This is a genomic window from Sphingomonas sp. BK481 (assembly GCF_014194875.1).
In the GTDB taxonomy this organism is placed as follows: Bacteria; Pseudomonadota; Alphaproteobacteria; order Sphingomonadales; family Sphingomonadaceae; genus Sphingomonas; species Sphingomonas aerolata.
The window spans coordinates 230,687-288,357 of record NZ_JACIAP010000005.1 but is presented as its reverse complement, the minus strand read 5'-3'; the positions used below and the strand labels follow the sequence as shown (position 1 = coordinate 288,357).

Below are 57,671 nucleotides of genomic sequence, written 5' to 3'. Positions count from 1 at the left end.
ACGAAGAACGTGACGATCCGCGGGATCGCCAATGGCAGCCGCGCAATGTTCGTCGACCTGCTCGACGCGATGGCGGCGAGCCGGATGACGACCGTTGTCGACCGGACGTTCGCCTTCGACGATGCACCCGACGCCGTCCGCTATTTTGCCGCGGCAGGGCATCTGGGCAAGGTGATGATCGCGTTTTGATCGCGAAAGTCCGGCCACTTCGGCGCACGGCTCATGCGGGTTTCATGCGCTGCCGCGCCTGATCCGGGTGGGCATGACTGACCAGCGTTGGAAAGCTTGGAGCGTTTTTCAAATGACCAACCGTCGGTCAGACCTGCGAAGGCAGCTTTCGTTCAGGCACGATCCAAGCCGCGCACATGCTCCCACACATTGGAGATGACGACCGATCCTTCTCCTACCGAGGACGCGACGCGTTTCACCGATCCGGCGCGCACGTCCCCGACGGCATAGATGCCCGCGCAGGACGTGGCGAAAGGCGACATCGCGCCAGCCGCTTCGCCGGTAAGCACGAAGCCCTTGTCGTCGAGAGCGACCAGTTCGGAGAGCCAGCCCGTATTGGGTGCGGCGCCGACCATCACGAAGACGGCGCAGCTTGCCACGGTGCGGTCGCCGTCTTCGTTGCGGATCGTCACCGCCTCCAGATTGTCCCCGCCGTGAAGTTCGACGGCATGGGTGCCGTATTCGATGGTGATCGCGGGGTCCGCCTCGAGCCTGCTCGACAGATAGCTGGACATGGACGAGGCCAGGGTGTCGCCGCGTACCAGCAGGCGAACGTGCCGCGCCGTACGGCTGAGGAACATCGCGGCCTGCCCGGCCGAATTACCGCCGCCGATGACCAACACTTCCGTATCGCGGCAGAAGCGCGCCTCATTCTCGGTCGCCGCATAATAGATGCCCTTGCCCTCGAACTCGGCGAAGCGGGCGATCGGCAGGCGTCTGTACTGGACCCCGGTGGCGACCACCACGGAGGCGGCGAGAACGCGCCGACCATTGGCGAAGGTCGCACAGAAGGCGCCATTGTCGAGCTGGTCCAGCGACTCGATCCGCCGGGGCATGACGAAGCGCGTGCCGAATTTCATCGCCTGCACCTCGCCGCGCCACACAAGATCGGCGCCTGAGATGCCGGTGGGAAAGCCCATATAATTCTCGATCCGGCTGGACGTGCCGGCCTGGCCGCCGATCGCGGTCTCGTCGACTACCAGTGCGCGCAACCCTTCGGCTCCCGCATAGACGCCCGCCGACATGCCGGCGGGGCCGGCCCCGACGATGAGCACGTCGAAGGCCTCGTCCTCGGGAACGTCCTGATCGAGTCCGAGCAGCCGTGCCACCTTTTCCGGCGTTGGATCGCTCACCACCACGTCGCGGCCGAACACGACGACGGGCTCCAGCGGCGCGGTTCCGCAACTGCTGGCGACATGCGCGGCTTCGGCGCTGCCGAGCGGGTAGGACCGGTAGGGCAGGCGGTTGCGTGCTGCGAACTCGGCCACACGTCTGACGGCTCTGTCCTCGTCTTCGCCAACCAGAACCAGCATGCCATCGCCGGCATCCAGCTGCCGCCGACGGCGCGCGGCCAGCACCGTGATAACGATGTCCGACATCTCCGGTATGGCCGCCATCAGGCGAAGCATCGCGGATCGCGGGACTTCGACGACGGTCGTGTCGCTCGCGGCGCGCATCGGGAGCGACCATGTGCCGCCGGACAGCAGCGAGATCTCGCTCATGAACTGGGTGGGCCCCAGCGTTGAGGGTACCAGCCGATCGCCCGTGAACGGGTTGACGACCTCGATCTCCCCCTCTTCGACATACACGAAGCGGTCGGCCGGCGCGCCGATCTCGGCGAGCATCATTCCCTTGGGATAGTGCTTGCGCGTCCCTGCGGCCTGGATCGCGGCAATATGCGCAGGCTGTAGCGGAACCCGCTGCATTTCCCGCAGGTCACGGCCGATCGTTTCCATGAGCGCTGTCCCCTCTGCGCGGCGACACTAGCGCGGCGAACGTGACGACGGCAATCGCCCGGGAACGGCCCAGTCCAAATGCGCGCGCGGCCCGATCGCATTGACGGCATTCGGGACAGCTTGCAGGACCACCGGGCGGGCAGAAAAAGGGGCGGCTCTGTGCATCCAGCGGCAAATTTCGAGCTGATCATCCTCATGTTCCTGGTGGTGCTGGGGCTTCACTATCTGGCCCGGCGTCTGTCGCTGCCACCAGCAGCCGCGCTGATCGTCGGCGGATGCGCCGTCGCCTTCGTGCCTGGCGTGCAAGGGATCGCGATCGATCCGGAGCTGGTCCTTGTCCTGTTTCTCCCACCCTTGCTGATGGACGGCGCGTGGTTCACCGCGGTAGCGCCATTCCGGCGGCACATGGCCGGCATTCTCTCGCTGGCGGTCGGCGCCGTCTTCTTCACCACGGCGGTTGTCGCGATCGTGACCAAGCTGCTGATGCCGGAACTGCCCTGGGCCGCCTGCGTCGCGCTGGGCGCGATCCTGTCGCCGCCCGACGCGGTATCCGCCCGCGCCGTGTTGCAGCGGGTGACGCTCCCGCGCAGGCTGACCACGCTGCTCGAGGGCGAGAGCCTGCTCAACGATGCCGCGGGGCTGGTGCTGTTCCGGTTTGCGGTGGCGGCGGTGCTGACCGGCAGCTTCCATCTGGGGGCGGCGACCGGAACGTTTTTCGTGCTGGTGGCGGGCGGCATCGCGGTCGGCGCGGCGATCGGCGGGCTCTGGGTAGTTCTGCTCCGCCGGCTCGGCGATGATACGCTGATGATCGCAGCGACCGTGCTGGTCTGCTGGAGCGCCTATATCGCGGGCGAACTGCTGCACGTGTCCGGCGTCATTGCCGTTGTCACTGCAGGCCTTGTCTGCGGCTGGTATCAGCATGTCGTCTTCACCGCCCGCGTACGCATCCGGGCGATGGCATTCTGGCAGGTGCTGGTGTTCCTTCTCGACGCCACCGTATTCCTGCTCATCGGCCTGTCTTTGCGGGGGTTGCTGGACCGGGTCGGCGGGCTCGATATCGTCATAGACACGATGGCGCGGCCCGTGCTGCTGATCGTTCTGGCGGTCGTTGCCGCGCGGTTCCTGTGGATCTTCGCGGTCGATGCCGGCGTCGCCACCGGTCGCCGCATCGGATGGACGCGACAGCAACCGCTCGGAACGCGTGCGGCGGTGGTGATGAGCTGGGCCGGGATGCGCGGCGTGGTGACGCTTGCGGTTGCGCTCTCGCTGCCCGAGGCGATGCCGGCGCGGGATCTGATGCTCGTCACCGCCTTTGTCGTGATCCTCGTTACCGTCCTGGTGCAGGGCACCTCGCTCGGCTGGGTCATCCGGACCCTGAAGCCGCACGACGACGGCAGCGCGCGACCGCCGCTCGATCTGCACGCCGCCGAGATGATGCTGTTCCAGGCGCAGTTGGCGCTTGTCGAACGCGAGGCGGTGGCGGTCGACGGCACGGTCATCCACCCGCAGCTCCTGCGGCGCTACCGGACCCGTGCAACCGCAGCGGATGCGTTCGACGGTACGGTGGAGGAGCGCAACGTGGCGATTGCGAGCCATTTCGACGTCATCATCGCCGCGGTCGCGGCCGGCCGCGCCGAGCTGGTCCGCCTGCACCGTGCCGGTCGTATCGATGACGAGACGCTCCACGATCTCGAGCATGATCTCGACCTCGAGGAGCTGGCCGCAGCGGCAGCGAAGGGGTGAACGAGTTCGGTTGCCCGGAGCCGCGATGAAGAGGCGCGGACATCGGCCGGATCAATAGGGCGGGTCGAGCCGCTCGCGCTGGCCGCGGGCGGCCTGCGTCCACCAGCCGAGATCGTCGGCGAAGCGCGGGAAGGCACGGGTGAGGGCGGCGCCGCCGTCGCCCGCCGGTTCTCCGCTCGCATCGAAGGCATGGCCGATCCCGCCCACGGCGATCGTGCTGGACACGACCACGATGCCCATCTCGGACAGGATGCCGTGCCATGCGAGACCGGCACGCGCGCCGGCGAAACGTCCCGCCGAATAGCTGACGATCGCCGCCGGCCGCCAGTACCATTCCTCGAGGAAATGGTCGGTGAGATTCTTGAGCCCGGGCTGCACGCCCCAGTTATATTCGCCGGCCACGAATACGAAGGCGTCGGCCGTCCTGATCTTTTCGGCGAGTGCCTCCATTGCCGGGGGTGCCTCACCACTAGGATGTTCCTTGTACATGCGGTCGAGCATGGGAAGGTCGACTGCCCTTGCGTCGATCAACTCGGCCGATGCACCGCGTTCGGCAAAGGCGCGGACGAGCCACTCGGCGAGGCGGATGCCCTGTCGGTCGGAGCGATAGGAGCCGTAGAAGATCAGAACCCGATCGGGCATCGCCGCAATTCCTCGTTAAGCGTGTCGTGCAGAAGCACGGAGCGCGCCATCGCTCCGTGGTTCTACCATGGATTAGCCTTCGATGAAGGCGAGCAGATCGGCGTTGATCCGATCGGCGTTGGTAACCGGCATGCCGTGGGGAAAGCCGGGGTAGGAGATGAGCTTGGCGTCCTTTACGATGTCGGCCGACATCTTGCCGGTGGTGGCGAAAGGAACCACCTGGTCGTCCTCGCCGTGCAGGACCAGCGTCGGTACGTCGATCGCCTTGAGATCGTCGGTGAAGTCGGTCTCGGAGAAGGCCTTGACGCCGAGCGTATGGGCGAGCGCCGAGCCCATCATGCCCTGGCGCCACCAGTTGAGCCGCACCGCCTCCTTCACCTCGGCGCCGTCGCGGTTGTACCCGAAGAAGGGAAGCGTGAAGTCGTAGTAGAATTGCGAACGGTTCGTGGCCGTCTGCTCGCGCACCATGTCGAATACGTCCATCGGCACGCCGTCCGGGTTGGCATCGGTCTTGACCATGATCGGTGCGACCGCACTGACCAGCACGGCCTTTTTGACCCGCCCGGGCTTGGCGCGCGCGACATAGCGGGCGACCTCGCCACCGCCGGTCGAGTGGCCGACATGGACGGCATCGCGCAGATCGAGCGCGTCGGTCAGCGCGATGACATCGGCGACATAGGTGTCCATGTCGTGACCGCCCGCCGACTGGGTCGAACGGCCATGCCCGCGGCGATCATGCGCGATGACACGATAGCCCTTCTGGACGAAGAACATCATCTGCGCGTCCCAGTCATCCGAGCTGAGCGGCCAGCCGTGGTGGAACATGACGACCGGTGCATCCGTGTTGCCCCAATCCTTGTAGAAGATTTCGGTCTTATCGACGGTGGTGACGAACGGCATTCGATGTCTCCTCGGGATTGGTCGGGTACGCGGCACGCTACAGAGTGAAGGTGACAATCAGGCGGCGTCGACGAGGACGATCTTTCTATCCTTGATAGCGGTCATACGCGGTACGGCCTCGTCGGCAACGGCGGGGCCCTCTCGCCGATCGAGACGGGTGAAGTTGACCTTGATCGACCCGATCGCCGGTATCAAGTCGCTACATTGGTCGGCGCCGAGCGGATATTCGGCGATTGCCTTTGGCAGGGCCTATACCGCGTCGGAATGCGCCGCCTCGCGCGCATCGCGACACCGACGCAATAGACGTTGGCGAGGCAGAATTCGTCGGTCGCGAATTTGGGGAGCACGCGGACGTCGGCGGCTTCGAACCGATCGTGCGGGGTTAAGCGGACGATCTGTATCGGAACTGCATTTATCGCAGTTGAGCAGTTCTATTGCATTCATCCTTCAGGTCCGGTCCCTGCCACGCGGCTGTTCAATGTCGGGCGAATGTGCATGATTGGCCATGACCGCAGCGCATCGGCAACGCCTTGTTCGCTATCTGGGCATTTGGGCCGCGTGGCTGGCGGTCGCGGTGGTGACGGCGTTCCAGACCTACGCCGCGGGTTTCGCGGGCGGCCCTAGGCTCCCGCTGGGGCAGGCATTGGTCAATGGGCTGATCTGGTATTCGGCTTGGGCAGCATTGACGCCCGGGGTTGTGAGCGTCGCGCGAGCGTTCGCCTATGAGCGGCGGCCGGGCAGGCTGCTGGCCATTCATCTGGTCTTCGGGCTCGTGTTCGCGGTGCTGCACGCGGCGCTCTACAGCGCGATCAACGCGATCTTCTATTTCCGCGCGCCCTGGGCGCCGTGGAGCAATGCGCTGCTGATCACGAAACTCGCGACCAGCATCCACGTCCATCTGATGATCTACGCGCTGCTTGTGGCGATCGTGCTCGGCGCGCACGCCTATCGCACAATGCGCGATCGCGAAGTCGCGGCGGCGCGGCTGGAGGCGCAGCTCGCAGAGGCGGAAACCGCGGCGCTGCGCGCGCAGTTGCAGCCGCACTTCCTGTTCAACACGCTCAACGCCATTTCCGCGCTGGTGCCCGACGATCCGATCGTGGCGCAGCGGCTGATCGCGCGGCTGGGCGATCTGCTGCGACTGTCGATCGATCAGCGCAGGTCGCAGCATAGCGCGCTCGCCGATGAGCTCGACTTTACCGACACCTATCTGGCGATCGAGGAAGCCCGGTTGGGCGAGCGACTGCGGATCGTCCGCGCCATCGCGCCCGGGTTGGAGACCGTCCAGGTGCCGGCACTGCTGCTGCAGCCGCTGGTCGAGAACGCGGTGCGCCACGGGATTGCGCCGTTGATCGAAGGTGGCAGGCTGACGATCGAGGCGAAGCCCGCGGGTGACATGCTGCGGATCAGCATCGCCGACAACGGCAAGGGCGCGGGCGCGATCCGCGAGGGCGTCGGGCTCGGCAACGCACGCCTCAGGTTGCGTCACCTCTACGGCGAGCGCCAGTCGCTCGAGATCGACACAGCGCCGGGCGAAGGTTTCCGCGTCACCATCCTGGTGCCGCAGTGATCCGGACCCTCATTGTCGATGATGAGCCGCTGGCACGCCGCGCCGTGCGCCAGTCGCTGGCCGGGTTCGGCGATTTCGACGTGCTCGGCGAGGCTGGGCACGGGGCTGAAGCGGTTGCGGCAATCGGCACGCTGCGGCCCGATCTGGTGTTCCTCGACGTCCAGATGCCCGAGATGGACGGCTTCGGCGTGATCGAGGCGATCGGCGTGGATGCGATGCCGCTGACCGTTTTCGTGACGGCGTTCGATGCCTATGCGGTGCGCGCCTTCGAGGCGGAGGCGCTCGATTACCTGCTCAAGCCGTTTGACGACCAGCGCTTTGCCCGCGTGATCGAGCGGGTGCGGCGACAGATCGGCACGGGCGACGGGCAGCGCGACGGCCAGCACGACGGGATGCGATCGCTGCTCGGCGGGCAGGGCCGGCTAGTCGCGCGCGGCGATCGCGCGACGCAACTGGTTCGGCTCGACGAGATCGACTGGATCAGTGCGGCCGGCGACTATGCCGAAGTACATGCCGGCGGACGCAGCTTGCTGATCCACGAAACATTGACGTCGCTCGAGGCGCGGCTGCCCCAGGCCGCGTTCGCGCGCATCCATCGCGCCGCGATCGTCCGGCTCGACCGGTTGGTCGAAGTCCGGCCCGGCACGCACGGCGACGGTGTGGTGCGGCTGGCATGCGGCGCGGAGCTCCGGTTCAGCCGGCGATACCGCGAGCCGATCGACGTCTACCTTACCCGCTGGTCCCGCTTGGCGATCCGCCAAACCCGCCCGGCGAAAATCCATTGCCGGCGAACCCCGTTCCGGGCCCGTGTGCCGCTGAACCGAAACAGGGGGTGGGCATGGGTTTGCAGCACAGGACATATGCACTTTTCAGGTTTCCGACGGCGGTATTCGCGCTGGCGATCCTGTTCCCCGCAAGCCCTTCATCGGCGCAACGCGCCAACCCCCGGGCCATGATCAAGCTCCACGCCGAAGGTCGCCAGGCCCCGCGTGCGACGATCGCCGACATGGCGTGGATCGAGGGCCACTGGATCGGCGACATGCCCGATGGGCCGGTCGAGCATGTGCTTCTCAGGCCTCGCTTTGGGCAGCTTCCGGGCTTCGTCCGCGCGCTCGCTCCCCAGAACCTGGCCTTTTACGAGATCGGCGTGTTCGCGGAGATTGGAGATTCGCTGACTCTTCGGGTCAAGCACTTCACCCCGGAACTCGCCGGCTGGGAAGCGCAGGCGGCTTATATCGACCGTCCGCTGGTCGATCGCGATTCGACCAGCTTCTACTTCGACGGCGCGACTTTCTCGCGAACCGGGCCGGATAGCTTCACGGTCTATTTCCTCAATCGCTCGGCGGGCCAGGAACGCGAGACACTCGTGATTCCCTTCCGGCGTACATCAGGCCCCACGCGGCAAAGCGATGGAGCGTCGTCATGACCGGGCTCCGCAAGCTTTACGCCGTTGCCTGTTGCTTGCTGGCGCTGTTCGTCGCTCCGGCGATGGCGCAGCCGCAGGGCCGGCTGGTTGTCAGCACGCTGCAATCGACCAGCTTCGCCGGCAGCAAGATCGGCATCTCGCCAGTCCGCAACCTCACGGTCTACCTGCCGCCGCGCTACGCCGAGGCAGGCAAACGATTTCCCGTCCTCTACTTCCTCAACTACTTCTTCGAAGATCACCGCGAACCCTTCGCCAGCCACGGCGCAAAGGCGTTGCTGGACAAGGCGATAGGGCAGGGTCTGATCGGCGACGTCATCGTCGTGACCGCCGACTTCACGACCCCCGTGGGCAGCTCATGGTATGTGAATTCGCCGGCGACGGGCAATTGGGAAGACTTCATGGTGCGCGAGCTGGTACCGCACATCGATGCCACCTACCGCACGCTCGCCACCCGGGATTCGCGCGGGATCGCGGGGGACGGCCCGGGGGCTTATGGCGCGATCCGTTTCGGCATGCGCCATCCCGAAATATTCGGCGCGGTCTATGGCATGCAGCCGGTGGCGAGCGGCCCCAATATCCAGCCGACGCACAGCCGCCCGAACTTGGAACGCATGGCGCGCGCGACATCGCTCGACGATCTGCGGGACGACGGCTTCTCGCTGATCTTCACGTCGATCTATCAGGCCTTCGCGCCGAACCCGAACCGACCGCCGCTGTTCTTCGATCCACCGGCGCGGCGTGTCGACGGGCGCATCGTAGTGGACAGCGACCGTACGGCGCGTTTCAAACAGGGATTCGCGCTGACGGCCTTGCTCCCCGCTTATGCCGACAATCTCAAATCGCTGCGGGGCTTCAAGTTCGACTGGGGGCGTCAGGACACGCTGGTCGATCATGTCTATGGCGCGCAGGCGTTCTCCAATCTCCTTGCCGAATATGGCGTTCCACACGAAGCCGAGGAGCATGGCGGCGGCTTTCGCGACCGCCATTGGGGCGAGCAGGGGCGGTTCTATACCGATATGCTGCCCTTCTTCGCGCGGCACCTGATGTTCGGACCTCCCGCGACGCCGACCGAACGCGTCAACGCCGCGCACGCTAAGCTGCGTCAGGCGATGCTTGCCAATGATGCCGATGCCCGCGCCATGCTCTACCGCGCCGATGCGCGCTCGATGCCCGAATATCAGCCGGTGCTGATCGGCACGCGCCAGATCGCGGCCTATCACCGCGCGATGCGCGAACGGCGGCAGGTGATCAGCTATGTGCCGGTCACGAGCGAAGTCTTCGACCTGGGCAACACATTGGTCGAGATCGGAACCTTCACGATCCGCTGGTCCGACCGCACCGATGAGGAGCGGGGAAAATACGCGCATGTCTGGGGCGTCGAGCGCGACGGCAGCCTCAGCCTCAAGGCCGACACCTGGGGCTATTTTCGCCCACTGGCCGATCCCGCGGGCTTCTTCACCGCGATCCCGGAGCCGTCGTCCTCGCCCATCCCGCTAGCCGCAGGCGATCGGTCCGTGGGCGAATTCCTACGGGCGCATAACGACCGCGACGCCGAGGCCGTGCGGACCAAGGATGTCGAGGCGAAGCTCGTGGATTACACCGACGACGCCATCTTCATGCCCTTCGGCGATACGCCCAAACGCGGCATGGCCGAGATCCGCCCCTATCTGACCGCCTATACCGCAGCGGGAAGCGGCGCGACCTTCCGCGACGTGCGGGTCTGGACCCTGGCGTTCGAAAATCACGGTGCGTGGGTGATCGAATATCCCAAATTCCGCGTCGAGTGGACCGCGGGGGGCCAGTCGGGCACCGTCAAGGGCGGGGGCATCCGGCTGTGGCAGCGTCAGGCTGGCGGCTCGCTCAAGCTGCATCGCCAGATCGGAACGCACGACTATGTCGTCCCGGCCCGTTGAGGAGAGGCCGCGGTCGGCTTGGTCCGGATCTCAAGCAGGCATTCCGCTATCAATTTGACATCGGAGCTCTTCGTTCGAGGCGGGCATTTACAAGCGTAGCGAGGCGCTCAGATCACGACGGGGCAAGGCTCAATATAAGTGGTTTGCCCAAATGGATCACGGCATCGCGTATCCTAACAATTGTGCGCCGCTGTCGGCGAACGTAAGCGGGCGTGAATGGATGTCCGGAGGTTGGGCGCGCACACGCCGCCTGGAATGTCCCGAAAGCGGTCGTCCTGGCCGTTGTTCAGGCGGGCACTCCTTGCGCTGCCGGCAGAGCAATGATGTCAGACGATCCCGACCAGAGATTGACGCCGCCATCGTCGGCCGCGTTGTCGATCGCGGTGAGTTCGTCGGCGGAGAAGTCGAGCGTCTTCACCGAGTCCAGCGAGTCGTCGAGCTGTTCGACCGTGCGGGCGCCGATCAGCGCCGACGTGACGCGCGGGTCGCGCAAGACCCACGCGATCGCCATCTGGGCCAGGGTTTGTCCGCGCTCACCCGCGATATCGTTCAGGGTACGGATGGCAGCAAGGTTCTGATCCGTGAGCAAGGCCTGCGACAGCGACCCGTCACGGGTTGCTCGCGCATCCTGCGGGACGCCCTGGAGGTATTTGTTCGTCAGCATGCCCTGCGCCAAGGGTGAGAACGCAATGCAGCCGACCCCCAACTCCTCCAGCGTCGCCAGCAGGTCGCGCTCGATCCACCGGTTCAGGATCGAATAGCTGGGCTGGTGGATGAACAGCGGCACCTTTTCCGCGGCCAGGATCTCGGCCGCGCGGCGGGTCAGCCCCGGCTCGTAGGAGGAGATGCCGACATACAGTGCCTTGCCCTGTCGATGGAGCTGCACCAGCGCGCCCATCGTCTCCTCGAGCGGGGTCGCGGCATCCACCCGATGCGAATAGAAGATGTCGACATAGTCGAGGCCCATCCGCTTGAGGCTCTGGTCGCAACTTGCAATCAGGTATTTTTTGGATGAACCGACATCGCCATACGGTCCGGGCCACATGTCCCAACCCGCCTTGGTCGAAATGATGAGTTCGTCGCGATGGGCCACGAAATCAGAGGCGAGGACGCGACCGAAATTCTCTTCCGCCGAACCATAGGGCGGGCCGTAATTGTTGGCGAGATCGAAGTGGGTCACGCCACGATCGAATGCCCGCCGCAGGATGGCTCGCCCCGTCTCGAACACATCCTGTCCGCCGAAGTTCTGCCACAGCCCCAGGCTGATTGCCGGCAGCCTCAGCCCGCTTCGGCCGGTGCGTCGATAGGGCATGCCGCTGTCATACCGGAGCGGGGACGCGACGTACGGACGGGGAAACGACATTGGTGACTCCTTGTAAACGTCTTCGATGCGCAACGCGCAAACCGTTTCGGCGCAGCGTGCATCACTCTTCTGAACTGCCTCGATCGCGTCGGGCAGGTGCGTGATGCAGCGCTGCAGTTAGGCACGGAAGCTGCCCTAAGGCCCGCCTAGATCAGCCATTCGAAAGCACGCTTCAGTCGTGCGGCACCATTGGTGTCGAACGGCTGACCATGAGCGAAGATCACCCGGTCAGGTTCGAGCGCCACGATCGCTCGCACCGCCTTTCGAGCGTCCGCGCCGCCTAGCCGTACTGGTAGCCGAAGGTATCGTGCGGTCGTGCCGTCCGTGGCGGCGGAGGCCTGCATCAATAGCCGCGTGACAGGCGGCAGCTTGTCAGCATCGAGGTTTTCGATGAGGTCGACGAGCACGAGCGTCTTGGTCTGCCGGTGGAAGAACCAAATCTCGTTGAAGCCAGCCCCTGCCGGCACCATGCCTTGATCAAGCGTGTCCGACCATTCGGCCGGGGCCGTTCCACCGAGTTCGGCATCGAACCGCACCGCCGATGCGCAGACCTGTGCCCGGTCCCGCAGTCCTGGCGCAGCCCAGGTGGTCGCATCCGGATAGGCCCGTTGCCAATCGGCAACGTAGGTCCAGTGCGCGATGTTGGGGGCAACGAGATGCCGTACCCGGCCCAGCGCTTCGACCGCCTTGGCCAGCGCGGCCGAATAGGGGGTCGGCGAATGCAGCAGCAGATCGCCGTTTTCGAGGCGGACGATCGTCATGCGCACGGGCAGCGCCAGCCCCATCGCGTTTATTGGTCCGCTGTCGACGATCCAGACGCCCTCGGCAAAAGCTTTCGGGACATCCAGTGGCGGGTAGGTCGCGCGATGCCGGGCTTGGGTATCGTCCGGGCGTCGATGACTATCCGCCAACCTCCAAAATCCAAGGGCGGCAACGCCGACAACACCCGCCGCGCCGGCGATCCGACGCCGTCTGCGCCCCTTCGAGGACGCCTGGTCGGCAAAGAAGCGTCGCATATCCGCCAGCAGGAGACCGGGCTGTTCGAGCGCCGCGAAATGGCCACCTGCCTTCATCTCGCTCCAGTGGACGATGTTGTAGGTCTTACGCGCCTGCGAGCGCGGGGGCGGCGGGAAGACGGGATCGGGGAAGGCTGCGACGCCGGTCGGCACCTTGATACGGCTGCCTGCCGGAAGTTCGCCCGAACCCTCCAGCATACGGCCGCGATACATCCAGGTGGACGTGATGAAGGACCCCTCGACGAGGTACAGCATGATGTTGGTGAGGAGCGTATCTTCATCGAACGCCTGCCAGAGATCGGGCCGACCCTGTTCATCACGCGGCACGTCCGCCCAAGCGCCGAACTTCTCCAGAATCCAGGCTGCAACGCCGACGGGGCTGTCCGACATGGCAATGCCGAGCGTCTGCGGACGCGTGCCTTGTTCGTGCGCGTAGCCGGTCTCCTCTTTGGCCAGGGTAGCACGTCGGGCCGCCCAAGCGAGTTCGTCGGGCGTCTTCGGCGATATGTCCGCCGCCTGAAGGAGAACCATGTTTAGGTGCAGCGCGGCCACGGCTTCGGGATGATCGTGCGCCATCCAGCTCCCGATCGCCGCGCCCCAGTCACCACCTTGCACCAGATAGCGGGCATCACCGAAAAGCTCGGTCATCAGACCGTGCATCAACTCGCCCGTCCGGCGCGGTCCGATCGGCGCGGCAGGGCGCCCGGAAAAGGCGTAGCCCGGAAGCGAGGGTACGACGACGTCATGGCCGTCGGCGACCAATGGCGCGATGAGCGCCTCGAATTCCATGAACGAGCCCGGCCAGCCATGCAGCAGGAGCAGGGGTGCGCGCGACCCATCGCCCCGCGCATGGATGAAATGAAGCTTTTCGCCCAGCACCTCCGTCGTGAACTGGGGTAGAGCATTCAGCCGACGTTCCTGTGCGCGCCAGTCGAACCGCATGCGCCAATGGTCCACGAGCCGCTTGAGATCCGCGAGGCCGACCCCTGACGTCCAGCTTCCGGCGTCCGGCAGCGCGCCCCAGTCGAACGCTGCGACTTTGGTGTTGATGCCGGCGAGCCGCTCGTCGGGTACTGCAATCGTAAAGGGCTTTGCCATCTCGTGTCCTAGCGTTCCAAGGGCGCGCGCCCCGTCTCAAGCAACACCAACGCACGCACCTGCGTCGCGTTCAAATCGGCCGGCAGTCCGTAGTGAGAGCACCTCTCGAAGCTCGAGCCCGATACGGTGAGATGGGTTCTGCGGCGCTCGTGGGACACCGCAGCGCCTTCAGAACGTTGAGGGGCTATGCATGATGACAGGCCAGCCCCTCCGATGCGACAGCGTCCTCCCGCCGACGCTGTGCGGCTAAGCCCCCCGAGCAAGATCCGATGAGCGCGGACCAACCACTCGCTGGACACCGGGTGGTGATCACCGGTGCATCGAGCGGTATCGGCGCGGCTACGGCGGTGGCCTTCGCGGCGGCGGGCGCACGGGTCGTTCTGGGCGCCCGCGGCAGGGAAGGGCTGGACGACATCGCTAGTCGCTGTGCCGCGGCGGGCGGCAACGCGATCGTCCGGCCCGTCGACTGTACCGATGCAGCCGCGGTGGCGACATTCGCTGCCGAGGCCCGCGACCTTCTCGGTGGCATCGACCTGTGGTTCAGCTGCGAAGGCGTTGGCGTGCTCGGCCGGTACGAGGACGTGCCGATCGCAGACCATGCCCGCGTCGTCGACGTGAACCTCGTCGCTCACATGAATGATGTGCACGCGGTGCTGCCGATCTTCCTGGCGCAGGATCGCGGCACCTGGGTCAACATGATATCTGCTGGCGGCTTCGTCGCCACGCCGTATGCGGCAGCCTATTCGGCGAGCAAGTTCGGGTTGCGCGGGTTCAGTGCGGCACTCCGCGGCGAGGTGTCAAAGCGCCCGCACATCCATATATGCGACGTCTGTCCGACCTTCGTCGACACACCCGGCGTCGACCACGCCGGCAACTATACGGGCTCACGGCTCGCGTTGCCGCCGGGTTCGCTCGCACCCGAGACGGTTGCGAAGGCCGTCGTGGGGCTCGCCACGCGACCCCGCAATCTCACCGCAGTCGGCGCGCCGGCGATCGCCTTCAAGCTGGGGGAGTTCGCGGCACCGAACCTGCTGGCGGCGATCCTGAGCGGCTTCCTCGACACCTGGTCAGCCCGCGCACCCGACGGCGACGACAGCGACGGGGTATTGTTCGAGCCGGGCGTCCCCGCCGGCCCGGATGGCGGCCGGCGCGATCCGGACCGGCGGCGCAAGGTCGCCGCTGCGACGTCCGGTATCGCGGTGCTCGGCCTTGCGGGTATCGGCATCTGGCTCGGTCGTCGCCGGTGAGCGAGACCGACCGCGATCCTTCACTCGCGCCCGGCCAGGAGAGCGTGTGGCGCTTTCCCCGCCCTCCCGTTGCCGAAGCGAGCGAGCGGTGGATCCGTATCGAGCATCGCGGTGTCCTCGTCGCCGATACGCGCCGCGCTGTCCGCACGCTGGAGACCAGTCATCCGCCCAGCTGGTACCTGCCGCCCGGCGCTCTGAGCCCAGGCCTGCTTCGCCGTTCGGAGCGACGCTCGTTCTGCGAGTGGAAGGGCCACGCCGTCTACTGGCACCTGGCGATCGGTGGCGAAGTGCTGCGCGACGTGGCGTGGAGCTATCCGGAGCCGATGCCGGCCTTTGCGGTATTGCGCGACCATGTCGCCTTCTACGCCGGTCCGCTCGATAGATGCACAGTGGACGGCGAGCAGGTGGTTCCGCAGCCCGGCGGGTTTTACGGCGGGTGGATCACGTCAGAGCTTGTCGGGCCGTTCAAGGGCATACCGGGCAGCATGGGATGGTGACCGCCGTCCTGCTTGCCGGCCTTCGCGACTGGCGAGAAGCGCCGCGCGTGCGGACGCTGAACGACCGCGCGGTGAACGCTAGCGGCCGATACGTCCTGTGCTGGCTGCAACAGGCACTGCGGGCGCGCGACAATCCGGTGATTGATGCGAGCATTATGCTCGGCAACGCGCTCGGTTTGCCGGTCTTGGTGTACCACGGCGTGCGCGAGGATTATCCCTATGCCTCCGACCGGCTGCACCACTTCATCCTGGCGGCGAGCCGAGATCTCGGCGCAGGATGCCGGAGGCGTGGTCTAGCGTGCGTTCAGCACGTAGATCGGGCTGGGCACCGCGAAAAAGGTCTCGTGCACCGGCTTGGCGCCGATGCGGCGGCGATCCTGGTCGAGGACCAGCCGACCTTCGTCGCCCGCTGGCAGTCCGAGCGGGTGGCCGCCCGCGCCGCGGCGCCGGTCTACGCAGTCGAGGCTGCGTGCCTGGTACCCCCGGCCGTGCTGGGCGGCGACATCCGTGGACGATCGGGGTTCCTGCGACGCCACGAACCCGAGCGCTCCAATTGGGTGGAGACGGAGGAGGCGGTGCCGGAACAGCCCGCTTACGCCGGGACGCTGCCCTTCACGCCGGACAGGTTGGACACATGCGATCTCGACGCGCTGGTGACCAGTCTCGCGATCGATCATACGGTGCCGGTCAGCGACCTGCACCCGGCTGGCCGGAGCGCGGCAGAGGAACGGCTGCGGCGGCTGGTGACCGAGGTGCTGCCCGGCTATGCCGCAGCGCGCAACGACGCCACGCGCGCGGACGGCGCCAGCGGATTGTCGCCCTATCTGCACTTTGGTGTGCTGGGCCCGCGCGAGGTGATGGCCGCAGTCGCCGCGGCTGATGCAGGTAGCAGGCACAAGGCAAAGTTCGCCGACGAGCTTCTCGGATGGCGCGAGTGGTTCCACTACCAGGCGCGGGATCTTGCCGCGCCGGAGCGCTACGACCGCGTCGCCGGCTGGGCAGTCGACACGCTCGCAGAGCATGCCGCCGATCCCCGACCCGAATTGGAGACATTGAGCGCGATGCTTCACGGCGAGACGCGCGACGAGACGTGGAATGCCTGCCAGAAGCAGTTCCTCGTCGACGGCTGGATGCACAACAACCTGCGGATGTATTGGGGCAAACGCATCATCGCGATGACGCCCAGCCCGGAAGCGGCATGGTCCACAGCCTGCTATCTCAACGACCGGCTCAGCCTCGACGGTCGCGACCCGTCGACCTACAGCAACATCGCCGCGATGTTCGCGGGCTCGCCATCGGATCGCGAGCGACCGATCTACGGGCACGTCTCGACACGCGGCGACGGCTCAACGCGGCGCAGGGACGGCGGCGACGAATGGCTCACTGCCGCAGCGTCAAGGGCGGTGCCGCGGGTATCGGTTCCGGCGGAGGTGCCGGTCGATCCGTATCTCACCGGCGAGCCGACTGTCTGAGCGGTCGTTCGGCAGGGGGGGCTTTGACCTGGAGATGCGGCCGAACAAACGCCTGCATTCCCGGCCTTTCCGTCACAGTTTCCCCTGCGTCACCACCGCGCCCGTCTTCACCCGACCACAGCCGCGCCGGCTCGCCGCTCGGGACGATCAGTTACGCGTTCCAGTTCGACGCCTCGCTCTACGCCCGCTACCTGCGCGAGCGGGCCGAGGCCAGTGGCGTACGGCGCACCGAAGGGCGTATCGTCGATGTCGCCCTCGAAAGCGGCAATGGTCATGTCCAGGCGGTGACACTGGAGGACGGCAGCCGCGTTGCGGGCGACCTGTTCATCGACTGTTCGGGCTTTCGCGGCCTCCTGATCAGCGAGGCGCTTGGCGCCGGCTTCGAGGACTGGAGCCATTGGCTGCCCTGCGATCGCGCGGTGGCGCGCGCCTGTCGCCGGACCGCCGACCCGCTTCCGTTCACCCGCGCCACCGCCAAGGCGGCGGGCTGGCAATGGCGCATCCCACTCCAGTCCCGCACCGGCAACGGCTTCGTCTACTGCTCCGATCACCTGAGCGACGATGCAGCGCTCGACGGTCTGAACGCCGCGCTCGACGGTGATCCTCTGTCGGAGCCCAACTTCCTGAAGTTCAAGGCCGGCATCCGTCACAAGGCCTGGGACCGCAACGTCGTGGCGCTCGGTCTGGCGAGCGGCTTTCTCGAACCGCTCGAATCGACGTCGATCCACCTGATCCAGTCGGCAATTGCGCGCCTGCTGACCAACTTCCCGGATCGGCGTTTCAACCAGCACGACATCGACTATTATAACCGCCGCACGCGTGTCGAATATGAGCAGGTGCGCGACTTCATCATCCTGCATTATGCCACCACGACCCGCGATGATTCGCCGCTGTGGCGCTACTGCCGGAGCATGGCTTTGCCCACGTCTCTCGAAGAGCGCATCGCGATATTTCGCGAGAATGGTCGGCTATATCGCCATGACAATGAACTGTTCAGCGAGACGAGCTGGCTCGCGGTCATGCACGGGCAGGGCCTTGTTCCCAGACGCTACCACCCGCTCGCCGATCTGCTGCCCGAAGACGAACTCGACAAGCGCATGGCGCACATCGCAAATGCGATGCGGCTGGCGGTCGACCGTATGCCCTCGCACCAGCAGTTCCTCGACCAGATTGGTCGTCCTGCGGCTTGATGTCGGGCCGGCAGAGGTGACGCCGGGAGGGCTTATCGCGCGCCTAGTGCGTGGAGCAGATACTGCTTGATGCGATCCGTCCGCGACGGCGACGCCGCCCCGAGCACGCCGCGTGCTGCCTCGGGCAGGTGATCGGCAACCCGGTCGGCCGCGTCGTCGAACGCATAATGATCGAACCATTTCCACCATACCGCGCGCTCGCGCGGCGGTAGGTCGCGTACCGCCACCAGCGCATGGATCATCGCGGTAAACGGACTCGTCGCCTCGGTCCCTTCGGCCCAATAATTCACCAATATGTTGAGCGGCTCGTACGAGCGCACATTGTGCCACCACAGTGCCGGAATGAAGATCGCGTCGCCCGGCCCAAGGTCCGCGACCCGCGCATGGCGCATCGCCTCGGCAAAGCGCGGGTAGCGTTCCAGGTCGGGTTCATCGGGGTCGACCATGCTCGCCGGCTGCCCCGCCATCGTATGATCGAGCGGCCCGACATAGAGATTTTCGAGCTGTTCGGGCGGGAACAGGACGAAGCGGCGACGGCCCGCCACGACGCACGCCAGGTTTGCCGATCCGTCGTAATGCGTCGAAATCCGCGTCGCGTTGCCGATCCACACCCGCGCCTTCGCGCCCGGTAGCGTCAGGTCGAGCGGGTTTGCCTCGCTCCAGCCGGGCAGGAGCTGTCCTGTCGGCGCAGACCCAGCATAGAGAACGGGCGCTGCAGGATCATTTTCAAAACGAAGCAATTCCGACAGCAGCAACCGCAACGGAACCATCTGACGGTTGAAGTTGAAGCCCTGGACGGCATCGTCGTAGAAGAAGCGGCCCTGTATCTCGGGCCGCCCCGCCATCACCTGCACAGGGACACCACCGTCGAACTTCTCCATGTATTGCGCCGCGCTCCGGGCATCGCCGCGTGCCGCCTCGACGGACGGCCAGGCGGAGACTTGACCACGCAGGACTACCGGCTCACCACGGTTGAGGATTTCGGCTTCGAACGTTGCTGAGTCCACCCGCGCACGCTCGGCAAGCGGGCGCGCCCAGTCCAGATTGCTCACCCCTCGTCATCCTTTCATCCCGCTCCGCCAAGACGTTTGGCGCTGCGCTACCCAGGTTTCTCCGGATATACCTGGCTGGGAAGCTGGTGGCGACCGCGTATTCGATCTTCGAACGTCCGCACGAGGGGGAGCAATGGCCGAGCCCCGAAAAACCCGACGCCCTAGACCAGGCCGCGGCCCTCGATTTTCACGACCGGAACGAAGCCGTCACCGCGGTCGGCAGGCATTGCGAAATGCAGGCCGTGCGGGTCGCGGCGGTGCGCTATGCGGTCGCCGCCGAGCAACGTGACGCGCTCGACGACGCCGTCGGCGAAGCGGTGGCGTGCAAGGGCCTCGATCGTCACGTCGCCGCGTGGCCAGCCGAGGAACAGCGCATAGAGCGCGCCCTTGTTCGTGGTGAAGCGCACGTCGCGCGGCGTGAACACCCCCGCAGACTGCTCGTTCTGCATCCCCGTCTGCAGCTTGGTCGGGCCTTCGCCGTAGATCCGCCACGGTTGCGAGCCGAAGATCGCCTCGTCGTTGATCGCAATCCAGCGGCTCATGCCGTCGAGGATCTTTTCCTCCTCGCCGTCGATCGAGCCGTCCCCGGGCTGCGGGATCGAGAGCAGCAGATTGCCGTTCTTCGACACCACGTCGGCAAGCCGCTGGATGACCTGCTCGGCGGTCTTGTAGCTTTTGTCGTTCAGGCGCGCGACATTGTAGAACCAGTCGCCGATACATGTATCGGTCTGCCACGGCTCGTCCCACAGATGGTCGGTGAAGCCGCGTTCGACGTCCTGCACCAGGCCAAACCGGGCATAGGGCTTCAACTGCTTGGCGGTCAGCACGACATCGATCTTGCCGTGCCAGGCGATCGACCGATTATAGTAGTCCGCCGCCGCCTGCAGCCCGATCGGGCCGAACGGCAGCTCGTAATCGTCGAAATAGCAGAAGTCCGGCTTGTACTTGTCGATCAGGTCGGTCTGCCGCAGCAGCCATTTCGCGGCATAGGACGGGTCGTTCGGCGGCGGCGTCTCGATCCACTGGCCGTCATGCGCATCGTGCCATGCGTTCATCGCCGCAATGGTGTCGATTCCGTTCGGCAGGACCGCGTGCGCGCCCGTATAGAGCTGCTGCGGATCTAACCCGTCCCACCATGTACCGTGGCCATCGGCGGCGCGGAGCGTGAACGCGTCGTAGCGCTGTCCCTCGCGCGGCCCGACCGGATCATAGCCATAGGCGGTCTGATACCAGTGCCAGCTATGCGCCGCATGGTTCGAGACACCGAACTTCAGCCCGGCCTTGCGCGCGGCCTTTTCCCAGATGCCGACGACGTCGCGCTTCGGCCCGACGCGGAGTGAATTCCAGGCGTGATAGCGACTGTCGTAGCAGTCGAGATTGTCGTGATGATTGGCGAGCGAGACGAAATATTTCGCGCCGGCCCTGGCATAGCGGGCGATCAGCGCATCGGGATCCCAGCGCGCCGCGGTCCAGCGGTTCATCACCTCCATCATCCCCGATCGGGTCGGATGGCCATAGGTCTTGAGGTGATGTTCGTACGCCGGATGGCCCTGCATATACATGAAGCGCCCATACCAGTCGCCTTGCTCGGGCACCGATTGCGGGCCCCAATGCGACCACAGGCCAAGCTTCGCATCGCGGAACCATTCGGGGTAGCGATAGTGATCGACCAGCGATTGCCAGGTCGGCTGCACCGGGCCGCGCGCCAGCCCCATCGGGCTTTGCGCGAGTGCGTGCGTTGCGGGCCCGAGTGCGGCGATGCCGGCGAGAACCGAACGACGGCTGAGATCGATGCTCACGGGGTCGCAACGAATCCGACGGCCGCGCCGGCAGAGGACGCACGCAGCGTCCTGGGATGCGCAGCCGTCGGCAACCCGGACCAGAGCCGTGCGGTAGCGGGGATACCGATCACTTCGGTGCCACGATCTGGACCAGGGATCCGGCGTCCTGCCCGGTCGGCAGCTTGCCCGACGCGGTCAGGCGCCGGGTCTTGTCGTCCCAGCGGAGGGTCGCCTTGCGGCCGCCCTTGGTCCGATAGTCGTTGGTCACGCCGTCGTCGTCGTAGAGCGCGAAACTGGCATCCGCGCCGGGATAGACGCGAATGGCCTCAAGCGACTGCGCCGTCGCGGTGCTCGGGACCTGGACGCCCATCGGAATGATCGACCCGGCGCGCACGAACAGCGGGATCCTGTCGATCGCTGCGTTCGCGGTGACGGTCTGCCCACCGGTAAAGCGCTGGTTGGTCCAGTAATCATACCAGTCCGCCCCGGCCGGCAGATAGACCTGGCGGGTCGTCTTGCCCTGTTCGGTGACGGGGGCGACGAGGAAGGCGGGGCCGAACATATACTCATCGCCCATGTCGGCGACGTTGGGATCGTTCGGGAAATCCATGAACAGCGCGCGCATCATCGGCGCATTGCTCTCATAGGTGTGGCGCCCGAGCGAATAGATGTACGGCATCAGCGAATAGCGCAGCTTCAGGAAGTTCGCGAGAACGAGTTCGGCCGCGGTACCATATTCCCAGAGTGCAGTGGCCGGGCGCTGGCCGTGGATCCGCAAGGTCGGCGTGAACACGCTATAGGCGAACCAGCGTGTGAACAGCTCGGGATAATCCGCATAGTCGGGCGCCATCGCGGTCGCGCCTGCCGGATCGAGCAGCACCGGACGGGTCGCCTTGGGCCCGTTCGGCCATTGCCAGCCGCCGATGTCGCTGCCCCAATAGGCCATGCCGCTCGCGGTGAAGCCAAGCCCGGCGGGCACCTGCCGGTGCAGCGCCTCCCAGGTCGACTTGATGTCCGACGACCAGAACAGCCCGCCATTGCGCTGGGCGCCGAGATAGGCGGCGCGCGACAGGATCAGGTTGCGCATGGTGGGGCGATCCCGTGCCGACCCGTCTGCGACGCTCATCGTGTGGAGCAGCGGAAAGACGTTGTGATAACGGTCGCCCGAACCGATCGAATAGAAGCTGCCGTCGGGCACGAGATCGGGCTCGGTCTCGTCGAGCCAGAACCAGTCGAAGCCCTGGCTGGCGATATTGTCGCGGATCCGCTCCCAGAACCAGTTGCGCGCGTCGGGGTTGGTGCTGTCGAGCAACGCGCCGGCACGATCGGACCGGATCGGCAGTCCGTCGACGGCGTTGCCATCCTTGTCCTTCAGCAGCCAGGACTTGCTCGACAGCAGATTGAAGTAGCGCGATTCCTTTTCGAAGCGGGGCCAGACGCTGATGATCGAGTGCATCCCCATCGCCTTGAGCTTGTCGTTCATGCCCTTGGGATCGGGAAAATAGGTGCGGTCGATGTCGAGCTGACCCATGCGCGACCAGTAGAACCAGTCGAGCACCATGATGTCGAGCGGCAGGCCACGGCTGCGATACCCGTCAGCGATGCCGAGCAGTTCCTTCTCTGTCTCGTACCGCGCCTTGCTTTGGATAAGCCCGAACGCGGCCTTTGGCGGCAGCGGGGTCGTCCCGGTCAGCGTGGCGTAGCCGGCATAGATCTCGTCGGTGGTCGCGCCGGTGATGACGAAGAACGAGACGCGCTCGCCGACTTCCGACTGCCAGTGCGTCGCACTGTGCAGGCCGGGGGACACGACGGTCGAGGATGGATTGTCCCAGACGATGCCATAGCCCTTGTTGGTGACCATGAACGGCACGCAGACCGTCTCGCCCGCGGGCGCATCGTAATTATGGCGGCAGTCGATCGTGCGGCCGCGCAGGTCGAGCTTGCCTTCCTGGTTCTGGCCCAGCCCGTAATAATGCTCGTCGGCGGGGGAGGCGAAGCTTGCACCGACGCGGAACGTCTTTTCGCCGTTGACGGTATGCGGCCCCATCTCCCACCCGGTCATCTGCGTCAGCATCGTGCCGTCGGGCTTGCGGATCGTCACCGACACTGGCGGCAGCGATGGCGCGAAATAGCGCTCCATCTGGGTGGGGGCCTTGGGCCAGGGCTTGGCATCGACCGAAAGCGACAGCGCGGCGGACGTGAAGATATCGGCGCCTGCGTCGTTGCGGTGCGTCCAGCCCGCGGCATTGGGCTTGGCGTTGGGACCGTCGCCCGGGGGGGCGTCGACCTGCCCGCGGTCGGTCGCGATCGTCACGCGGACGATGTTGGGGGCATAGGCCTCGACCGAAACCAGGCTGCCGTTGCGATCGACCGTCGCGATCGGCGCTGCGAACCCGCTCGTCGCAATCGTCGCCAGCGAAACCCCGAGGGCAAATCGCGCGATCAGGCGTGACCAGCCCGGCGATACCGTGCTTCGGGAATCGTCGGACGGCTGCGTGACGACACGGGCTGGGGCGATATGCATTGAATTCCTCTCCGCGGGTCTGTGCCCGTTATGGTACCGCAAACTTCGCCAAAGCGGCAAATTTGTCGTATAATTGCAGGTCCGCGCTACAGATCAACCGAATTCTCTGCCAAAAATATGACTTGTCAGACAATTCGTCCATTGATACCGATACCACACTTCGACCGCAGAGCGCTTCATGGCTCAAAATGCGGCACAAATTTCGAGCGGTGGTCCGTTCGGTATCCTGGGGAGATGGTGTTTGAACCGCGTAAAATTCCGTTCGGCTTGTGTGCTCAAGGCTCTGGCAAGCGGGGCATCTGCCCTCGCAATTGTCTCGGCATTCACGGTAGCCGCGAGCGCCCAGCAGGCGCCCGCTATCGTTCCCGACACGGCTGAAGAGGTCGCCCCGTCACCGATCGATCAGGGCGCGCAAGCGGGTACCGTCGCACCGAGCGGCGACGTTGCGAATGCGAATGCGGATGCGGACATCGTAGTCACCGGGGTCCGCGCCAGCCTTCGGAGCGCACAGGCGCGCAAGCGCAACGCCAGCCAGATCATCGATTCGATCGTCGCAGAAGACATCGGCAAGCTGCCCGACAACAACGTGTCCGAGGCGCTGCAGCGGATCAGCGGCATCCAGATCGAGCGTAACCAGGGCGAGGGCAGCCGGATCGCGATCCGCGGCCTGACCCAGGTCCGTACCGAGCTGAACGGTCGCGACTATTTCACCGCGGGCGACGGCCGCACGATCAGCCTTGAGGATATTCCCTCCGAACTGCTCGCCGGGATCGACGTCTACAAGAACCCCGCCGCCGACGTGATCGAGGGCGGTCTGGGCGGCACGGTCAACCTGCGCACGCGGATGCCGTTCGACTTTTCGAAGCCGACGATCAGCGGTAGCGCGCGGGTCACGCATCACGATCTCGCGGACAAGACCAAGACCTCGTTCTCGGGTCTGATCACCGACACCTACCAGACCGGTCTGGGCGAGATCGGCTTCCTGCTCAACGGATCGCTCCAGCGCGGCGCCTATCGCACCGATGCCTTGTCGATCGAACCCTATCAGCTGCGGACCGGCATCGTCGATCGGACCGGAAACGGCAGCACGGCCGATGCCGCCGACGCGGTGATCGTGCCCAACGGCGTCGGCCAGTTCAACAATGTCGGCGATCGCCGCCGCATCGGCATTTCCGCGGCCGTCCAGTGGAAGCCTGCCGACAATCTCGAAGTCTACGGCCAGTTCGACTATGCCAACTACAAGTTCAACCAGGTCGGTTATCTCGTCTACCCGTTCGGCCGCGGCGGTGCGCCGATCACGCCGGGGCCGGCGAGCAGCTTCACGTTCGACGAGAATGGCGAGTTCCAGAGCGGCACGTTCCAGAACGTGTTTGTCGAGGGCAATACCTATCGCAGCGATCGCCGTTCGAAGACCGCATCCTATTCGGGCGGGCTCAAGTTCAATCCGACGAGCCAGCTCACGCTGACCACGGATGTCAGCTATGTCGACAGCCGGACGAAGACGGAGTTCTTCGCGCTCGGCGTTGGCAGTGATCAGCCCAACACGCTCAGCGTCGACATTACCGGCAAACTGCCCGTGATCGGCGTGACCGGGGCAGGGTCGCCCAGCTTTCTCACCGATCCGGCGAACTTCTCCTATCTCTACATCCTCGATTCCAGCAGCCGCAGCCACAACGACCAATGGTCGGTACGGCAGGACGTCGAATATGAGACGGATGGCGGCTTCTTCACGTCGATCAAGGCGGGTGTGCGGTACACCAAGCTGAACGCGGTCGTCGAAAATCCGGTGTTCGGCTATGTCGACCTGTTCGATACGCCACGCGTGCCGCGTACGCCGCTCTCGGCGATCCCCGGCTATTACAATCCCGTGCCGGTGAAGAACTTCTTCCGCGGCGATGCGGCCGGGCTGGGCAGCTTCCTGATCCCGCCGTTCGACGTGATCCGCGGCGATTTGAACGCGGTGCGCCAGACCTTCGCCTCCTATTATCCCAACGGGCAGGTCGCCGTTCCGGAATATCTGCCGACCGGTCGCAACGACGTCTCGGAGCAGACGATCGGCGGCTATTGGGTTGCGCGGTTCAAGTCCGAGACCATCCTGCCGTTCGACGGCAATCTCGGTGTGCGCATCGTGAATACCAAGACCAACGTCGCCGGCTTCCAGACGCCGTCGGGCGGTCCAACGATTCCGATCGATCAGACCAACAGCTACACCTCGGTGCTGCCGAGCCTGAACATCCGCTTCCCGATCACCGAGACGCTGCAGCTGCGCCTGGCCGCGTCGAAGGGCCTGACGCGACCAGATTACAACCTGCTCAACTCGGTCCTGACGTTCGATCCCGTCAGCCGGCGGGGCTCGTCGGGTAATCCGGATCTGAAGCCGCTGCGCGCGGATCAGCTCGACGTCTCGTTCGAATGGTATTTCAACAAGACCAGCTCGGTCTACGCGGCCGCCTTCTATAAGGCGGTCAACGGCTTCATCGCGCGCGTGGACGATCCGGTGGTCATCGATGGCACGCAATATCAGATCAACCGGCCAGTCAACGGCGCGAACGGCAAGATCAAGGGGTTCGAAGTCGGCTATCAGCAGTTCTTCGATTTCCTGCCGGGGCCGCTGTCCGGCTTCGGGGTGCAGGCCAACTACACCTATGTGGACTCCAAGGCGCCCAATCCGAGCGCCGGTGCGATCCCCGGCGCGCCGATCTCGGTGCCGCTCGAGGGGCTGTCGAAGAACAGCTACAATCTGGTCGGCATCTACGAGAAATACGGCCTGTCGGCGCGCGTCGCATACAACTGGCGCGACGATTACGTCCGCACCACGTCGGCCAGCGGGACGGGCAATCTGCCGATCTACGACCGGGCGTTCGGCCAGCTCGACGCTTCGATCAGCTACGACGTCACGCCCAACATCACCGCGTCTGTGGATGCCACCAACCTGCTCAATACGCGGCGTGAGACGTTCTTCGGGTTGGACAGCCGGCCGCGCGACTATTCGGTCGTCGATCGCCGCTTCGGCGCGACGCTCCGCGTAAACTACTGACCGGCCGAAGACCGGGGGTCTCGAAAGGCTCCCGGGCTTCTGGCGCGATCCCGTGCGATGTCGCGACCTAGACCTGTAGCGTACACCGCGATCCGCGCCGTGGGGGTTGCAATGTCGTCGCCAGGGCGCCCACCAGTGTCCGACGAATGCGAACGCCAGCATTGACGGTGCAACGAACGGGGCTCGCCCGGCAGCGATGGATAGGAAGCCAGAGATGACGGATGCGCACGAGACGGGTCGGCTGAACCGGCGGCACTTCCTTGGAAGCGGCACCGCGATCGGCATGGCGCTGGCGGCGGACGGTGTCGCTCAGGGCGCACCGGTGCGGGCGCCAGCGATCGGCGCATTGCCGATGCCGGCGACCCGCGACGACCTGCCGCTGCGCGCGCCGGTCGAGGATCCCAGCCGGCTGCTGCTCGATCGCAGATGGCGCTTTCACCTCGGCGATATCCCGATGCCGGAAATCCGCGGCCATGGCTGGTCCTACAACAGCGCCAAGGCGGGGCAGGCGCAGGGTGCGGCGGCGATGCAATATGACGACTCGGACTGGCCCGAGGTCGATCTGCCGCACGACTGGGCGTCGACGATGCCGTTCGAGGAAAGTGCCAATGTCTCGCAGGGCTATCGCCGGCGCGGCTTCGGCTGGTACCGGCGCGCGCTGCGGCTCGATCCCGCGGACCGGGGGCGGTATCTCGAGTTGCAGTTCGGGGGGATCGCGACGAATGCGACGATCTGGTTCAATGGATCGATCGTCGCGCACAACTGGAGCGGCTATAACTCGGTCTATGTCGACATCACCGATCTGGCGCGGTTCGGCGACGATCTGAACAGTATCGTCGTGCGGGTCGATGCGCAGACGATGGAGGGATGGTGGTACGAGGGCGCCGGGCTGTACCGCCATGTCTGGCTGGCGAAACGCGATGCGACCTACATCGCGACCGATGGCATCCACGCCGACCCGCGCCGCGCCGCCGATGGCACATGGAGCGTCCCCGTCACCGCGACGCTCGGCAATATCGGCAAGATCCCGGCCGAGGCGAGCATCGAGGTGTCGCTGATCGATCCCGCCGGCCGCACGATCGCGACGCAGACCGCTTTGGCGCACCTGCCGTCTTTGAAGCCCGGCACGGTCACGCTGACGATCCCGGTCCCCGCGCCACGGCTATGGTCGATCAACACGCCGACGCTCTACACGCTGCGGACGCGGCTGATGCGCGGCGGCAAGCCCGTCGACGAACGCACGTTGCGGATCGGGTTTCGCACGCTGCGTTTCGACGCCGCGACGGGCTTCCATCTCAACGACCGTCCGCTCAAGATCAAGGGTACGTGCAACCACCAGGATCATGCCGGTGTCGGCGTCGCGGTGCCCGATTCGCTGTGGGACTGGCGATTGCGCCGTCTGAAGGACCTGGGATGCAACGCGATCCGCTTCGCGCATAGCGCGATCGCGACCGAGGTGCTCGACGCGTGCGACCGGCTCGGCTTCCTGGTGATGAGCGAGAACCGCAACTTCAACACCAGCCCCGATTACATCGACCAGCTCGAATGGCTCGTCCGCCGCGATCGCAACCGGCCAAGCGTGTTCATGTGGTCGGTGTTCAACGAGGAGCCGATGCAGGGGACGCCCGCCGGCTACGAAATGGTCCGCCGCATGTCGGTCGCGGTGAAGGCGCTCGACGAGAGCCGCCCGGCCACCGCCGCTATGAACAGCGGCATGTTCGCCCCGGTCAATGTCAGCCAGGCGGTCGACGTGGTCGGCTTCAATTATCAGCGCGACCAGTATGACCGGTTCCACGCCGCCAACCCGACGCTGCCGCTGACGAGTTCGGAGGACACCAGCAGTTTCATGACGCGCGGGGCTTGGGAGACCGACCGCGCCGCGCACGTGATGGCGTCGTATGACGAGGAACCGGCGGACTGGGGCAGCACCCACCGCGACGGCTGGAAATCGGTCGCCGAGCGGCCGTTCGTCGCGGGGACCTTCGTATGGACCGGCTTCGATTATCACGGTGAGCCAACCCCGTTCGAATGGCCGTCCGCGGGCAGCTATTTCGGGATCATGGACCTGTGCGGCTTTCCCAAGATGGCGTTCTATCTGCACCGCGCACAGTGGATCGACGACGTGCCGCTGCTCGATCTGATGCCGCACTGGAATTGGCCCGGGCGCGAGGGGCAGGCGGTCAAGGTGATGGCGCTGACCAATGTCGAGTCCGTGCGGCTGATGCTTAATGGCGGTCTGATCGGCGAGCAGAAGGTCGATCGCTACACGATGCCGAGCTGGCAGGTGCCCTATGCGCCGGGCCGGCTCGAGGCGATCGGCTATCGCGGCGGACGCGAGGTCGCGCGCAGCGTGGTCGAGACGACCGGCGCGGCGGTGGCGCTGCGGATCACGCCAGACCGGCGTGCGATGGCGGCGGATGGCGAGGACGTGCAGCCGTACACGATCGACGCGGTCGATGCGCGCGGCCGGCATGTCCCGACCGCCAATCTCGACGTCACCTTCGCGTTGAGCGGGGGCGCGATCATCGGCCTCGGCAATGGCGATCCGGTCAGCCACGAAGCCGAACAGGGCAATCGTCGGCGCCTGTTCAACGGCCTGGCGCAGGTGATCGTTCGCGCGGGCGGCGGCGGCGCGGGCACCGTCAAGCTCTCGGCCAGCGCGGCGGGATTGCGCCCGGCCATCAGCATTGTGCGTCGCCTCGCCACGCCGGCTCGTCCGTTCGTCGCGCCCGCCCGCATGACGCTGACGGTGCAGGACTGGCGGCAGTCGCCTGCCGCCACCGCCAAACCGTCGCCCGACATCGTGCTGGCGGACAATGACATGAATAGCTGGCTCTATGTCCGCGCAGGCGAGATCCAGCCGCCGCAGGGCAGTGGCCGCTGGACCGTGCTGCGCGCCAAGCTCATCCCGCACCGCGGCACGCGCGAACGGGGCGGGACGATCGTGTTCAAGGATCTGGTCGGGCGCGGCGAAATCTGGATCGACGGCAAGCGCGCCGCGACGAAGCCCGATTTCGCCGCCGCCACATTGCGCGCCGCCTTTCCGCCAGGACCCGGCGAGCGGACCGTCACCCTCCTGCTCGAAAGCGACGGCACGGTCGCATCGGGTCTGGGCGGCCTCGTCTTCGTCGAGGACTGATCCGTGCCGGCTTTCCCGTTTTTCGTTCGAGGTACTGCATCATGATCTTCCGCCCCTTCCGCACACTCGCCGGCCTGACCCTCGCCGCCGCACTGTTCACCGGCACCGCGCACGCGCAGGCCGCGACCGAGGTACCCAGGCTGGTGACCCGCGACGGGCATCACGCGCTGATGGTCGATGGCGCGCCGTGGCTGATGCTCGGCGCGCAGGTCAATAATTCGAGCAATTATCCGGCGATGCTGCCCAAGGTCTGGCCGACGATCCACGCGATGCACGCCAACACGGTCGAGGTGCCGATCGCGTGGGAGCAGATCGAGCGAACCGAAGGGCAATTCGACTTTTCCTTCCTCGATCAGCTGCTCGCCGAGGCGCGGCAGAACAAGGTGCGCCTCGTCCTTTTGTGGTTCGCGACGTGGAAGAATACCTCGCCCAATTATGCGCCCGCCTGGGTCAAGCTCGACAACGCGCGGTTCCCGCGGATGACCAACGCCAAGGGCGAAACGCATTATGCGCTGTCGCCGCTCCATCGGTCGACGCTGGAGGCGGACAAGCGCGCCTTCGTCAAGCTGATGCAGCATCTGAAGGCCGCCGATCCGCAGAACACCGTCATCATGGTCCAGCCCGAGAACGAGGCCGGTACCTATGGCAGCGTCCGCGATTTCTCGCCGGTCGCGCAGAAGCTGTTCGACGGTCCGGTCCCGGCGGCGTTGCTCAAAAAATTCCGCAAGCCCGCGGGCAGCTGGAAACAGGTGTTCGGCGCCGATGCCGACGAGTATTTCCACGCCTGGTCGATCGGCCGCTATATCGAGGAGATCGCGGCGGCGGGCAAGGCGGTGAAGCCGGTGCCGATGTACGTCAACGCCGCGCTCGCCTCCGCCTTCGGACGGCAGGCGGCGACCACCTATTCGAGCGGTGGGCCGATCCATCACGTGATCGACGTGTACAAGGCCGCGGCGCCGTCGCTCGATCTGGTCGCGCCCGATATCTATGCGCGCGATCATGCCGCGTATCTCGAATATCTGAAGCTCTACGGCCGTGCCGACAACGCCCTGCTGATTCCCGAAACGGGGAACGCGCCCGAGTTCGCACGATATTTCTATCCGGTGGTCGGGATGGGCGGCCTCGGCTTCGCGCCGTTCGGAATGGACGATAGCGGCTATTACAACTTCCCGCTCGGTGCAAAGACGCTGGACGCGCCGACGATGGAGCTGTTCGCGCGCAACTACCGCGTGTTCGAGCCGATGATGCGGGAATGGGCGCGGCTGGCCTTTGCCGGCAAGACTTGGGGCGTGGCCGAGCCGACCGACCCCAAGGCCGAGCACAGGCAGGTCATGGACCTCGGCAAGTACCGCGCCACCGCGACGTTCGGCCAGTATCAGTTCGGCACAGACAAGCCGACCGGCAACCCCCAACCGACCGGCGGTCTTGCTGTCGCCGAGATCGGCCCCGACGAATATCTCGTGACCGGATTCGATACGCGCGTCTCGTTCGCGCTGGCGGATGCGAACAGCGGGCGTTCGATGCTCTACGATCGCGTCGAGGAGGGGCATTACGACGCGCAGGGACACTGGGTGTTCGACCGTGTGCTGAACGGTGATCAGACCGACTACGGGATCAACTTCACCGATCGCGCGCAGGTGCTCCACGTCAAGCTTGGCAGCTACAAGGGCAATCCGGTCATCCCGGTCGGCAATCCAAATTAGGAGGCCTCTCGGCCGTCAGACCGGGGCCTGTTTGATGACCGGCCACGAGAGCCGTCATCTTATTGGAACCATGTCATAATCGTTGGATCGAAAGCTATCGTCGGCCAGATCGGTTGTTCAACATCCTGTTAACTGGCGACCATTGAGAACAGCCCAAATGGAGGGCTGTTTTATCATGATTTACCGTAAGATGACGAGCAGGGTTCTGGGCATTGCGGTCGGCATGATCGCGGCGTCTGGCGGGGCGACATCGGCAGACGCGCAAACCGCCAGCGGCACGATCGGCGTGTCCCTGAACATCCTCGCGGCCTGTGCGGTGAATGGCGGCAACAGCGCCGCGACCATGGGGCGGATCGGGACGATCGCCTTTGCCGATCAGTCGGGCGTCTTCGGCAATGCCGATGCGACGATGGTCGCGCAAGGCAGCACGAATGCGGTCACGGTGTTGTGCACACCGGGCCTCGCGCCGAAGGTCACGGTCGGGGCGGGCGCGAACGACGCGGGCAATGTCCGTCAGCTGGCCTATCTGGGGCAGACCGTCGCGTATCGGCTGTATACGGACGCGTCGCGGCAGGACGAAATCACTATCGGCAGGCAGATCAGCCTCGGCACCGCGGCCACCTCGGCGTTGACGCTGCCGATCTTTGCCCGCGCGTCAAGCAACGGCCTGGCGCTGCCGGCGGGTACCTATACCGACACGGTACAGGTGACGCTCAGCTGGTAGCGGCGGTGCGCGCCGTCCGGGCTTTCCTCGCGGTGTCGGCGATTGCAGGCTGTGCGTCGGGGAGCATGGCCGAGACCAGCCGCACCTTCAGGGTCGGCGCGGTCATCGCCAATGGTTGCGCGATCAGCGCCGATACCGGGGGCAGTTGGGGATCGATCGACCTCGGGTCGGTGAACGGGGTCGATGGGGGAGCCGCGCAAGGCAGCCTGGTCACCGCGGTTGCCGCCGGATTGCAGATCGACTGCACCCCGGGAATGAGCGTCACCCTCACCGCGGACAACGGCACTCAGCCGGCTAACGGTGTGCGCCAGCTCGTCCACGCAACCCGGCCTGCCGATCGCTTGCCCTATCAGCTGTTCGCGAACGGCAGTCAGACGCCCTGGACGTCGCAGGCGATCGCGCTGGCATTCCCGATCGGGACGTCACGACTGTCCGTTCCCGTCCAGGCCCGCGCCGTCGTCCAGCGCGGCGTGGCAGCGGGGCGATATTCCGATGTGGTTCGCATCACCGTCACCTGGTGATGCAGCAAGGACAAGTCATGAAGATCCTGCGTATGTTGACCGCCATCGTCTCGCCGCTCCTCCTGCTGCCAGGCACAAGTCGCGCCGCGGCGGTCATCATCTGGCCGGTCGATCCGAAAATCGCCGCCACCGAGCGCGCGACCGCGCTGTGGATCGAGAACAAGGGCAACGAACCGATCACGATGCAGGTCCGGACGCTGCGCTGGTCGCAGGGGCCGCAGGGCGATCTGTACGATGATCAGGACGAGGTCGTTGCCAGCCCGCCGATCGCAGTCATCCCGGCGGGGGAACGGCAGATGATCCGTGTGCTGCGGCGCGAGCGGCCTGCTATTGCGGCGAACGACCAGACCGGCCCGGTGGAGCGCAGCTACCGCCTGTTGATCGACGAAATCCCCACCGCGAACGCGCCGAATGCGAGCCGGCTGCCGGCGGCCGAGCTTGCGGTACAGATGCGCTATTCGGTTCCGCTCTTCACCTATGCGGGGTCCGTCAACGCAGCCAAGCCGGAGCTGACCGCGACGTTGGAACGGAGCGGCAGCGGTCGGATGCTGGCGATCCGCAATACCGGCATGCTGCACGCGCGCCTCATCGACATCCGGACGGCGGACGACAAGAAGACCAGTCTTGCTTCGGGGCTCGCGGGTTATGTTCTTGCGGGGCAGACCATGCGCTGGCCGGTGCCGGAGGGTGTCCCGGACACCAGTCCGCTGATGGCAAACGTCAATGGCGCCGATCAGCGCATTGCCGCGCGTTGATCCGTCCGACACGCCATGATCCGCGGTTCGCTCCTGCTGACGACCATGCTGGTCTGCCTGCCACAAATGGCACGCGCGGGTGACCCGGTGCAGCAGCTGTTCGTCGAGCTGGTCGTGAATGGCCGTGCCACCGGCGATCTGGTGCCGCTGCGGATCGACGGCACACGCATGCTCGTGCCGGCCGAGGCGCTCAGCCGAAATGGCGTGACGCTCGATGGGGAGGGCGGCGGTGCGGAGGGCGGCGGGACGGAGCGCGACGTCGCGTCGCTGCCGCACACCCGCGCCCGCTATGACGCCGCGCTCCAGACGCTCCATCTCGAAACCGCGCCCGACTATCTGCCGACCACCCGGATCGCCGCGGGTGATAGGCCCCGCGCCGCCACGCTCGCCAGCTGGGGCGCGATGGTCAACTACCAGTTCTATGCGCAGCGCACCGACGGCGGCTCCTTTGCCTCCTTATGGTCCGAACAGCGGGTGTTCGGGCCGGTCGCGACGCTGTCCAATTCCGGCATGCTGCGAGTCGGGTCCCGCATCGGCGGCTATCTGCGCTACGATACGCATGCGAAAATCGTCAACGAGGATCGCGCGCTGACCGTCACGGCGGGTGACCTGATCACGCGGTCCTTGCCCTGGAGCACGTCCGTCCGGCTGGGTGGCCTGCAGCTCACGCGCGATTTCAATACGCGGCCGGACCTGTTGACGATGCCGCTGCCGAGCTTCGCGGGCAAGGCGGCGGTACCGTCGGCGGTGGACCTGTTCGTCGACGGCTATCGGCAGCAGGGTGCAGACGTCGCGCCCGGTCGGTTCGTGCTGCAGGATGTCCCAGTGATCAACGGCGCTGGCGAGGCCGTGATCGTCACGACGGACGCCGTGGGTCGACAGATCGCGACCACGATCCCCTTTTACGTCTCGTCGACACTGCTGCGCGCAGGGCTCACCGATTTTGCAGCCGAAGCCGGCGCCATCCGCCAAGGCTATGGCATCCGCAACTTCGATTACGGCACGCTTGCCGCCAATGGCTCGATCCGACGCGGCATGACGTCGTTCCTGACGCTGGAGGCACATGCCGAGGTGACCGCCCGGCTTCGGCAGATCGGGGGCGGGCTCGTGGTGGCGCCGTGGCGATTTGGCACCGTCGCGCTGTCGGTCAGTGCGTCGCGTTCGGGTAAGGCCGTGGGCCGTCGGTGGTCGCTCGGCTACAGCTATACCGCGCGTCACTTCAGCGTTGCCGCGCAATATGACGATCGCAGCAGGGACTTTCGCGAGCTTGCAAGCTTCGACCTTGCAAATCCCGCGACACGGCGGCGAACCTATCGCGCGATCGCCAACGTCAATCTGGCGCGACTGGGCACATTGGGGGCGGCGTATATTTCGGGGCGAACCTTGGGATCGGTCGACGAACTCACGCTACGTTCGCGCCTGCTGTCCTTGTCCTATGGTCGTCCGGTCGGATCGCGGGCGAACCTGTTCGTGACTGCGGATCGCGATTTCGAACGGGGCGCGACTAGCGCCCAACTGCGCCTGTTCATCCCGTTCGGACGCAATGCGGCCAGCGGCGGGATCAGCCGTTCGGCCGGGCGCAATCTCTATCAGGTCGGTTATACCCGGGCGACGCCGACCGATGGCGGCCTTGGCATCGATGCCGGGATAGCAGCGGCGAGCCGGGGGCCCGCATCGGGGCAGGTGACCGGGACATGGCGCGCGCCCTTCATCGAAGTGCAGGCCGGGGGCGCGACGGCCCAGGCGCGCAGCTCGGCCTGGGGTGGCGCATCGGGTTCGGTCGTGGCGATGGACGGCGGCCTGTTCGTCGCCAACCAGGCGAGCGATGCCTTTGCGGTTGTCGAGACTGGCGTGGCGGGCGTTGGCGTCAGCTATGAAAATCAGCCGGTCGGCGTGACGAACCGCAAGGGCCATCTCTTCGTGCCCAATGTCGTGCCCTATCTTCCCGTCCGCTTCGCGATCGATACGCTGTCGCTGTCGGAGAACCATGTCGCATCCGCGGTGGAGCAGCGGGTTGCCGTGCGACAGGGCAGTGGCGCCGTCGTGCGTCTGAACGTCCGCATGACGCGCAACATCCTCGCGGTGCTCGTCGACAGGACCGGGGCAGCGCTCAAGCCGGGCGGTCGCGTCCGGCGTGAGGGGCATCCCGACGTCGCCATCGGCTGGGACGGCATCGCGTATCTGGAGGATGTCGGCGAACAGGTGTCGCTCTCCGCGCTGACGTCGGACGGGACGGTGTGCCAGGCGACGTTCGGCGTCTCCGCAGACGTCGCGGCGCTGTCACGGATAGGGCCGGTCTCGTGCCGGTGATGGCGTCGCTGCGGCTGTTCTTCGCACTGGTGGTCCTGAGCATCGTCACGGGCCGTGCATTCGCCGCCTGCACGACATCGTCCGGGGCGCTCACCTTCTCGCCGGTGTCGTCGTATGACGTACGAGGGGGCACGGTGCCGCAGGTTGCCGGATCCGCCGGGCTTTCCTGTACGGGGTCCGTGCTGACTCTGATCGGCGGCAATTCGGCGCGCGCGACCATCACCAGCCTCAACCAGTTCCGCCTGGTCAAAGGCACTGACGCGATCGCCTATCAGGTGTCGGCCGATGCCAGCGGCGCCACGCCGTTCACGCAAGGATCGACCGTCAACTATATGAGCGGCAGCCTGCTGGCGCTGCAGGGCGGTGGCAGCAGTTTCACCACGCCATTGTTCGCGCGTTTGACGGCGGCTCCCAATGTGGCCGCCGGGACGTATAGCGACACACTGACGGTGCAATGGGACTATAGCGTCTGCAACGGGGTGAATGTGCTGAGCCTTGTCTGTTCGGGCTATGACAGTGGCAAGGTCGTCGTAACGCTTCAGGTGACGCTGGTGGTCGGCAACGACTGCAAGATCACCGCGCCCGACCTGTCCTTCGGCAGTGCGGCGCTCGTCACGCAGTTCGGTCCGGTGACCTCGGCCGTCCAGATCGATTGCACCCGCGACGCCGTCTACCGGATCGGCTTCACGCCCGGCGGTGCTGGTACCGGTGCGGCGTGGCGGCAGATGACAAGTGGCACGGGCGCGACATTGCAGAATCAGATCTATCATGCAGATGGCATCACCGTCTGGAACGAAGCCAACCCGCTTACCGGCGCAAGTCCCGGAACGGGCAGCCTGACCCCCGTCAGAACCTACCCCTATGTCGCCAGGATCAATCAGGCGCAGGTCACGCCGGCGGCGGGAAGCTACCAGGATAGCGTCAGTGTGGTCGTGACATTCTGATCGATCAGCCACTGACCTTTGGCGGCGAGACGGACGATCGTTGCACGGCGCATCACGCGGGGCGGATGATCTCGCCGACACGAACGTCCGACAGGCCGAGCCATTGCGCCATCCGCTCCAACTCGACCCGCAGGTGGGGCAGCGTGTCGTCTGGCGCCCCCGGTTCGAGCGTTATGCGTTTTGCCAGCAGCACGCCCGCTTGCCGGTCCGCCTTGAGATCGACCCGCGCGACCAACGCCTCGTCCATCAGGAAGGGCAGCACATAATAGCCGTGGGTGCGTTGCGCCTGCGGCACATAGATCTCGATACGATACCGGAAGCCGAACAGGCGTTCGGTGCGGTCGCGTTCCCAGATCAGCGGATCGAAGGGCGCCAGCAAGCCCGCACCGCGCACCCGGCGGGGCACTGCGGCGTCGCGGTGGAGCCAGACCTTCTGGCTCCAGCCGTCCACGCGGACGGGCACCAACACCTGATCCTCGACCAGATCGGCAATGGCATGATCCGCCTCGACGGGCTTCAGCCGAAAATAATCACGCAGCTCGGCAGCGGTCGCGATGCCGAGCGCGCGGGCGCTCCGTTCGATCAGCGCCCGCTGCGCCTCGGCAACGTTCGGCGTGGGCATGGCGAGCACCGCAGGGGGAAGCACCCGCTCGGGCAGGTCATAGACCCGCGCGAAACTGCCCCGCCGCGTCGCCGTGGTGATCCGGCCCGACCAGAACAGCCATTCGAGCGCGTGCTTGACGTCGCTCCATTCCCACCAGCCGCTGCGGCTCGTCCCGTTTTCGAAATCGGCGGCGGTCAGGGGGCCCTCGGCTGCGATGCGGGCCAATACGGCGTCGGCTTCGCTACAATGCTTTGTCGCAAAGCGGCGAAGCGCGGCGTAGCCGATCTCGCCTCGCTCAGCGCGGGCCATCCGCCATCGCAGCAGCGGATGAAGCTCGAGCGGCAGCAGCGACGCCTCATGCGCCCAATATTCGAAGAACCGGCGATGCGGCTTTGGACCCCAGGCGGCGCGCTCGAGCAGCGCCAGGTCGTAGCCGCCAAGCCGGGAAAACAGTGACAGGTAATGCGCGCGGGCCAGCACGTTGACGCTGTCGATCTGGATAAGGCCCGTCCGATCGGCGACCTTGCGGACATGCGCTGCCGTGACCCGAGCAGGCGGTGGACGGTCGAACCCCTGGGCTGCAAGGGCAATGCGGCGCGCATCGGCCTGCGAGATGATCATGCGGTGATGATGGTCGCAAAGGACAGCGACGGTCAATGTCACCGCGGTTGCCCCCGCCGGGCTACAGCGTACTCCGTGTGATCCGGGAGCCGCGGGGCGTAAGGGCAATCGCGGAACGCCGCGAGCGCCTTTGTCGCTACTGGTCGGCGACCTTGATCTCGGTAATTTCCGCGTTTGAAAGACCTGGTTTTTCCGTGCGGAGATAGTGGAGGAGTTCGCTGATCTCCTGCGCATCGAACCGGAGGTCGAGATCGTCCATATGGATGGCGACGGAACGCTGCCGCGCCTCCGACAGACCAGCGACGATATCGACGCACGCCTCGAGCGTTCCGCGTCCGACTTCCGTCGGCGTCGCGCCGGCGGACGATGCGTCAGCGAAGATCCGGGCCGGCTCGCTCAAGGGGTAGGTGGTCATGACTGTCGCGTCCGTCGTCTACGGGGCAGGACATCGCCCGCCGGGGTGAGCCGGCGGGCGAACGTTTCAGGAGTCTTCGGCGTCGATGTTGACGCTCGTCTCGGCGAGCTTCGTCATATATTCGTCGCCACCGTAAATGTCCTTGGTGGCCGCGTTCAGCGCCTTGTGATCATCCTTGAGACCCAGCGCCTTGGCATAGGCTGCGGCCGTGCCGAAGCCGGCGATGCCGTAATGCGTCATCCGCTGATATTGGGCAATGATCATGACATCGAGCAACGGACCCTTTTCCGGACCCTCTTCGACGACATGCTTGGTGGCTTCGGCCACAAGCCCTTCCATGCCCTTGCAATGCTCCTTGGAGACCTTCTCGTCGTTCGACGCGATCAGCTCCTTGAGGAGATCGGTATGCTTCTCGATATCCGCCTGCGACTTGGTCAGCATGTCCTTCAGCGCGGCATCGCTCGCTTTCGACGTGATCTTCTTCAGGACCTTCTTCATCTGGTCGTTCGCCGACCACAGGTCCTTCAGCTCGTCGGTGTAGATGTCTTTCAGATCTTCGGGTGCAGACATGGGATACTCCTTGCTGGTGCACGGGCCAGAAATGCCCGGTGGCGTGATTGACGTTGAATAGGGGGCGTGCCGTCGAGGCGTCAGCCGGCGCCGGGCTTCGCCTGTTCGTGCTCATAGCGCGCATCGGTACCGACCTTGCCCGTCGCCTCGGCCTCGGCGATACCGGACGTCTCGACGACCGTGATGGTGCCATGCTCGGCCGCGATCGAGTGCGGGGTCCGATCGGCATCGGGGTCGGCCGCGATCGTCGTGCCGCCGCCGCCGCTGGAGCCGGCGACGGCGTTGCCGGCGCTGCCCCCGTCTTCACCCGCCTGACCGCCGCCATGATAGGCGATGTCCGTCTGGCCGCCCTGCGACGCGGGGCTGGTATCGGCGTCGATCTTGCCTTCGTGCGGGTTGGGATAGGCGCCGCCCGCGCTCTCACCGCCGTCGCTGCGACCGTGAACGCGGCCGTCGGTATCGCTGCGAGGCGACTCCGAGACGCCATCCGGCGCGCCCTTGCTCGCGGGATTGCCCGGGACGGGGGTATGAACCTTGTCGCTCATGGAAACTCCTCGTGACGGTCGTGGATAGGAAGCGGCCACCCCGATCGGCATGCCGAGCGGATCGGGGTGGGGCAGGTTACGGCCGCAGCACGACCTTGATGACGCCGTCCTGCTTGTCGCGGAACTTCTGATACATTTCGGGCGCATCCTCGAGGCTTGCAGGGTGCGTCACAACGAAGCTCGGGTCGATATCGCCGGCTTCGATGCGCGCCAGCAGCGGCTTGGTGTACGCCTGGACATGCGTCTGGCCGGTCTTGATCGTCAGCCCCTTGTTCATCATCGCGCCGATCGGGATCTTGTCGCCCATCCCGACATAGACGCCGGGGATCGAGACCGTGCCACCCATCCGGCAGCTCATGATCGCCTCGCGCAGGACATGCACGCGGTCGGTGGCGAGGAACGTGGCGGCCTTCACCTTGTCGATCACTGCATCCATCGCGCCATGACCCGAAGCCTCTGCACCGACGGCGTCGATGCAGCTGTCCGGACCGCGGCCCTTGGTGCGGAATTGGAGTTCGTCATAGACACTGTCGACCTCGGCGAAGTTGATCGTCTCCGCACCACCGGCCTCGGCCATCGCGAGACGCTCAGGCACTTCGTCGATCGCGATCACGCGGCCTGCGCCGAGCATCAGCGCCGATCGGATCGCGAACTGGCCGACCGGACCGCAGCCCCAGATCGCCACGGTGTCGCCTTCTTCGATGTTCGCATTCTCGGCGGCCATATAGCCCGTCGGGAAGATGTCGGAGAGGAACAACGCCTGATCGTCGGTGACGTTGTCGGGCACCTTGATCGGACCGATATCGGCCATCGGCACGCGCAGATACTCTGCCTGGCCACCGCAATATCCGCCGAGCATGTGGCTGAAGCCGAACAAACCTGCAGGCGAATGCCCCATCGCCTTGATCGCCATTTCGGCATTCGGGTTGGTCCGCTCGCACGCCGAGAACAGACCCTTGCGGCAGAAAAAGCAATCGCCGCAGCTGATCGTGAACGGCACGACGACGCGGTCGCCGATCTTCAGGTTGGTGACTTCGGAGCCCAGTGCGACGACGACGCCCATATTCTCATGACCAAGAATGTCCCCGGCCTGCATGGTCGGCTGATAGCCGTCGAGAAGATGAAGATCGGAACCGCAGATCGCGCAAGATGATACCTTGATGATCGCGTCGCGCGGATGCTTGATCTCTGGGTCCGCGACAGTGTCGACCCGGACATCGCCTTTTCCATGCCAAACCAGTGCGCGCATTAGAAAGTCTCCGTCATGTAATTGGCGTGCCGTACTTTCGAAAAGTACATTACGCCGTCAAAAATAATAAGCAGTAGACCAAGCCCGCCGGACGATAGCCTTAGCGATGCCAGCAAAGGCATTGGTCAGCGTGCTCCAGTTGGGCGTCGTGCCGTCAAGCTTTGGATGTTGATGGAGACATAGCGATCCGAACGTCCTCATCGTTCCTGACGATTTCCGGAAATCGGCGGGTATATTTTGTATTGATCCTGATCAGGGTGGCTAAAGATAGGTTATCATTGGAAATTTACCGCGAACCACGATCATTCGGGGGTCCTTCCTAGCGAGAACCGCGTGCGAAAGGATGTCGCGGTAGGATGGAGACAGGGTTGGATGCTCGGTTAAATGCAGTGCGCACCGTCAAATTCGCCGTCCACGGGGCCAATTCGGACAGTCAACCGTTTGGATATCATCATCTCTTGCCGATGCTTAGCGCCACGCCTGTCACGGCGCTGGCGTGCTGGTTGGCGAATACACGACGTCAGACCCGGGATTGAACTATGCAAATCAAGGCCATCCTTTTCGATATCGACGGCACGCTGGTCGATACCAATGACATGCATGTCCTCGCCTGGGAGGAGGCCTTTGCAGGTGTCGGGGCGTCCTTCGACCGGCAGGTGATCCACGATCAGATCGGCAAGGGGACCGACATGCTCGTGCCGACCCTGTTGCCCGGTGCCGACGCGGAGGAGCAGGAGAAACTCGGCGATACGCACGGCGAGATCTTCAAGGCAAAATATCTCGAAACTGCCAAGCCGTTCGCTCGCGCGCATGATCTGCTGGCGCACGCGCATAGCCTGGGGCAGCAGGTCGTGCTCGCCTCGTCGGCGTCGGGATCGGAGCTCGATCATTACATCGCGCTGCTCGAGGCGCGCGATCTGATCGACGCAACGACGAGCAGCGACGACGTCGAGCGCACCAAACCCGCCCCGGACATTTTCGCCACCGCGCTGAAGGCGCTGCCGGGGATCGATCCTGCAGAGGTGATCGTCGTCGGCGATACGCCTTATGATATTGAGGCGGCCGCCAAGTGCGGGATCGCCGCGGTTGCGGTTCGATCGGGCAAGTTCAGCGACGAGCAACTGAACGGCGCGGGCGCGGTCGCGATCTATGACGATGTCGCGGCCTTGCTTGTCGATTACGCCCAATCGCCGCTGGGGCGCTGACCGCTATGTCTGTCACACTGAAACCCCTTCGCGATCAGGTCATCGTCGTTACCGGCGCGACCAGCGGCAACGGCCTCGCAATCGTCGAGGCCGCCGTGCAACGCGGTGCGGCCGTGGTCGCGACCGCGCGGAACGACGCCGCGCTCGAGGCACTCCGCGTCCGTTTGTCGGCCGATGGCGGACGCATTGCGGTCTGCGTCGCCGACGTCAGCGACATGGCCGCGGTCGAGCGTGTCGCCGCCGTTGCAGTCGCGGCGTTCGGCGGCTTCGACAGCTGGGTCAACAATGCCGCGACAGGCACGTACGGCACGCTCGATCAGGTGCCGGTCGCCGATCACCGGCGCGTGTTCGACGTCAATTATTTTGGCGTGCTGCACGGATCGCTGGTCGCGGCCCGCCATCTGCGCGGGCGGGGCGGCGCGATCATCACTATCGGCTCCATTCTGAGCGACCGTGCGATCGTCGAGCAAGGGCCCTATGGCGCGACCAAGCATGCGGTTCAGGCGCTGACGGACACGTTGCGGATGGAGCTCGAGCAGGAGGGGGCCGGCATCTCGGTCACGCTGATCAAGCCCGGTGCGATCGACACGCCATTCCCCGAACATGCCCGCAATTTCATGGATCAGCCACCGCGCCTGCCACCGCCGCTCTACGCCCCCTCCGTCGTCGCCGACGCGGTGCTGTTCGCGTGCGAGACGCCGCGGCGGACGCTGTATGCGGGGGGTGGCGGGCTGCTGTCATCACTCCTCTCGCGCGCCGCGCCGCGGGTGAGCGACCGGATCATGGAACTGGTCGGCACGCTCGCGCAGCAGAGGCCCGGGGATCCCGGTGATCCGGCACGCCGCGACAATCTCTATGATCCGCGGGCCGATGCGCTGCGCGGGACCCAGCATGTCCGCGCGCGCACGTCGAGCAGTGTGCTGCAGGCGCAGAAGCTTCACCCGGCGGTTGTGATGCTGGGCGTTTTCGGCGCTGGTATCGTCGTCGCGCTCGGCCGACCAAAGGGTGGACGCCGGTAATATCAGGCACGGAAAGGGTAGGGTGCGTGTGCGGCGTCGACACGTGACCGTCCTTCCGCGCCATCTTGGCAGTCTATATCAACCGGACGCCGGCTGCGCGGAACTGCGCTTCCGCTACGTCTACCGTCGTTCCATCACCTGCCGGCATCGCGATCGCTCGCGTGCAGTCCGTCAGGATAGACGCTTCGAAGCCCTCGCGCCGCGCATCGAGTGCCGACCAGGCGACGCAGAAATCATAGGCCAACCCAACGAACACGCACCGCCGAACCTGCTTGTCCCGCAAATACCCGGCCAGCCCCGTTCTCGTCGTCTTGTCGTTCTCGAAAAAGGCCGAATAGGAATCAATCTCCGGATTATAGCCCTTGCGAACGATGACGTGTGCGCGGCGGATGGTGCCCTTCACGCCGGGATGGAATTCGGCACCAGCGGTTCCCTGGACGCAGTGATCGGGCCATAGGACCTGCTCGCCATATGGCATCGCCACAGTATCGAACGGCTGGCGACCTGAGTGGCTGCTCGCAAACGACAGGTGCCCGGCCGGATGCCAGTCCTGCGTTACGACGACATGCCGGAACCGCGGAGCGAGCCGTTCGATCCCGGCCATGATCTCGTTCCCGCCCGCAACCGCCAGCCGGCCGCCGGGGCAGAAGTCGATCTGCGGGTCGACGACGATGAGCGCGTCCGACTCCGTGATCGCTGCGTCGCCGGTGAACTGCTCGATACCCAACGTCATCTCCTGCAAAGCCGACAGGTCGCGTCAAAGGCGGCCGATGACAAGAATGATCCTATTGCCGAGCGCCTATTTGCGAACACTGGTCGACGGCTGGGCCAGGTCCGGGAAGCGATCGAGGATCGCGCTGGTCACGCCGTTGGTCCAGCCGAACCCGTCCTGGACCGGATATTCGCCGCCCCCGCCGGGTATGCGCTGTTCGATATTATACTTTTCGAGCATCTTGCCGGTATCGGCATAGGCCGCGCCAACCGTCCCGAGCCAGCGTCTGGCGATGTCCTTGGCCAGCGCCGGCTCGCCGTTTCGGTCGAGCCCTGCGATCGCGACCCATTGCAGCGGTGCCCAGCCATTGGGTTCGTCCCATTGCTGTCCGGTGTTGAGCGTCGTCGTGCGCAGGCCACCCTCGGCCACCAGCGATTTGCGCACCGTCGCTGCTACGGCCTTCGCCTGTGCCGACGATGCGAGCCCGACGAACAGCGGGTGCAGCATCGCGGCATTGATGCTGGTCGTGGGCATGCGCGACGACAGGTCCCAGTCGGCGTAGCGCGCGGTCGTCGCCTGCCAGAGATAGCGGTCGATCGCGGTCTTGCGCTTGGCCGCCAGCGTCGTGAACGTGGTCGCGCAGGGCGTGTCGCCGGCGGTCTGGCAGCGTGCGGCGATACGGCGTTCCATCGCCCAGATCAGGCTGTTGAGATCGACGGGCACGATGTCGGTGGTGTGGATTGTGGCGAGCGACCGCGGATCGCGGAGCCAGCGCGAGCTGAAATCCCACCCGCTCTCCGCGCCCGCGCGCAGGTTGCGCTGCGTATCGGCAGCGTCGCGGGGTGCCGCCCTGGCCGCGGTCTCGACATCCTCGGCATAGGATTCGTCACGCGGCGTATCGCGGTCGTCATAATAGCGGTTGAGCACGCTCCCGTCGGGCATCCGCACCACGCGGAGACAGGCCGGATTGCCGTCGAGACAGGTTCCGCCCTTCATCCAGAAGGCGTGCTCCGCGCGCAGCGCCGCCAGTCTACGCTTTGCGACAGCGGGATCGGTGTTGGTCGAGAGATCGAGCATCAGCGCATAATAAGGCGGCTGCGACCGGCTGAGATAATAGGTCCGCGTCCCGTTCGGGATATGCTCGTAGCGCTCGATCAAGCTGGTGAAATCGTCGAGCATCGATTCGACGAGCGGCTGCTGGCCATCGACCTTCAGCCCGAGCATCGTGAAATAGCTGTCCCAGTAATAGATTTCGCGGAAGCGCCCGCCCGGCACGACATAGGGCGCCGGCAGCGGCAGGGCGGAGCTGCCTGCGACGGGGGCGATCGGCTGACGGACGAGTTGCGGCCACAGGGCGCGGACATGCGACCTCAGATCGCCCGAGCCCCGGTCATTCTCGCCGGGCACCACGAAATCGGCGAGCACGAACGCCTTCAGCGCCGGGCCGGCGGGCCTGGTCCGCGCATAGTCCGCTATGATCGCCGCAGCCGCGCGCTTGGGGACGGCATCGACGAACGTCTTGCCATCCGCGAAGACGTGACCCTGCTGTACGGCCTGGAACAGCGGGCCATAGATATCAGCGGGCGACTGAGCCTTCGCGGCAGCGAGTGCGGGAGAGCCGGCCGGTCGGGACGGAGCGGTCTGGGCAGGCGCCATCGCGGCAACTGAGGCCAGGGCGGCAAAACGGCAAAGGGTTTTCATGAAGATCGCAACCATTTCGCCAGGGTGATCGATCCCCCGACGGGGCGGGATCGATCACCCTTGGCTGTGTCAGAACTTGAACGCGGCGGCGAAGCGGATCGAGCGACCCACGATCGGCCTTGCGAGGATCGTGCCGCTGCCCTGCGATCCGAGCGTGCGCGGATTGCCTTCGGTCAGCCCGATCTCGTCGGTCAGATTGTCACCGATCACTTGGAACTGAACCTGTCGGTTCAGATCGAGCGTGATGCCTGCGTCGAGCTTGTAAAAGCTCGGTAAAACCTGCGCGTTCTGGACGTCCGAGAAGCGGTCGCCGATATAGCCTATCGTCGCATAGACGCCGGCCTTCGCATCGCCGCCGAGCTCAAGATCATAGGCAGGGGTCACGCGCCATTGCCATTTCGGCTGGCGCTGAACCCGGTTGCCGGTGAGATCGGTCCGGCCGCCATCGGTGAAGAAGTCGCGATAGGTCGCGTCGAGATAGGTCGCCGACCCGCTGAGCGTGAACCCGCCGAACGGCCGCACCTGCCCCTCGAATTCGACGCCGGTCGCCTTGGCGCCACCGACCGACGCGATCGGGGCGCCGCTGGTGATGACCGTCGTCGCAAGGCCGTCGAACCTGTTGTGGAACAGCGTCGCGTACAGGTTGGCGATACCGGTCGAGACCTTCACGCCGCCTTCATAGCTGTCGACCTGCGGTGCGACGTCGATCCCGTCGCGCAGATTGTCGAAGAACGGAAAGCTGTTGCCGCGGCTGTAGCGGACGAACGCGCCGACCTGCCGGGTCAGGTCGTAATTGACGCCGCCGGTAAACGACCAGGCATCGCCGCGATAGCGGATCGTGCGGAAGGTGCCGTTGAGCTGCGCATCACCATTATCGTACAGCGTCAACGGATTGCCGTCCAAACCCGCCGCCGGGACCGTCGCCGCGAGATTTTCGAGCGTGCCGTCGACCGAGTGATGCTGCCACCGGACGCCGCCGTCGAGGCGCAGCTGGTCGGTGATCTGCAATTCGTCGACGGCATAGCCCGCGACGTCCTCGCCGGTGTAGCGCGCGTTGACCTTGAACGTCGATCCGCCCGAGAAGCCGTCCCGCGTGACGATCCGGCCATCCGCCAGCGTCAGATTCAGCCGCCGGGCATTGGGCTCGGCGGTGAGCAGCATGCTGTTGCCGAGATTCCACCGGTCCTGCGACTTGTACCGCGTGTAATAGACGCCGCCAGTCAGCGTGTTGCTGCCCGATTTCCACTCCAGCGCGAAATCGTTGACGAAGGCTTGGATGTGCTTTTCGACGCTCCAGAGCCCGGCCTCGACGACCGCCTGGTTGGGCGAGGCCGCCGCGCCGCCGGTGGCAAAGGTGAGCGATCCGATCGTCCCGCCCCGGCCGGCGGCATAGGCGGCGGCGGTGACCGGCGCGGCGCCGCCGGGGACGAGACCGATCGTGTTCGCATCGCCCTCCATCCAGCTGCCGCGATCGCGCACCGTGATCCCGCTGCCGAGTTCGTAATCGAAATTGCCGCCCAGATTGTAGATCTTCGCGCTGCGTCCGTCTGCCAGATCCACCCTGCTGCCGTCGTTGCGCACGCCGATCCGCGTGTCGCGCCCAACGAGCGTTCCGGTGCCTGCATCGAAGCCGGGATATTCGCGGATCTTGTCGCCGTCCTGGACGACCGGGATGGGCAGCAGCCACTGGCCGCGATCGTCGAGATAGCGACCGAAGAGCAGGATCGAGCCCTTGTCGAAGTCATGGCGGATATTGCCGGTGATCTGGCCGCCGCGCTCCGCCTCGAACTGCGCGTCACGGATCCCGCGCGAGGTCGAGTAATAGCCGCCAAGCATATAAGTGGTGCTGTCGTCGATCGGCCCCGAGATATAGGTGTCGACGCGGAACTCGCCGAAATCGGTGCCGCTGAGTTTCAGCAAGCCGGCCGGCGTCTGCTTCCCCTCGCGCTGGACGAGGTTGACGGTCAGGCCGGGCTGGCCGTTCGAGAACAGCGCGCCGGTGCCGCCGCGCACCGCTTCGACGCGCTGGATCGTCTCGTCGATACGGATCAGCTGCGTGTTTTCGAGGAATGAGAGCGTCGGCGGCGGGAAGAACGGCACGCCCTGCGTCTGGAAGGTGACATATTCCGCATCGCCACCAGACGGATAGCCGCGCACGAAGATGTTCGCGCCGGTCTTGCCGCCCGAACTTTCGGTGCTGACCCCCGGCACCGCACGAAGGACTTCGGCAGTGCTGGCGGTGCCGAGCCGCTGCGCCATCGCGCTGTCGATCGTCGTGACCGCAAACGCCGCATCCTGACGCCGGGTGCCCGCGCCCGCCGTGCCGATCACGACGATATCGGGGGCGGTTTCCTCGGGCACCTGCGCCGCAGCGGGATCGGCTGCCGCCTGCGCTGGGGCGACCTGAACCGCCGCGGGCGTGGCTTCGGCCGCCTGGGCATGCGTGTCGATGATCAGGTAGGCCCCGCTCGGCGTCAGCCGGTGGCCGAGCCCGGAGCCTTTCAGGATCGTCGTCAGCGCCGCGCCGACGTCCATCCGGCCGGCCACCGCGCGTGCGGTCTTGCCGCGGACGAGGGTGGGGGAGAACAGGATCTGCCTGCCGCTCTGGCGCGAGAAGGCGAGCAACGCGGTGCTCATGTCCGGCCGCGCAATGCGGATGCCGATAGCGGCCTGCGCGGTGACGCCGATCGGGATCCCGCCTGCGCCCAGCGCCAATGCGGTCATCATCACGCCGCGTATCAGCACGGCCCTGCCTGTGGATGTCATGCAACCCTCCCTGTTCGTGCGATCCCTCTGCCGGGGTCGATCTGACCCTAAAGACGCGGCACGTTCGAAAACCCGAACCGGGTTTTGCCCTCGGGTCGATTATTTTTTCGACGCGATCGTGATGCTGCCGTTCGGGTGCCGATCGACGCTGACGGGAAAGCCGAGTTCGAGCGCGTCTAGGAACGGCTGGACCTCGCCCGTCCGGAATGCGCCGCTGATCCGGACCCGGCCCGCCGCGGCGTCGGCGATCGCGATCTGCTGGACGCTGTAGCGATTTATCTCGGCGACGGCCTGCCGCAATGTCTCGTCCTCGAACACGAGCCGCCCTTCGCTCCAGCTTGCCAGCCGCTGCGCGCTGCCGGGCATGTGGCGAACCGACACCCCGCTGGCCGATGCGATGAGGACGTCGTCGGGCACCATGGCAACGGTCTTGCCGCGTGCGCCCTTGCCGGCGACGCTGACCAGCCCTTCGAGCAGCGCGACGCGCACCGCGCTGGTTTCGAGCCGCACGTCGAACGCGGTGCCGTGCGCTGTCACCGCCTGCGCGCCGGCAGTGACGACGAACGGCCGGGCCTGATGCTTCGCGACCTCGAACAAGGCCTGTCCGCGTTCCAGCACCAATCGACGCTCGGTGCGCGTATAGGCCATCCGGACCCGCGTGTCGGTATCGAGAGTCAGCCGCGACCCGTCGGACAGCGTGACCATGAGGCGCTGACCCGTCGCCGTCCGGTACACGGGTGTTTCGGCGACCCGCACGGCGGGCGTATCATCCGCGAAGCGCCACAGCGCCAGCGGCGCGACCACCGTGGCACAGGCGGCGGCGGCCAGTATCCACGGCGCGACTCGTCGCGGCTCGCGGCGTAACGCAGCGCGCGCCACGGCCGCGTGCCGCAATGCCAGAAGGTCGGGATGGTCCGCCAGCGCTGTAGTCGCAGCCCGTGCTTGGGCGATCACCGCCCAGGCTGCAGCGTGATCCGGTCGCGCATGCCAGTCTTCGAACCGCGCACGCATTACGGCGCTCGGGTCGCGGTCGAGCCGTTCGGCCCATTCCGCGGCTTCGATCATGACCGGAGCGCTCACCGATGCCAGTCCTTCAAGCGTTCCGCGACATGCGCGAGCGCGCGTGCCTGGTGCTTCTCGGCGGCACGCGTCGAGATCGCCATGGCATGCGCGACATCGGCCATCTTCAATCCCTCCAGCATTCTGAGCACGAACACGTCACGTGTCCGTTCGGGCAGTTCGGCAAGCGCACGACGCAACGCGTCCGCGATGTACTTACTCGCCAAGACGCGGTCGGGCGCGAAATCCGAACCTTCAAGCGAAAGATCGTCGATGGGATCCGACAATCCCGCGCCTCGCGCCTGATTGCGCCGGGCCTGATCCTTCAGGACATTGGCTGCGGTGACGAAAATGAAGCTGTCGTGCTGGCGAATGCCGTTCGGGTCTTCCAGCCGACTGAGTCGCAGGAAAACCTCCTGGACCAGATCGGGGACGTCGTGTGGCGCGGAGACGCGCCGCGTGAAGTACCGGCTCAGCGGCCGGGTATAGGTCTCGACCAGCGTGCGAAGGATCGTTGTCCTTTCGCCAAGGCCGGACACTTGCTCCCCCTCCATCGCCATGACCGGTTTCTAATAGCCGGGTCTGTTACGTCAATGAGTCTCGCTGGTCGGTATTTGACGCGGTCAATCTTGCGGCATTCGAAATCTATATTGATGCAGGCGAACGCGCGCCGTGTTTTAGAAGCCGTGAACACCGTTTTCTGGGCCGCTCCACGAGGCGTAGCTGGTCAGCGCTGCTTCTTCGTCGTCGTCGCGGTGAAATCAGGATCTTTCTTCGCGACCCAATCCACGAATTTGCGGACCGTGGGATCGGCTAGCAGCTCGTCGACATTCATGCCGTGGCGTTGCAGCTCGGAATTGGTGAAATTCGCCATCAAGGTCTGCTGGCAGATCGGATGCATCGGCACGACATCGCGACCGCCGCGGCTTTTCGGCACGGGATGATGCCAGACGATGGTCTTGCCTAGTACGCGTCCGCAGAGCCAGCACGGCGCGACCGGTGCCGGGCCTTCCTCGTCTTCGCGATCGGGCTCCTCGTACGGGGCATGTTTCGAATGTTTGCGGGCCATGTCGCTGTATAGTCTCTCGGTGGATGACTGCACGCTGTAGCGGCGCGCCCGGCACCACTACACCTGCGACACGCAGGATGACCACAGGAACGGATGTCGGGATTGGGTCGCGACGGCCCCGGGCCAGACGCTGTGCGTCACACGGAGCGAACCCGCACGCGCGTTAAGACAGAGATCGTCAAGCGGCAGATCGGCGTTGGGGAGCGCCTGAGAAACCGTTCGTTTAAACTTCGTGGCTAAAGCGACGCGATGCCGACGTCCTCCCCAGCGCCCCTGACGGCACCATCCGACCATGGGCATAATGCACTGGCGCGTGCCGTCCGGGGGTGTCGACGGCATCTGGTCTTCGCGGGTCTGTTCTCCGGATTGGTGAACACCCTGTACCTCGTGCCGTCGATCTTCATGCTGCAGGTGTATGATCGCGTCGTGCCCACGCGGGGCGGGACGACGTTGCTGCTGCTGACGCTGATACTGGTGCTCGCGCTGGTCGTGTTCGCGATCCTCGACGCGGTGCGCATGCGGTTGCTGTTGCGCGCCAGCATGCGGCTGGAGCGCCGGGCGGCGCCTGGCATCCTGCTCCGGATCCTCGGCACCGATGGCGCGACGACCGGCCAGCGCAGCCAGGCGATGCGCGATTTCGACACGGTGCGCGGGACGCTGACCGGGCCGACGATCATCGCGCTGTTCGATGCGCCATGGGCGCCGATCTATATCGGCATCGCATTCCTGCTTCACGTCTGGATCGGCGTGCTGGCGCTCGTGAGCGCGCTGCTGCTCGGGGGGATCGCGATCCTCAGCGACCGCGTGACCGCGCATGCCGCGCGCGACACGCAGGCCCGCGCGGTTCTTGCGACGCGTGAACAGGATGTGTCGATCCACGGATCGGAGGTCGCGCGGGTGATGGGGATGCGCAATGCGCTGATCACCCGGCATCTGCTGGAGCGCGCCGAACTCGTCCGCCGTCAGGCCGCGCTCGCCGGTACGTCGGGGCAGTTTCTCGCGATCACCAAGTTCCTCCGCCTCCTGCTCCAGTCCCTCGCGCTCGCGCTCGGCGCGCTGCTGGCGATCCGGCAGGATATTTCGGGCGGTGCGATCTTCGCAGCGTCGTTGCTGCTGGGGCGGGCGCTTCAGCCGGTCGAGCAGATCCTCGGGGCGATGAAGCCGCTCGCCGCGGCGTGCAACGCCTATCGCGATCTCGATGCCTTCTGCCGGATGCCGGGGCCCGCGATCGACGCGACGACGCTGCCCGTGCCGACCGGCCGGATCGACGTCCGCGGTATCACGGTGCGCGCGGAAGGCAGCGATCGCGCGTTGTTGTCGGACATTAGTTTCGCAGTCGCGCCCGGCGAGATCGTCGCGCTGGTCGGCCCGAGCGGCGCAGGCAAGTCGACACTGCTGCGCGTGTTGTCGGGTGCGCTGTCGCCGGACGCTGGCGAGGTGCGGATCGACGGTGCGAGGCTCGCGGACTGGAACCGCGAACAGCTTGGCCGGCACGTCGGCTACATGCCGCAATCCCCGTCGCTGTTCCCGACCACGGTGCACACCAACATCTCGCGGTTCCAGTCGGTGCTGGCGGGCGAGAGCGAGCAGCTCGACGCCGCAGTGGTCGAGGCGGCACAGGCGGCGGGTGCGCATGAGGTGATCCTGGGCCTGCCCAATGGCTATGCAACGATGCTGAGCATGGCGGACGGGTCGGGGCTGTCGGCGGGGCAGAACCAGTCGGTCGCGCTGGCGCGCGCGCTGTTCGGTGCGCCAACGATCCTGTTCCTCGACGAGCCCAACGCGCATCTCGACAGCGATGGGGAAGCGCGGCTGGTGACGACGCTTTCGGCACTTCGCGCGCGTGGCGCAACGGTGATCGTGTCGACCCATCGGACCGGGCTTCTGCAGGCGGTCGACAAGATCATGGTGCTGCGCAACGGCACGATCCAGCTGTTCGACGACCGCGCCAAGGTGTTGCGCCCGGCCAGCGCGGGGCCCGTCGCCGCGACCGGAGGCGCCCGATGATCCCCGCTGAACTGGCCAGCCCGGTCCCCGCCGCCGGTGGCGCAAGCCTCGCGGATCGCCTCCGCCTCGACGACTCCCCGCGGCATGCGATCCTGATCGGCGGGCTGGTCGCGATCCTGTTCTTCGTCGTGGGGCTGGGCTGGGCGGCGTTCGCGCGGCTCGATGCCGCGGCGGCAGGCGAGGGGCAGGTGGTCGTCGCGGGCAATCGCCAGACCGTCCAGCACCGCGAGGGCGGGATCGTCGCGGCGATGGCGGTGCGCGACGGCCAGCACGTCCGTGCAGGCGACGTCCTGTTCCGGCTCGAAGGCGCCGAAGTCACTGCGAGCGAGCGTGCGCTGGCCGCCAGCGTCATCGACCTTCAGGCGCAACGGGCCCGGCTCGAAGCGGACGTTCGCGGCGGCGAAGTCGTCTGGCCCGCGGATTTCGCGTCCGCACAGGGCGACGACCTTCGTCTCGTCGAGCGGGCGAAGTCGCTCCAGCTTGCGCAGCGGGCGGCACGCTCGGCCGCGCTTGCCGCCAATGGCGCGGTTCTTCGCCAGCAGGAGGCGACCGTCGCGCAGCAGACGACCGGCTTTAACGCGCAGGCTCAGGCGACCGCCCGCCAGCGCGCCTCGCTCCGGCAACAGCTCGACAGCACGCGGGCGCTTGCCGACCAGGGCTATGTGTCGCGCAACACGGTCCGTGCGATCGAACGCTCGATCCAGCAGCTCGAAGGGACCGACGCCGACTATGTCTCACGCTCGGCGGCCGCGCGCGAACAAATCGGCCAGACCCGCGCGGAAGGCGTTCAGACCCGCCGCAAATATGTCGAGGAGAGTGCGACTTTGCTGCGCGACACGCAGTTCCAGCTGAACGAGGTCTTGCCCAAGCTGGCTGCGGCGCGCGAACAGCTGGCGCGCACGATCATCCGCGCGCCGGTGGCGGGCCGCGTGGTGGGGCTGCGCGTATTCTCCGTGGGGGGCGTGATTCAGCCGGGGCAGGCGATCCTCGACATCGTTCCCGACGCTGCCCCTTTGGTGGTCCGTGCGAACTTCTCGCCGGGCGATATCGACGGGGTGTTTGCCGGGCGGGAGGCGGAGGTGAAGTTCCTGTCGCTGCACGAACGCGACCTGCCGATTTTGCTCGGCACGGTTCGTACGGTTTCTGCGGATTCGCTTCGCGACGAGCAGACCGGTCGCAGCTATTTCAGCGCGGAGGTCACCGTGCCGCGTGCTCAGATCGCCAAGATCGAGGCGGTGCGCGGTCGCGACACGGGGATCCGCGCGGGCGTACCGGTCACCGTCCTCGTCAAGCTGCGGTCGCGTACCGCACTCGACTATCTGCTCGATCCGTTGACCGAGGCCTTTTCACGGTCGCTTCATGAACGGTGAGAGGATCTGCCTCGCCGTCGCCATGCTGCTGGTACCGGCCATGCCGGTAGCCGCGCAGACGGCACAGGAGGCAGCACCCGCAGCGCCCGAAACGCTGGGGCAGGCAATCGCCGACGCCTATCGCAGCAACCCCTCGCTGGAGGGACAGCGCGCCCAGCTTCGCGCGCTCGACGAGCAGATCGTCCAGGCGGGGGCCGCGTACCGGCTGACCGCGGGCATCAACATGACGCTGCAATATCAGTCGCAGGACCAGCGCGGGCTGCTCGGCGATTTCGATACGGCGCGGGGGCGGACCCTGGGGGCGTCGCTGACCGCATCGCAGATCCTGCTGGACGGCGGGCGGACCGCCGCGCAGGTGTCCGCGGCGGAGGCGACCGTGCTTGCCGGGCGTGAGCGCCTGCGCGAGGCGGAGAACACGATCCTGCTCGAAGTCGTCGACGCGTTCGTGTCGGTGCGGCGCGACCAGGCGCTGGTGGCGATCCAGCAGCGTTCGCTCGACTCCTATGGGCGGCAGGTGACCCAGGCGATCGCGCGCGAACGTGGTGGCGACCTGACCCGCACCGACATCGCGCAGGCCGAGGCGCAGCGCGAGATCATTCGCGCGCAGCTGGCGCAGGCGACGGTCAATCTCCAGGCAAGCCGCGGCCGGTTCGCGGCGGTCGTCGGGCGTAATCCAGGGACGTTGCTCGTGCCGCCGACGCTGCCCGGCCTGCCACGCTCGCTCGATGCCGCGTTTGCCGTGGTGGAGAAGGAGAGCCCGAGCCTGTGGCAGGCGATCCTCGCCACCAAGGCGGGCGACGCGCGGATCGCGGCGCAGCGCGCCGAACGCGCGCCGATCGTCGCGCTGTCGGGCAGCTATGGCTATGGAAGCCCCTATTCCTACCGCCTGCGCGATGCGGGTGCGCAGGCGACCGGCGGGGTCACGGTGACGATGCCGTTGTTGACTGGCGGCGTGATCGGCTCGCGCGTCCGGGCCGCGGTCGCCGAACGCCAGCAGCTCGGGTTCGAGGTCGAGACGGCGCGGCGCGCCGCACTCGCCAATGCCCAGAACGCCTGGAACCAGGCGGTGGCGGGTGGCGAACAGATGGCGGCGGGGCAGCGCGCGACCGAGGCGGCGGAGTCGGCGCTCACCGGGGTTCAGCGCGGGTTCGCGGAGGGATTTCGCTCGAATTTCGAGGTGCTGGACTCGGAGCAGCGCCTGCTGACCGCGCAACTCGTGTTCGTCAACGCGACCTATGGAGCCTATGCCGCCGAGGCGCGGCTGTTGGCGACGCTGGGGCGATTGCAGGCGGCGGCGATCGATCAGGCGGTGCCGACCTATGATCCGGCGCAGAACACGCGGGTGGTGCGGGCCAAGACATTCGGACCGTTCGATCCGGTGCTCGCGCCGATCGACCGTGCGCAGAAGCCCGCTGGCACCGCCCCGGCGGCACCCGTAATCGCGCCCGCCACCGACGCGCGGATCAGGCCGGCCGCCGTCCAGAATTTGCCAGGGCCGATCGGCAATGTGCTGCCGATCGCGCCGTTTCCGGTGCTTGCGGGCCCGGTCGCGGCCGATCTGAGCGATGCGGTAGTCACCGGCGGGAGATGATCCGATCCGGCGTTCGCGCGTAGGCTACCGCTGGATCAGGGTTTCGTAGAGTTCCGCATAGGCCCCGATGATCGTGTCGTGATCATAATCGCGGCGCACGCGTTCGCGCATGGTTTCGCCCATTGCCGATCGCATCGCCGGATCGCCCGCGATCGCGAGGATCCCCGCCGCGGTCGCTGCCGGATTGACCAGCGGGGTGACGATGCCGCCATGGCCGCAGTCCGCCCCGCCGCGTCCCTCAATCATCTCGCGGCAGCTGCCGACATCGGGCGCGACCACGGGAATCCCGCAGGCGCCGCCTTCGAGGATCACCAGCGGCTGCGCTTCGGACAGGCTGGTGAGCACGAGCAGGTCGATCTTTGCCATCCAGTCCTCGATCCGCACGCGCCCCGCGAAGTGGAAGACCGGGGACAGGCCCAGATCCTCGACCAGCCGCGAGCATTCCGCGGCATATTCCGGGTCCTCATCCTCGGGGCCGAGCACGACGAAGCGGATGTCGGGGCGTTCGGCATGCGCGATCGCGGCGGCGCGAATGAACGTCTTCACGTCCTTGATCGGGACCACGCGGCCGAGCAATGCGACCAGCGGGTGCGCCGGATCGCGCTGGTCGGAGAGTGCGGCGAACCGCTTCGAATCGATCCCGTTGGGAATGACGCGGACCCGGTCGGCGGCGGCACCCAGCCGGCGCTGGACCGCCGTATTCTCGCCGTAGAGCGCAACGATCGGGTCGCAGCTGTCATAGCAGGCGGTCGCATAGCTGGTGAAGGCACGGACCCAGAGGTCGCGCAGATCGCGCACGCTGCGTTCGAGCTCGAGCCCGGTGTCGACCTGGTCGCCGATCCAGTCCGCCATCATCACCTCGATCTGGCGTTCGAGCAGGTAGATGCCGTGTTCGGTGATGAACGCCGGGCGCCCCGTCTCGCGCGCGGCGCGGGCGGCGAGCAGGCCTGCGAAGCCGGTCGAGATCGTGTGATACGCTTTCGCGCGCGGCAGGGGCGCCGTCAGCACCGCGAGCAACCCGCCGAGCAGCACGCGCATCGCCCAGAAATAATGGTGGAACGAAGCCTTGGGCAGCATCGCCTGATAATGGCGCCTGAGCCGTGCGAACACCGCGGGGTGCGACAGGATGTCACCGGGGGCAAGCGGTCGCGCGATCCCGCCGATCACGTCGATCAGCGTCGCGAGCCGGTCCGCGCCACCGGTTGCAACGAACGCGACCAGCGCGTCGGCGATCGGCACCGCGATCCGATCCGGGATCGCGCGCGGCATCGCCGGCGCGGGCGCCAGACCGATTTCGACGACCGCGACGACGTTGGGCGGCGGGGCGAGCTGGAACGCGAGCAGCCCTGCACCCGGCTTGATCGCGGCGATCACGAACCGGACGTCGGGCAGGTGCGTGATCAGATCCTGCAGCCAGCCGGATACGCCGCCGATCACATAGGGATAGGCGCCCTCGACGATCAGGCACATGTCGGCGTCCGGAACGTCGAGCGGCGCGTGCCGGGACGTCTCGGTCAGGGCGGACAGCGGGATCATGCCACCGCGCCCGTCAGCCACCACTTCGCCAGCGTCGATGCGCCGCGGTCGTTCGCGCCGGTCGGACCATCGGCCCGGTCCGTCGACGCCTGGATCGCGGTCGCCATCCAGTCGATCGCGTCATAATCGCCCGTAGCCCAGAACGCCTCGATCATCAACGCATCGCGCGTGTCCGCATGCCGTTCGTCCGCCCCGTCAGATACTGCAGCGGCCATCGTCGCAACCGCGTCCTCGCGCAGGTGGAGGCGCTGCGAGTCGGATAGCAGCACGTCCGAACGCGCGTGATCCCCGAGCAGCCGCGCCAGATTGGTCGCGGCGTCCGGATCGCCGCCATCGGCAACGCGGGCCGACAGTCTTGCACGGGTGAGCACCAGATTTTCCGCGACGCGCGCCGACGCGGCCGCCGCAAGCGCGCGGATGGTCTGGTCGCTGTCGGTCAGCGCCAGCGCGATGAGCGGCGACAGCGCGGGCTCGAACGAGCGCACGACGGTCTCCAGTGCCCGGCGCCGCTCGGCGACCGCGCCGTGACGCATGATCGTGACCAGCGAGCTCAGCGTATCGGGGGTGGCGTGATGAACCCGCCCGTCGAGCATGCGTGCCACCGCAAGGCGTGCGCCGCGCTGTGCGGAACGCCCGGTAACAGGGCCGAACATCTCGTCGTCGCTCCGGTGTGCGGCAGGTCTGACCAAGCGAGCAAGGGGCAGGGCAACAAGCAGGCCAAGCGGGCCCATCACACCCAGCATCGCCGCCGCAAAGCCGGCCGCCGCACCGCTGCGGAACCACAAAGTGAGTCCAATTCCGCTAGCCACGGCATGGGCCGCGAGCGCCCAGCCGGGCGCGAGTCCGGAAAGCCAGCATGCCGTCAGGACGACCATCTCCAGCAGCGCGAGCGCAGTGAGGCGGCGGATCACGCGACCAGCCCGGCGGCCCTGACCGGCCGCTGGGTCGCGTGCAGCGTATCAGCGAGCAGCGGCGTCAGCCAGGCGGCGATCTCGGTCAGTTCGGCGGTACGGCTCGCGTTTAGCGTCTCGAACGGCAGCGCGTGGAGGATCAGGCACCCGACAAGTTCGCCGGTCTTCGGATCGGGCAGGGCGATCGCGG

The 57,671-nt window shown here is 66.1% G+C and carries 46 protein-coding genes (2 of these 46 running past the window's edge); 23 read left to right on the top strand and 23 right to left on the bottom strand.

Annotated features, from left to right (window positions below; genetic code table 11):
* On the top strand, positions 1–189 hold the final stretch of the coding sequence (locus FHY04_RS12360) for an NAD(P)-dependent alcohol dehydrogenase (protein WP_183936625.1). Its footprint begins 825 nt before the window's first position; 189 of the gene's 1,014 nt are visible here — the last part of the coding sequence; the start codon falls outside the window, past its left edge; it ends in the stop codon at positions 187–189.
* A 152-nt stretch (positions 190–341) separates the two neighbouring features.
* On the opposite strand, the gene FHY04_RS12355 is transcribed toward FHY04_RS12360, so the two are convergent.
* Complete coding sequence (locus FHY04_RS12355; protein WP_183936624.1) at positions 342–1,964, bottom strand: cyclic nucleotide-binding domain-containing thioredoxin-disulfide reductase; 1,623 nt, start codon at positions 1,962–1,964, stop codon at positions 342–344.
* A 159-nt stretch (positions 1,965–2,123) separates the two neighbouring features.
* Between FHY04_RS12355 and FHY04_RS12350 the strand changes: the two genes are divergently transcribed.
* Positions 2,124–3,707 carry a Na+/H+ antiporter gene (locus FHY04_RS12350; protein WP_311724700.1) on the top strand — a complete coding sequence of 528 codons (1,584 nt, stop codon included), beginning with the start codon at positions 2,124–2,126 and terminating at the stop codon, positions 3,705–3,707.
* Between the two features lie 51 nt (positions 3,708–3,758).
* Here the strand turns inward: FHY04_RS12350 and FHY04_RS12345 are convergent, their stop codons facing one another.
* The 3 genes from FHY04_RS12345 to FHY04_RS12335 all read right to left on the bottom strand — a co-directional run bounded on the left by FHY04_RS12345 (position 3,759) and on the right by FHY04_RS12335 (position 5,444).
* Positions 3,759–4,349 (bottom strand): NADPH-dependent FMN reductase, encoded by a 591-nt coding sequence (locus FHY04_RS12345; RefSeq protein WP_183936622.1) that lies wholly within the window; start codon positions 4,347–4,349, stop codon positions 3,759–3,761.
* A gap of 72 nt (positions 4,350–4,421) precedes the next feature.
* Entirely contained in the window at positions 4,422–5,249 is an 828-nt protein-coding gene (locus tag FHY04_RS12340) for an alpha/beta fold hydrolase (RefSeq protein ID WP_183936621.1), read from the bottom strand.
* A 57-nt stretch (positions 5,250–5,306) separates the two neighbouring features.
* On the bottom strand, positions 5,307–5,444 hold the full coding sequence (locus FHY04_RS12335) for a hypothetical protein (RefSeq protein WP_183936620.1): 138 nt from the start codon (positions 5,442–5,444) through the stop codon (positions 5,307–5,309).
* A 310-nt stretch (positions 5,445–5,754) separates the two neighbouring features.
* Between FHY04_RS12335 and FHY04_RS12330 the strand changes: the two genes are divergently transcribed.
* The 4 genes from FHY04_RS12330 to FHY04_RS12315 are packed head-to-tail and all read left to right on the top strand — an operon-like array spanning position 5,755 to position 10,158.
* Entirely contained in the window at positions 5,755–6,819 is a 1,065-nt protein-coding gene (locus tag FHY04_RS12330) for a sensor histidine kinase (protein ID WP_183936619.1), read from the top strand.
* Positions 6,816–7,775 (top strand): LytTR family DNA-binding domain-containing protein, encoded by a 960-nt coding sequence (locus FHY04_RS22925; protein WP_183936618.1) that lies wholly within the window; start codon positions 6,816–6,818, stop codon positions 7,773–7,775. Before FHY04_RS12330 ends, FHY04_RS22925 begins: the two co-directional genes overlap by 4 nt.
* Positions 7,772–8,245: a DUF6265 family protein gene (locus tag FHY04_RS12320; protein ID WP_183936617.1), complete on the top strand. Its 474-nt coding sequence runs from the start codon at positions 7,772–7,774 to the stop codon at positions 8,243–8,245. The genes FHY04_RS22925 and FHY04_RS12320 overlap by 4 nt, the downstream gene beginning before the upstream one ends.
* Positions 8,242–10,158 (top strand): alpha/beta hydrolase-fold protein, encoded by a 1,917-nt coding sequence (locus FHY04_RS12315; protein ID WP_183936616.1) that lies wholly within the window; start codon positions 8,242–8,244, stop codon positions 10,156–10,158. Before FHY04_RS12320 ends, FHY04_RS12315 begins: the two co-directional genes overlap by 4 nt.
* A gap of 286 nt (positions 10,159–10,444) precedes the next feature.
* On the opposite strand, the gene mgrA is transcribed toward FHY04_RS12315, so the two are convergent.
* Both mgrA and FHY04_RS12305 read right to left on the bottom strand, forming a co-directional pair.
* Complete coding sequence (gene mgrA, locus FHY04_RS12310; RefSeq protein WP_183936615.1) at positions 10,445–11,521, bottom strand: L-glyceraldehyde 3-phosphate reductase; 1,077 nt, start codon at positions 11,519–11,521, stop codon at positions 10,445–10,447.
* 146 nt (positions 11,522–11,667) lie between these two features.
* Positions 11,668–13,635, bottom strand: coding sequence for an alpha/beta fold hydrolase (locus FHY04_RS12305; protein WP_183936614.1), 1,968 nt, complete (start codon positions 13,633–13,635; stop codon positions 11,668–11,670).
* Positions 13,636–13,904: 269 nt separating this feature from the next.
* Here FHY04_RS12305 and FHY04_RS12300 point away from each other — a divergent pair, with 269 nt between their 5' ends.
* Genes FHY04_RS12300 through FHY04_RS12285 form a run of 4 tightly spaced genes read left to right on the top strand, consistent with a single transcriptional unit; the run spans position 13,905 to position 18,041 of the window.
* Positions 13,905–14,882 (top strand): SDR family oxidoreductase, encoded by a 978-nt coding sequence (locus FHY04_RS12300; protein WP_183936613.1) that lies wholly within the window; start codon positions 13,905–13,907, stop codon positions 14,880–14,882.
* Positions 14,879–15,379, top strand: coding sequence for a DUF427 domain-containing protein (locus FHY04_RS12295; protein ID WP_183936612.1), 501 nt, complete (start codon positions 14,879–14,881; stop codon positions 15,377–15,379). Before FHY04_RS12300 ends, FHY04_RS12295 begins: the two co-directional genes overlap by 4 nt.
* Positions 15,373–16,851, top strand: coding sequence for a deoxyribodipyrimidine photo-lyase (locus tag FHY04_RS12290; protein ID WP_183936611.1), 1,479 nt, complete (start codon positions 15,373–15,375; stop codon positions 16,849–16,851). Before FHY04_RS12295 ends, FHY04_RS12290 begins: the two co-directional genes overlap by 7 nt.
* Positions 16,852–16,874: 23 nt before the next feature.
* Complete coding sequence (locus FHY04_RS12285) at positions 16,875–18,041, top strand: tryptophan halogenase family protein (RefSeq protein WP_260171481.1); 1,167 nt, start codon at positions 16,875–16,877, stop codon at positions 18,039–18,041.
* A 32-nt stretch (positions 18,042–18,073) separates the two neighbouring features.
* Here the strand turns inward: FHY04_RS12285 and FHY04_RS12280 are convergent, their stop codons facing one another.
* The 3 genes from FHY04_RS12280 to FHY04_RS12270 form a co-directional block, all read right to left on the bottom strand.
* A complete protein-coding gene (locus FHY04_RS12280; protein ID WP_311724692.1) occupies positions 18,074–19,093 on the bottom strand; it encodes a cupin-like domain-containing protein in 1,020 nt (339 codons plus the stop codon).
* Between the two features lie 161 nt (positions 19,094–19,254).
* Positions 19,255–20,886 carry an alpha-L-fucosidase gene (locus tag FHY04_RS12275; protein WP_311724759.1) on the bottom strand — a complete coding sequence of 544 codons (1,632 nt, stop codon included), beginning with the start codon at positions 20,884–20,886 and terminating at the stop codon, positions 19,255–19,257.
* Between the two features lie 115 nt (positions 20,887–21,001).
* Positions 21,002–23,398 (bottom strand): TIM-barrel domain-containing protein, encoded by a 2,397-nt coding sequence (locus FHY04_RS12270; RefSeq protein ID WP_183936609.1) that lies wholly within the window; start codon positions 23,396–23,398, stop codon positions 21,002–21,004.
* A gap of 271 nt (positions 23,399–23,669) precedes the next feature.
* On the opposite strand from FHY04_RS12270, the gene FHY04_RS12265 reads away from it, so the two are divergent.
* The 8 genes from FHY04_RS12265 to FHY04_RS12230 all read left to right on the top strand — a co-directional run bounded on the left by FHY04_RS12265 (position 23,670) and on the right by FHY04_RS12230 (position 36,531).
* On the top strand, positions 23,670–26,435 hold the full coding sequence (locus tag FHY04_RS12265; protein WP_221211755.1) for a TonB-dependent receptor: 2,766 nt from the start codon (positions 23,670–23,672) through the stop codon (positions 26,433–26,435).
* Between the two features lie 196 nt (positions 26,436–26,631).
* Positions 26,632–29,574 (top strand): beta-galactosidase GalA, encoded by a 2,943-nt coding sequence (galA, locus tag FHY04_RS12260; RefSeq protein WP_260171479.1) that lies wholly within the window; start codon positions 26,632–26,634, stop codon positions 29,572–29,574.
* A 41-nt stretch (positions 29,575–29,615) separates the two neighbouring features.
* Positions 29,616–31,277, top strand: coding sequence for a DUF5597 domain-containing protein (locus FHY04_RS12255; protein ID WP_183936606.1), 1,662 nt, complete (start codon positions 29,616–29,618; stop codon positions 31,275–31,277).
* A gap of 190 nt (positions 31,278–31,467) precedes the next feature.
* On the top strand, positions 31,468–32,001 hold the full coding sequence (locus tag FHY04_RS12250; protein ID WP_183936605.1) for a spore coat protein U domain-containing protein: 534 nt from the start codon (positions 31,468–31,470) through the stop codon (positions 31,999–32,001).
* A 65-nt stretch (positions 32,002–32,066) separates the two neighbouring features.
* Positions 32,067–32,522, top strand: coding sequence for a spore coat protein U domain-containing protein (locus FHY04_RS12245; RefSeq protein ID WP_183936604.1), 456 nt, complete (start codon positions 32,067–32,069; stop codon positions 32,520–32,522).
* Positions 32,523–32,539: 17 nt separating this feature from the next.
* Positions 32,540–33,277 carry a molecular chaperone gene (locus FHY04_RS12240; RefSeq protein ID WP_183936603.1) on the top strand — a complete coding sequence of 246 codons (738 nt, stop codon included), beginning with the start codon at positions 32,540–32,542 and terminating at the stop codon, positions 33,275–33,277.
* A 15-nt stretch (positions 33,278–33,292) separates the two neighbouring features.
* Positions 33,293–35,587: a fimbria/pilus outer membrane usher protein gene (locus FHY04_RS12235; RefSeq protein WP_183936602.1), complete on the top strand. Its 2,295-nt coding sequence runs from the start codon at positions 33,293–33,295 to the stop codon at positions 35,585–35,587.
* Positions 35,587–36,531, top strand: coding sequence for a spore coat U domain-containing protein (locus tag FHY04_RS12230; RefSeq protein ID WP_260171502.1), 945 nt, complete (start codon positions 35,587–35,589; stop codon positions 36,529–36,531). Before FHY04_RS12235 ends, FHY04_RS12230 begins: the two co-directional genes overlap by 1 nt.
* A gap of 52 nt (positions 36,532–36,583) precedes the next feature.
* Here FHY04_RS12230 and FHY04_RS12225 read toward each other — a convergent pair whose 3' ends face one another.
* From FHY04_RS12225 to FHY04_RS12205, 5 genes are all read right to left on the bottom strand, one after another.
* Entirely contained in the window at positions 36,584–37,756 is a 1,173-nt protein-coding gene (locus FHY04_RS12225) for a winged helix-turn-helix domain-containing protein (RefSeq protein WP_183936600.1), read from the bottom strand.
* A 136-nt stretch (positions 37,757–37,892) separates the two neighbouring features.
* Positions 37,893–38,171, bottom strand: coding sequence for a hypothetical protein (locus FHY04_RS12220; protein WP_183936599.1), 279 nt, complete (start codon positions 38,169–38,171; stop codon positions 37,893–37,895).
* 66 nt (positions 38,172–38,237) lie between these two features.
* On the bottom strand, positions 38,238–38,741 hold the full coding sequence (locus tag FHY04_RS12215; RefSeq protein ID WP_183936598.1) for a ferritin-like domain-containing protein: 504 nt from the start codon (positions 38,739–38,741) through the stop codon (positions 38,238–38,240).
* Between the two features lie 80 nt (positions 38,742–38,821).
* The gene (locus FHY04_RS12210; RefSeq protein ID WP_183936597.1) at positions 38,822–39,286 is read right to left on the bottom strand and encodes a hypothetical protein; all 465 of its coding nucleotides are present in this window, start codon (positions 39,284–39,286) and stop codon (positions 38,822–38,824) included.
* Between the two features lie 76 nt (positions 39,287–39,362).
* The gene (locus tag FHY04_RS12205; RefSeq protein WP_031395504.1) at positions 39,363–40,535 is read right to left on the bottom strand and encodes a zinc-dependent alcohol dehydrogenase; all 1,173 of its coding nucleotides are present in this window, start codon (positions 40,533–40,535) and stop codon (positions 39,363–39,365) included.
* A 539-nt stretch (positions 40,536–41,074) separates the two neighbouring features.
* Between FHY04_RS12205 and FHY04_RS12200 the strand changes: the two genes are divergently transcribed.
* Together FHY04_RS12200 and FHY04_RS12195 are read left to right on the top strand one after the other, a co-directional pair.
* A complete protein-coding gene (locus tag FHY04_RS12200) occupies positions 41,075–41,740 on the top strand; it encodes an HAD family hydrolase (RefSeq protein ID WP_183936596.1) in 666 nt (221 codons plus the stop codon).
* Between the two features lie 5 nt (positions 41,741–41,745).
* A complete protein-coding gene (locus tag FHY04_RS12195) occupies positions 41,746–42,759 on the top strand; it encodes an SDR family oxidoreductase (protein ID WP_183936595.1) in 1,014 nt (337 codons plus the stop codon).
* Positions 42,760–42,832: 73 nt separating this feature from the next.
* Here the strand turns inward: FHY04_RS12195 and pncA are convergent, their stop codons facing one another.
* From pncA to FHY04_RS12165, 6 genes are all read right to left on the bottom strand, one after another.
* Positions 42,833–43,492 carry a bifunctional nicotinamidase/pyrazinamidase gene (pncA, locus tag FHY04_RS12190; protein ID WP_183936594.1) on the bottom strand — a complete coding sequence of 220 codons (660 nt, stop codon included), beginning with the start codon at positions 43,490–43,492 and terminating at the stop codon, positions 42,833–42,835.
* 66 nt (positions 43,493–43,558) lie between these two features.
* Positions 43,559–45,172, bottom strand: a complete 1,614-nt coding sequence (gene treF, locus FHY04_RS12185) for an alpha,alpha-trehalase TreF (protein WP_260171478.1) — start codon at positions 45,170–45,172, stop codon at positions 43,559–43,561.
* A 69-nt stretch (positions 45,173–45,241) separates the two neighbouring features.
* On the bottom strand, positions 45,242–47,938 hold the full coding sequence (locus FHY04_RS12180) for a TonB-dependent receptor (protein WP_260171477.1): 2,697 nt from the start codon (positions 47,936–47,938) through the stop codon (positions 45,242–45,244).
* A gap of 99 nt (positions 47,939–48,037) precedes the next feature.
* Positions 48,038–49,018, bottom strand: coding sequence for a FecR domain-containing protein (locus tag FHY04_RS12175; RefSeq protein WP_183936593.1), 981 nt, complete (start codon positions 49,016–49,018; stop codon positions 48,038–48,040).
* A complete protein-coding gene (locus tag FHY04_RS12170; protein ID WP_235188309.1) occupies positions 49,015–49,536 on the bottom strand; it encodes an RNA polymerase sigma factor in 522 nt (173 codons plus the stop codon). Before FHY04_RS12170 ends, FHY04_RS12175 begins: the two co-directional genes overlap by 4 nt.
* A 188-nt stretch (positions 49,537–49,724) precedes the next feature.
* Complete coding sequence (locus FHY04_RS12165; protein ID WP_166747293.1) at positions 49,725–50,066, bottom strand: hypothetical protein; 342 nt, start codon at positions 50,064–50,066, stop codon at positions 49,725–49,727.
* A 249-nt stretch (positions 50,067–50,315) separates the two neighbouring features.
* On the opposite strand from FHY04_RS12165, the gene FHY04_RS12160 reads away from it, so the two are divergent.
* The 3 genes from FHY04_RS12160 to FHY04_RS12150 are packed head-to-tail and all read left to right on the top strand — an operon-like array spanning position 50,316 to position 55,034.
* A complete protein-coding gene (locus FHY04_RS12160) occupies positions 50,316–52,073 on the top strand; it encodes a type I secretion system permease/ATPase (protein WP_183936592.1) in 1,758 nt (585 codons plus the stop codon).
* A complete protein-coding gene (locus FHY04_RS12155) occupies positions 52,070–53,443 on the top strand; it encodes an HlyD family type I secretion periplasmic adaptor subunit (RefSeq protein WP_037531502.1) in 1,374 nt (457 codons plus the stop codon). The genes FHY04_RS12160 and FHY04_RS12155 overlap by 4 nt, the downstream gene beginning before the upstream one ends.
* On the top strand, positions 53,433–55,034 hold the full coding sequence (locus tag FHY04_RS12150) for a TolC family outer membrane protein (protein ID WP_183936591.1): 1,602 nt from the start codon (positions 53,433–53,435) through the stop codon (positions 55,032–55,034). Before FHY04_RS12155 ends, FHY04_RS12150 begins: the two co-directional genes overlap by 11 nt.
* A 24-nt stretch (positions 55,035–55,058) precedes the next feature.
* Here the strand turns inward: FHY04_RS12150 and pelF are convergent, their stop codons facing one another.
* The 3 genes in view from pelF to FHY04_RS12135 are tightly spaced (each overlapping or abutting the next) and all read right to left on the bottom strand, a layout consistent with a single transcriptional unit that may run on beyond the window.
* Positions 55,059–56,570: a GT4 family glycosyltransferase PelF gene (pelF, locus tag FHY04_RS12145; protein ID WP_183936590.1), complete on the bottom strand. Its 1,512-nt coding sequence runs from the start codon at positions 56,568–56,570 to the stop codon at positions 55,059–55,061.
* Positions 56,567–57,481, bottom strand: coding sequence for a hypothetical protein (locus tag FHY04_RS12140; protein ID WP_183936589.1), 915 nt, complete (start codon positions 57,479–57,481; stop codon positions 56,567–56,569). Before FHY04_RS12140 ends, pelF begins: the two co-directional genes overlap by 4 nt.
* On the bottom strand, positions 57,478–57,671 hold the final stretch of the coding sequence (locus tag FHY04_RS12135; RefSeq protein WP_183936588.1) for a hypothetical protein. 775 nt of this gene lie beyond the right edge of the window; 194 of the gene's 969 nt are visible here — the last part of the coding sequence; the start codon falls outside the window, past its right edge — the gene reads right to left on this strand; the stop codon is at positions 57,478–57,480. The genes FHY04_RS12140 and FHY04_RS12135 overlap by 4 nt, the downstream gene beginning before the upstream one ends.

Coding starts and splice junctions, on each gene's coding strand:
- FHY04_RS12240 (WP_183936603.1), top strand. CDS start 32,540: ATGAAGATCCTGCGTATGTTGACCGCCATCGTCTCGCCGCTCCTCCTG.
- FHY04_RS12245 (WP_183936604.1), top strand. CDS start 32,067: ATGGCCGAGACCAGCCGCACCTTCAGGGTCGGCGCGGTCATCGCCAAT.
- FHY04_RS12200 (WP_183936596.1), top strand. CDS start 41,075: ATGCAAATCAAGGCCATCCTTTTCGATATCGACGGCACGCTGGTCGAT.
- FHY04_RS12210 (WP_183936597.1), bottom strand. CDS start 39,286: ATGAGCGACAAGGTTCATACCCCCGTCCCGGGCAATCCCGCGAGCAAG.
- FHY04_RS12250 (WP_183936605.1), top strand. CDS start 31,468: ATGACGAGCAGGGTTCTGGGCATTGCGGTCGGCATGATCGCGGCGTCT.
- FHY04_RS12155 (WP_037531502.1), top strand. CDS start 52,070: ATGATCCCCGCTGAACTGGCCAGCCCGGTCCCCGCCGCCGGTGGCGCA.
- pelF (WP_183936590.1), bottom strand. CDS start 56,570: ATGATCCCGCTGTCCGCCCTGACCGAGACGTCCCGGCACGCGCCGCTC.
- FHY04_RS12225 (WP_183936600.1), bottom strand. CDS start 37,756: ATGATCATCTCGCAGGCCGATGCGCGCCGCATTGCCCTTGCAGCCCAG.
- FHY04_RS12180 (WP_260171477.1), bottom strand. CDS start 47,938: ATGACATCCACAGGCAGGGCCGTGCTGATACGCGGCGTGATGATGACC.
- FHY04_RS12220 (WP_183936599.1), bottom strand. CDS start 38,171: ATGACCACCTACCCCTTGAGCGAGCCGGCCCGGATCTTCGCTGACGCA.
- galA (WP_260171479.1), top strand. CDS start 26,632: ATGGATAGGAAGCCAGAGATGACGGATGCGCACGAGACGGGTCGGCTG.
- FHY04_RS12150 (WP_183936591.1), top strand. CDS start 53,433: ATGAACGGTGAGAGGATCTGCCTCGCCGTCGCCATGCTGCTGGTACCG.
- FHY04_RS12300 (WP_183936613.1), top strand. CDS start 13,905: ATGAGCGCGGACCAACCACTCGCTGGACACCGGGTGGTGATCACCGGT.
- FHY04_RS12345 (WP_183936622.1), bottom strand. CDS start 4,349: ATGCCCGATCGGGTTCTGATCTTCTACGGCTCCTATCGCTCCGACCGA.
- FHY04_RS12320 (WP_183936617.1), top strand. CDS start 7,772: ATGATCAAGCTCCACGCCGAAGGTCGCCAGGCCCCGCGTGCGACGATC.
- treF (WP_260171478.1), bottom strand. CDS start 45,172: ATGAAAACCCTTTGCCGTTTTGCCGCCCTGGCCTCAGTTGCCGCGATG.
- FHY04_RS12215 (WP_183936598.1), bottom strand. CDS start 38,741: ATGTCTGCACCCGAAGATCTGAAAGACATCTACACCGACGAGCTGAAG.
- mgrA (WP_183936615.1), bottom strand. CDS start 11,521: ATGTCGTTTCCCCGTCCGTACGTCGCGTCCCCGCTCCGGTATGACAGC.
- FHY04_RS12255 (WP_183936606.1), top strand. CDS start 29,616: ATGATCTTCCGCCCCTTCCGCACACTCGCCGGCCTGACCCTCGCCGCC.
- FHY04_RS12305 (WP_183936614.1), bottom strand. CDS start 13,635: ATGGCAAAGCCCTTTACGATTGCAGTACCCGACGAGCGGCTCGCCGGC.
- FHY04_RS12160 (WP_183936592.1), top strand. CDS start 50,316: ATGCCGACGTCCTCCCCAGCGCCCCTGACGGCACCATCCGACCATGGG.
- FHY04_RS12195 (WP_183936595.1), top strand. CDS start 41,746: ATGTCTGTCACACTGAAACCCCTTCGCGATCAGGTCATCGTCGTTACC.
- FHY04_RS12270 (WP_183936609.1), bottom strand. CDS start 23,398: ATGCATATCGCCCCAGCCCGTGTCGTCACGCAGCCGTCCGACGATTCC.
- FHY04_RS12315 (WP_183936616.1), top strand. CDS start 8,242: ATGACCGGGCTCCGCAAGCTTTACGCCGTTGCCTGTTGCTTGCTGGCG.
- FHY04_RS12330 (WP_183936619.1), top strand. CDS start 5,755: ATGACCGCAGCGCATCGGCAACGCCTTGTTCGCTATCTGGGCATTTGG.
- pncA (WP_183936594.1), bottom strand. CDS start 43,492: ATGACGTTGGGTATCGAGCAGTTCACCGGCGACGCAGCGATCACGGAG.
- FHY04_RS12340 (WP_183936621.1), bottom strand. CDS start 5,249: ATGCCGTTCGTCACCACCGTCGATAAGACCGAAATCTTCTACAAGGAT.
- FHY04_RS12290 (WP_183936611.1), top strand. CDS start 15,373: ATGGTGACCGCCGTCCTGCTTGCCGGCCTTCGCGACTGGCGAGAAGCG.
- FHY04_RS12205 (WP_031395504.1), bottom strand. CDS start 40,535: ATGCGCGCACTGGTTTGGCATGGAAAAGGCGATGTCCGGGTCGACACT.
- FHY04_RS12235 (WP_183936602.1), top strand. CDS start 33,293: ATGATCCGCGGTTCGCTCCTGCTGACGACCATGCTGGTCTGCCTGCCA.
- FHY04_RS12165 (WP_166747293.1), bottom strand. CDS start 50,066: ATGGCCCGCAAACATTCGAAACATGCCCCGTACGAGGAGCCCGATCGC.
- FHY04_RS12230 (WP_260171502.1), top strand. CDS start 35,587: ATGGCGTCGCTGCGGCTGTTCTTCGCACTGGTGGTCCTGAGCATCGTC.
- FHY04_RS12355 (WP_183936624.1), bottom strand. CDS start 1,964: ATGGAAACGATCGGCCGTGACCTGCGGGAAATGCAGCGGGTTCCGCTA.